46 protein-coding genes and 1 tRNA gene are annotated in these 57,671 nt (G+C 52.2%); 20 read left to right on the top strand and 27 right to left on the bottom strand.

The window, feature by feature from the left end:
- Positions 1 to 242: 242 nt before the first annotated feature.
- Positions 243 to 1,079: a sugar phosphate isomerase/epimerase family protein gene (locus H8B15_RS08595; protein ID WP_187319270.1), complete on the bottom strand. Its 837-nt coding sequence runs from the start codon at positions 1,077 to 1,079 to the stop codon at positions 243 to 245.
- Positions 1,080 to 1,375: 296 nt separating this feature from the next.
- Between H8B15_RS08595 and H8B15_RS08590 the strand changes: the two genes are divergently transcribed.
- Positions 1,376 to 1,816, top strand: coding sequence for a hypothetical protein (locus tag H8B15_RS08590; protein ID WP_187319269.1), 441 nt, complete (start codon positions 1,376 to 1,378; stop codon positions 1,814 to 1,816).
- A gap of 112 nt (positions 1,817 to 1,928) precedes the next feature.
- Here the strand turns inward: H8B15_RS08590 and H8B15_RS08585 are convergent, their stop codons facing one another.
- The 7 genes from H8B15_RS08585 to H8B15_RS08555 all read right to left on the bottom strand — a co-directional run bounded on the left by H8B15_RS08585 (position 1,929) and on the right by H8B15_RS08555 (position 9,833).
- Complete coding sequence (locus H8B15_RS08585) at positions 1,929 to 3,164, bottom strand: TPM domain-containing protein (protein WP_187319268.1); 1,236 nt, start codon at positions 3,162 to 3,164, stop codon at positions 1,929 to 1,931.
- Between the two features lie 72 nt (positions 3,165 to 3,236).
- Positions 3,237 to 3,920: a dihydrofolate reductase family protein gene (locus H8B15_RS08580; RefSeq protein ID WP_187319267.1), complete on the bottom strand. Its 684-nt coding sequence runs from the start codon at positions 3,918 to 3,920 to the stop codon at positions 3,237 to 3,239.
- A gap of 162 nt (positions 3,921 to 4,082) precedes the next feature.
- Positions 4,083 to 4,868 carry a transporter gene (locus H8B15_RS08575; RefSeq protein WP_187319266.1) on the bottom strand — a complete coding sequence of 262 codons (786 nt, stop codon included), beginning with the start codon at positions 4,866 to 4,868 and terminating at the stop codon, positions 4,083 to 4,085.
- 260 nt (positions 4,869 to 5,128) lie between these two features.
- A complete protein-coding gene (locus tag H8B15_RS08570) occupies positions 5,129 to 5,500 on the bottom strand; it encodes a DUF5615 family PIN-like protein (protein ID WP_216859110.1) in 372 nt (123 codons plus the stop codon).
- Complete coding sequence (locus tag H8B15_RS08565) at positions 5,500 to 5,733, bottom strand: DUF433 domain-containing protein (RefSeq protein ID WP_187319265.1); 234 nt, start codon at positions 5,731 to 5,733, stop codon at positions 5,500 to 5,502. Before H8B15_RS08565 ends, H8B15_RS08570 begins: the two co-directional genes overlap by 1 nt.
- A gap of 205 nt (positions 5,734 to 5,938) precedes the next feature.
- The gene (locus tag H8B15_RS08560; protein ID WP_187319264.1) at positions 5,939 to 7,360 is read right to left on the bottom strand and encodes an RNA-binding domain-containing protein; all 1,422 of its coding nucleotides are present in this window, start codon (positions 7,358 to 7,360) and stop codon (positions 5,939 to 5,941) included.
- An 88-nt stretch (positions 7,361 to 7,448) separates the two neighbouring features.
- Complete coding sequence (locus H8B15_RS08555; RefSeq protein ID WP_187319263.1) at positions 7,449 to 9,833, bottom strand: ribonucleoside-diphosphate reductase subunit alpha; 2,385 nt, start codon at positions 9,831 to 9,833, stop codon at positions 7,449 to 7,451.
- A gap of 531 nt (positions 9,834 to 10,364) precedes the next feature.
- On the opposite strand from H8B15_RS08555, the gene H8B15_RS08550 reads away from it, so the two are divergent.
- Positions 10,365 to 10,649 (top strand): GIY-YIG nuclease family protein, encoded by a 285-nt coding sequence (locus H8B15_RS08550; RefSeq protein WP_187319262.1) that lies wholly within the window; start codon positions 10,365 to 10,367, stop codon positions 10,647 to 10,649.
- Positions 10,650 to 10,799: 150 nt separating this feature from the next.
- Here H8B15_RS08550 and H8B15_RS08545 read toward each other — a convergent pair whose 3' ends face one another.
- Positions 10,800 to 11,762, bottom strand: a complete 963-nt coding sequence (locus tag H8B15_RS08545) for a ribonucleoside-diphosphate reductase small subunit (RefSeq protein ID WP_187319261.1) — start codon at positions 11,760 to 11,762, stop codon at positions 10,800 to 10,802.
- Positions 11,763 to 12,231: 469 nt separating this feature from the next.
- Between H8B15_RS08545 and rplU the strand changes: the two genes are divergently transcribed.
- A complete protein-coding gene (rplU, locus tag H8B15_RS08540; RefSeq protein WP_187319260.1) occupies positions 12,232 to 12,537 on the top strand; it encodes a 50S ribosomal protein L21 in 306 nt (101 codons plus the stop codon).
- Positions 12,538 to 12,648: 111 nt separating this feature from the next.
- Positions 12,649 to 12,951 carry a 50S ribosomal protein L27 gene (rpmA, locus tag H8B15_RS08535; RefSeq protein WP_187319259.1) on the top strand — a complete coding sequence of 101 codons (303 nt, stop codon included), beginning with the start codon at positions 12,649 to 12,651 and terminating at the stop codon, positions 12,949 to 12,951.
- 185 nt (positions 12,952 to 13,136) lie between these two features.
- Here the strand turns inward: rpmA and H8B15_RS08530 are convergent, their stop codons facing one another.
- From H8B15_RS08530 to hemW, 4 genes are all read right to left on the bottom strand, one after another.
- The gene (locus tag H8B15_RS08530) at positions 13,137 to 13,907 is read right to left on the bottom strand and encodes a cyclase family protein (protein ID WP_187319258.1); all 771 of its coding nucleotides are present in this window, start codon (positions 13,905 to 13,907) and stop codon (positions 13,137 to 13,139) included.
- A gap of 131 nt (positions 13,908 to 14,038) precedes the next feature.
- Positions 14,039 to 14,698: an alpha/beta fold hydrolase gene (locus H8B15_RS08525; RefSeq protein ID WP_187319257.1), complete on the bottom strand. Its 660-nt coding sequence runs from the start codon at positions 14,696 to 14,698 to the stop codon at positions 14,039 to 14,041.
- A 128-nt stretch (positions 14,699 to 14,826) separates the two neighbouring features.
- The gene (locus H8B15_RS08520; protein ID WP_187319256.1) at positions 14,827 to 15,324 is read right to left on the bottom strand and encodes a hypothetical protein; all 498 of its coding nucleotides are present in this window, start codon (positions 15,322 to 15,324) and stop codon (positions 14,827 to 14,829) included.
- Positions 15,325 to 15,382: 58 nt separating this feature from the next.
- The gene (gene hemW / locus H8B15_RS08515; protein ID WP_187319255.1) at positions 15,383 to 16,513 is read right to left on the bottom strand and encodes a radical SAM family heme chaperone HemW; all 1,131 of its coding nucleotides are present in this window, start codon (positions 16,511 to 16,513) and stop codon (positions 15,383 to 15,385) included.
- Positions 16,514 to 16,741: 228 nt separating this feature from the next.
- On the opposite strand from hemW, the gene H8B15_RS08510 reads away from it, so the two are divergent.
- From H8B15_RS08510 to H8B15_RS08480, 7 genes are all read left to right on the top strand, one after another.
- On the top strand, positions 16,742 to 18,604 hold the full coding sequence (locus tag H8B15_RS08510) for a BamA/TamA family outer membrane protein (RefSeq protein WP_187319254.1): 1,863 nt from the start codon (positions 16,742 to 16,744) through the stop codon (positions 18,602 to 18,604).
- 119 nt (positions 18,605 to 18,723) lie between these two features.
- A tRNA-Met gene (locus H8B15_RS08505) sits at positions 18,724 to 18,796 on the top strand.
- A gap of 410 nt (positions 18,797 to 19,206) precedes the next feature.
- Entirely contained in the window at positions 19,207 to 20,061 is an 855-nt protein-coding gene (locus tag H8B15_RS08500) for a DUF4007 family protein (protein ID WP_187319253.1), read from the top strand.
- On the top strand, positions 20,033 to 23,284 hold the full coding sequence (locus H8B15_RS08495; protein ID WP_187319252.1) for an ATP-binding protein: 3,252 nt from the start codon (positions 20,033 to 20,035) through the stop codon (positions 23,282 to 23,284). The genes H8B15_RS08500 and H8B15_RS08495 overlap by 29 nt, the downstream gene beginning before the upstream one ends.
- Complete coding sequence (locus H8B15_RS08490; protein WP_187319251.1) at positions 23,274 to 24,377, top strand: phosphoadenosine phosphosulfate reductase family protein; 1,104 nt, start codon at positions 23,274 to 23,276, stop codon at positions 24,375 to 24,377. Before H8B15_RS08495 ends, H8B15_RS08490 begins: the two co-directional genes overlap by 11 nt.
- A 9-nt stretch (positions 24,378 to 24,386) precedes the next feature.
- Positions 24,387 to 25,475, top strand: coding sequence for a DUF262 domain-containing protein (locus tag H8B15_RS08485; protein ID WP_187319250.1), 1,089 nt, complete (start codon positions 24,387 to 24,389; stop codon positions 25,473 to 25,475).
- A gap of 13 nt (positions 25,476 to 25,488) precedes the next feature.
- Entirely contained in the window at positions 25,489 to 26,469 is a 981-nt protein-coding gene (locus H8B15_RS08480; RefSeq protein WP_187319249.1) for a protein kinase family protein, read from the top strand.
- Between the two features lie 10 nt (positions 26,470 to 26,479).
- Here the strand turns inward: H8B15_RS08480 and H8B15_RS08475 are convergent, their stop codons facing one another.
- Positions 26,480 to 28,948 (bottom strand): hypothetical protein, encoded by a 2,469-nt coding sequence (locus H8B15_RS08475; RefSeq protein ID WP_216859109.1) that lies wholly within the window; start codon positions 28,946 to 28,948, stop codon positions 26,480 to 26,482.
- 1,148 nt (positions 28,949 to 30,096) lie between these two features.
- Between H8B15_RS08475 and H8B15_RS08470 the strand changes: the two genes are divergently transcribed.
- Complete coding sequence (locus tag H8B15_RS08470; protein WP_187319248.1) at positions 30,097 to 31,557, top strand: hypothetical protein; 1,461 nt, start codon at positions 30,097 to 30,099, stop codon at positions 31,555 to 31,557.
- A gap of 363 nt (positions 31,558 to 31,920) precedes the next feature.
- On the opposite strand, the gene H8B15_RS08465 is transcribed toward H8B15_RS08470, so the two are convergent.
- The gene (locus H8B15_RS08465) at positions 31,921 to 33,219 is read right to left on the bottom strand and encodes a site-specific integrase (protein ID WP_187319247.1); all 1,299 of its coding nucleotides are present in this window, start codon (positions 33,217 to 33,219) and stop codon (positions 31,921 to 31,923) included.
- 303 nt (positions 33,220 to 33,522) lie between these two features.
- On the opposite strand from H8B15_RS08465, the gene H8B15_RS08460 reads away from it, so the two are divergent.
- Positions 33,523 to 33,795 (top strand): hypothetical protein, encoded by a 273-nt coding sequence (locus H8B15_RS08460; protein ID WP_187319246.1) that lies wholly within the window; start codon positions 33,523 to 33,525, stop codon positions 33,793 to 33,795.
- A gap of 6 nt (positions 33,796 to 33,801) precedes the next feature.
- Here the strand turns inward: H8B15_RS08460 and H8B15_RS08455 are convergent, their stop codons facing one another.
- Positions 33,802 to 34,395: a pentapeptide repeat-containing protein gene (locus H8B15_RS08455; RefSeq protein ID WP_187319245.1), complete on the bottom strand. Its 594-nt coding sequence runs from the start codon at positions 34,393 to 34,395 to the stop codon at positions 33,802 to 33,804.
- 78 nt (positions 34,396 to 34,473) lie between these two features.
- On the opposite strand from H8B15_RS08455, the gene H8B15_RS08450 reads away from it, so the two are divergent.
- A complete protein-coding gene (locus tag H8B15_RS08450) occupies positions 34,474 to 34,953 on the top strand; it encodes a hypothetical protein (protein WP_187319244.1) in 480 nt (159 codons plus the stop codon).
- Between the two features lie 114 nt (positions 34,954 to 35,067).
- On the opposite strand, the gene H8B15_RS08445 is transcribed toward H8B15_RS08450, so the two are convergent.
- Entirely contained in the window at positions 35,068 to 37,602 is a 2,535-nt protein-coding gene (locus tag H8B15_RS08445) for a DUF5686 and carboxypeptidase-like regulatory domain-containing protein (RefSeq protein WP_187319243.1), read from the bottom strand.
- Between the two features lie 193 nt (positions 37,603 to 37,795).
- On the opposite strand from H8B15_RS08445, the gene H8B15_RS08440 reads away from it, so the two are divergent.
- Complete coding sequence (locus H8B15_RS08440) at positions 37,796 to 38,827, top strand: transglutaminase-like domain-containing protein (protein WP_343069143.1); 1,032 nt, start codon at positions 37,796 to 37,798, stop codon at positions 38,825 to 38,827.
- Between the two features lie 108 nt (positions 38,828 to 38,935).
- Here H8B15_RS08440 and H8B15_RS08435 read toward each other — a convergent pair whose 3' ends face one another.
- Positions 38,936 to 40,633: a S41 family peptidase gene (locus H8B15_RS08435; RefSeq protein ID WP_187319242.1), complete on the bottom strand. Its 1,698-nt coding sequence runs from the start codon at positions 40,631 to 40,633 to the stop codon at positions 38,936 to 38,938.
- Positions 40,634 to 41,018: 385 nt separating this feature from the next.
- Between H8B15_RS08435 and ruvX the strand changes: the two genes are divergently transcribed.
- Both ruvX and def read left to right on the top strand, forming a co-directional pair.
- The gene (gene ruvX, locus H8B15_RS08430) at positions 41,019 to 41,429 is read left to right on the top strand and encodes a Holliday junction resolvase RuvX (RefSeq protein WP_187319241.1); all 411 of its coding nucleotides are present in this window, start codon (positions 41,019 to 41,021) and stop codon (positions 41,427 to 41,429) included.
- Entirely contained in the window at positions 41,426 to 42,028 is a 603-nt protein-coding gene (gene def, locus H8B15_RS08425) for a peptide deformylase (protein ID WP_187319240.1), read from the top strand. Before ruvX ends, def begins: the two co-directional genes overlap by 4 nt.
- A gap of 122 nt (positions 42,029 to 42,150) precedes the next feature.
- On the opposite strand, the gene H8B15_RS08420 is transcribed toward def, so the two are convergent.
- Positions 42,151 to 42,936 carry a hypothetical protein gene (locus H8B15_RS08420; RefSeq protein WP_187319239.1) on the bottom strand — a complete coding sequence of 262 codons (786 nt, stop codon included), beginning with the start codon at positions 42,934 to 42,936 and terminating at the stop codon, positions 42,151 to 42,153.
- A gap of 109 nt (positions 42,937 to 43,045) precedes the next feature.
- Between H8B15_RS08420 and H8B15_RS08415 the strand changes: the two genes are divergently transcribed.
- The 3 genes from H8B15_RS08415 to H8B15_RS08405 all read left to right on the top strand — a co-directional run bounded on the left by H8B15_RS08415 (position 43,046) and on the right by H8B15_RS08405 (position 47,141).
- Complete coding sequence (locus H8B15_RS08415) at positions 43,046 to 44,023, top strand: zinc dependent phospholipase C family protein (RefSeq protein WP_187319238.1); 978 nt, start codon at positions 43,046 to 43,048, stop codon at positions 44,021 to 44,023.
- A gap of 114 nt (positions 44,024 to 44,137) precedes the next feature.
- Positions 44,138 to 46,474, top strand: coding sequence for a patatin-like phospholipase family protein (locus tag H8B15_RS08410; protein ID WP_187319237.1), 2,337 nt, complete (start codon positions 44,138 to 44,140; stop codon positions 46,472 to 46,474).
- A 70-nt stretch (positions 46,475 to 46,544) separates the two neighbouring features.
- Positions 46,545 to 47,141 (top strand): Uma2 family endonuclease, encoded by a 597-nt coding sequence (locus H8B15_RS08405; protein WP_187319236.1) that lies wholly within the window; start codon positions 46,545 to 46,547, stop codon positions 47,139 to 47,141.
- Positions 47,142 to 47,224: 83 nt separating this feature from the next.
- Here the strand turns inward: H8B15_RS08405 and H8B15_RS08400 are convergent, their stop codons facing one another.
- From H8B15_RS08400 to H8B15_RS08365, 8 genes are all read right to left on the bottom strand, one after another.
- Positions 47,225 to 47,737: a hypothetical protein gene (locus tag H8B15_RS08400; protein ID WP_187319235.1), complete on the bottom strand. Its 513-nt coding sequence runs from the start codon at positions 47,735 to 47,737 to the stop codon at positions 47,225 to 47,227.
- A 90-nt stretch (positions 47,738 to 47,827) separates the two neighbouring features.
- Complete coding sequence (gene carB, locus H8B15_RS08395) at positions 47,828 to 51,052, bottom strand: carbamoyl-phosphate synthase (glutamine-hydrolyzing) large subunit (RefSeq protein WP_187319234.1); 3,225 nt, start codon at positions 51,050 to 51,052, stop codon at positions 47,828 to 47,830.
- Positions 51,053 to 51,147: 95 nt separating this feature from the next.
- The gene (locus tag H8B15_RS08390; protein ID WP_187319233.1) at positions 51,148 to 51,516 is read right to left on the bottom strand and encodes a hypothetical protein; all 369 of its coding nucleotides are present in this window, start codon (positions 51,514 to 51,516) and stop codon (positions 51,148 to 51,150) included.
- A gap of 97 nt (positions 51,517 to 51,613) precedes the next feature.
- Positions 51,614 to 52,693, bottom strand: coding sequence for a glutamine-hydrolyzing carbamoyl-phosphate synthase small subunit (carA, locus tag H8B15_RS08385; protein WP_187319232.1), 1,080 nt, complete (start codon positions 52,691 to 52,693; stop codon positions 51,614 to 51,616).
- A gap of 478 nt (positions 52,694 to 53,171) precedes the next feature.
- Positions 53,172 to 54,311: an aspartate aminotransferase family protein gene (locus H8B15_RS08380; protein WP_187319231.1), complete on the bottom strand. Its 1,140-nt coding sequence runs from the start codon at positions 54,309 to 54,311 to the stop codon at positions 53,172 to 53,174.
- A gap of 250 nt (positions 54,312 to 54,561) precedes the next feature.
- Complete coding sequence (gene argC, locus H8B15_RS08375; protein ID WP_187319230.1) at positions 54,562 to 55,551, bottom strand: N-acetyl-gamma-glutamyl-phosphate reductase; 990 nt, start codon at positions 55,549 to 55,551, stop codon at positions 54,562 to 54,564.
- A 180-nt stretch (positions 55,552 to 55,731) separates the two neighbouring features.
- Positions 55,732 to 56,916 carry an argininosuccinate synthase gene (gene argG, locus H8B15_RS08370; protein WP_187319229.1) on the bottom strand — a complete coding sequence of 395 codons (1,185 nt, stop codon included), beginning with the start codon at positions 56,914 to 56,916 and terminating at the stop codon, positions 55,732 to 55,734.
- A 177-nt stretch (positions 56,917 to 57,093) separates the two neighbouring features.
- Positions 57,094 to 57,663 carry a GNAT family N-acetyltransferase gene (locus tag H8B15_RS08365; RefSeq protein ID WP_187319228.1) on the bottom strand — a complete coding sequence of 190 codons (570 nt, stop codon included), beginning with the start codon at positions 57,661 to 57,663 and terminating at the stop codon, positions 57,094 to 57,096.
- Between the last annotated feature and the right edge of the window lie 8 nt (positions 57,664 to 57,671).

Here is a 57,671-nt window from a genome sequence, read left to right as displayed (position 1 = left end):
CCTTTTGCTGGTCTATTTCATGCAGTGAATTGAAAGAGTGCGTAGCCACATACACATAGTACACACGCTAAACCGGGAGTAAGATAAGCTTTTCGAAATCCTACCGCAAACGATTTCCCTCATAAGACACACGCAAAAAAGCAAGGCTGCATGAAGCCTCTACCACAGGCTAGCAACAAGACGGCCCTGGTGTGGGAACCAGGGCCGCAGAAGACAGAAGCCGTAGAGGATGTAACGGGAGGTTAGTAATTCAGCCCCTTGAGGTAGGCAATATTGCGCTGCATGCTCGCAAGCGGGGCGCCTTCGTACTCTTCCTGCTCCACAAAAAAGTATTTCATGCCCGACTGCTTGGCGCTGCGCAGCAGCTTGGCCACATCCAGGCGGCCGGTGCCGAGCACGGTGCTGTGGGCTTCCCCCTTCTTCATGTCCTTGAGGTGCCACAACGGGAAGCGGTTGGGGTAGCGCTTAAAGTAATCGAACGGGTCCTGGCCGGCCACTACCACCCAACCCAGGTCCATTTCCATCGACACCAGGCGCGGGTCGGTTTTATCCAGCAGCACATCGTAGAGCACGCGGCCGTTGTCTTTCTCAAACTCGGAGTTATGGTTGTGGTAGGCGAACTGTATGCCAGCCTTGCGGCACGCTTCGGCGGCTTTGTTGAAGGTGTCGGCGCACCGCTCGTAGTTGCTCACGGTCTGGCCCTGGGTTGGGAGGGAGGGGCACACTAGGTAGGGCTGGCCGGCCTCAGCGGCGGCGTCCACGGCTTTCTGCCAGTTGTTGTCGATGCCCACGTGGCCGCTGCGCAGGTTCATGCCCAAGTCGCCCATCAACTTCTTCATTTCCTTGGGCGACAGGCCGTAGTAGTAGCCCTTGGCGCTGTTGGCCGATTCGATTTCCTTGTAGCCCATTTTGGCTAGGCTGGTGAGCGTGCCCTTGGCATCACGCATCATATCATCGCGCACGCTATACAACTGAAGGCCAATATCTTGCACGCGGGCGGCATGGGCCAGGGTAGGCAGAGCCAACATGCCGGTAGCAAGGGCACCTACGGAAGTCAGAAAGTCTCTTCGGGTAGTCATATAAGGGGGCTGAATGGAAAGACACGGAACAGGTAATGCCCACCAAGATAGAAATTTGCCCACCAGAAATCTGAAAATGGCAAGTTGGGTACACGAATTGTTAAAAAAGTATCGGCTTGCCGCTTACCCATAACAGGAGCTGCACAACAGCAACCCCGCAGAGAAGCGTGGGCATGGTGAACTGGTAGCGGCATTGTTTGGTTGCTGTAGTTTTTCGAGCCTATTTCTCTGCGGAAAAGAGCACGAAACACCGCTTACGCATATCTTTGTGTTCTCCGCATTCATCGTGTTTTTACATGTTTCCTCCCTCCAACCGATTATACTTTGAGAATGCGGCGGGCCGCGTAGAAGAAGACCGGGGCGGCTTTGTGCGGCTAACCTATATGCCGGGCCGCCGGGAGGCCAGCGCATGGCATGGCTTGTTGCAGCATACCAAGCATTTGCTCATGCGGCAGGGACAGGGCATACTGCTTGTCGATCAGCGCCGTATGCAGGCTTTCACGCTGGAGGAGCAGCGCTGGTTGGTAGAGGAATGGCTGCCACTGACCATCGTAGAAGGCGGCTACCGCTACGGCGCCATTGTGCAGGCACACGATGCCTTTGCCCGGCTGGCCATGGATACCGTGCGCCTACACGCGCAAAACATGCAGCTCACCTACCGCTATTTCACCGACGAGGCAGAGGCAATAGCGTGGCTGCGGGCACAAACCCAGGAATTCGCCTTCCGCTACAGCTAAGCGCCATACAGGCAAAGGCCGCGCACCGAGTCAGACGATACTTGTCTGCCCCGGCGCGCGGCCTTTGCGTTGATAACAAGCTGCGCAGCGCCCGAAGACAGCGCCCGGTTTGCTACCAGGAGCCGCTGTTGTCGCTGCTGTCGTCGAAGCCACCGCCACCCACGTCATCCGACGACGAATCATCGTAGGAGTTGTCGGACGAGAAGTAATCGGTACCCGACGCCACGTCGTCGGAGAAGTAGTCCGGGCCAGGGTCGTTGGCAGCGCTGGCGCCACCAAAAAAGTCGTTCACCTCGCCATCCGAAGCGGGCGGGGTAGTACCCAGGCCGGCCGCGCCCATGCCGGCGGCGGCTGTGTTGTCGTGGCCCAGCTGTAAATCGTTGCCGGTGTGGCTCTGGCCCGAAGCCATGCGGTTGCCGAGGTAGGCGCCGGCTGCAGCCGCGGCACCCGTGGCCAACATGCCGCCAATGCCACTGCCACCACCGCCACTGCTATTACCAGCGTTGCTACCCCGATTGGGGAAGAAGTCTGGCGCTGGCCGTTGCCCACCCTGGTTGTAGCCCTGGGTAGGCTGATTGGCACGATTCGGTAGGAAATCAGGCGTGTTGCCAGTAGTATTTTGCGCGGCGCTTTTACGACGAAACAGCTTCACCAAAAGCCAGATTACGCCACCCACCACCAAAGCCCCCAGCAGCAGAGTACCCATACCCGGCCCCGATGGCTCGGGGGTAGGACTGGACATACCCGGCGAAAAAGGCGCGCTAGATGGTTGATCCATGGGCTCATCAAGTGGCGCTGAAGCAACGGGAGCATCAGCAGTAGCGGGCGAAGTGGCTGCCGGGGCCTGGGTAGGCGCCGAGCCGGGGTTGGCCGCTTGTAATAAGGTGTTCAGCCCGGCCCGCAAGCCAGCAAAGTAGCGCCCCTGCTTGAACTGCGGCCCCATCTGCTGACTGATGATGCGGTCGGTAAGCGCGGGCGTAATCTGGCTGCGCAGGCCCGAGCCCGCCTGAATGCTCACTTGACGCTCCTGCGCTGCAATCAGCACCACCACGCCGTTGTTCCGGTCGCGCTGGCCTACGCCCCAGGCGGTGCCCAGCGCGCGGGCATAGTCGGCTACGGAGCGGCCTTTCAGGGTAGGCACGGTTACCACTACTACCTGCGTGCCGTTGTTGTCGGCGTAGGTGCGCAGGCCGTTTTCCAGCTTCCGGGCGTCGGTGGCGTCGAGCAGCTGGGCCTTGTCGGTTACGAAGGTGAAGGGGTTGGGCCGGGGCGGTAGTTCACCGGCCGCCGTGGCGGTGTGGCTCAGGCTGAGCGCTACGGCCAGCACAAAAACAAGAAAGCGAAACATGGCGAAAGAACTAGGAGTGAGAGAAGGGCTTCAATGCCAAGTCGTTCTACGCACACGGCTGCCAATGGGTGCCTACCCCTTGGCAGCTGCGTAGCGCAGCCACAGAATGCCCTCGGGCCGCTGCTCCACGTGCTGCAACGCAAACTGCCGCGGTGGCCCCGGCTGGTCGCCCTGCTCGAAGAGGGTAGGCGATGAGGCCGCGCCGTCTACCACCGGGTAGTGCAACACGCTCAGCTCGTCTATCAGCCCAGCCTTCAGCAAAGAGCCATTGATGTGCCCGCCACCTTCCAGCAAAATGGTTTGAATTGGAAACAGCTCCCCTAGCTTGGTCAGCACCTGCTTGAAATTCAGCTCCTCGGCTCCGCCAAACACATACGACACGCCCACGCGGCGCAGGTAAGCCAGGTACTCGTCGCTCACCTGTTCCGACAACACGCTGATGATATGTTCCCCATCAATATCGGCCGACTCCCAGCCCAGCTTGCCGTGCGCGTCTACGGCCACCACAAACGAGTCGGCGGAGTGCTCGGCTACGAAGTCGGAGCGGTCGAGGGGTTCGGGTACGGGTTGCAGATCGGGCTTCAGGCCTTCGGTGAAGTCCTTCTCCATGGTCACGCGGCCGCACAGCCAGGCATCGGCCTCGAAGGTGGCGGCGGTGGTTTCATACTCCTGGGTGTTGGGCGCATCGCCCCAACGGCTCAGAATAATGCGGCCGTCCAGGGAAGTCATCATGTGGCAGATTACGCGGGGTAGCATAGGCAGAGGGGGTAGAAATGAGATAGTAGCGTACGCTATACGCGCAAAAACGGCCACAGGGCCACCAAGTAGCCGCTATCTGCGAGTAGCTGACCCCATAAGCGAATGTCAGCACATAACGCTGGCCCCAACGCCAACGCAATACCCCAGACCTTGCCTACCCTAATATGGCAGCCGGATAGACGCGCCCGTGGTGATAAAAAAGGCCGGCGCGGCGCGGCTGACGCCCACGCCGCCGGCAATGTCCAGCTGCAAATTCGGCCGCACCAACCACAGCAGCCCCGCATCTACCTCATTGTCGGGGAGGCTACCCGTGGTGGTAGTCCCAAAGGCCTCGCCATAGACCGAAAACTGTTTGTTGAGCCGAGCCGCGAGCTTCACGGCGTACTTCTGCTCGGTGGCATTCTGTATCCAGCCATAGCCGTAAGTGTAGGTGAGGCTAAGCGCATCGGTGAGAGAGTTGGAAAAGCCTAGGCGCAGGCGGGCCTCGGGGTTGGTAGGGCGCAGCTCTTTCTTGCCAACGGGTAGGGTAGCCGTAGCCGTGAAGGCGGCTTGCGGCAGGATGCCCTTCTCATCCCACAACTGCACGCGGGTGCCTACCTCGGGCGCCCCCACACCCCGCTGGCGCTGTCGGCTGCTGCTCGGCACCGACGCCTCAAATCCGGTGCCCAGCCGGAGCTCTACCCTATCCAGCAGGCCATAGCGCACCGTGAGGGTAGGGTAATCATAGGTGCGCGACGACCGCCCCTTCTGGTAGCGCAGGCCGCCTTCCAACTGCACAAAGTGCTTCTGCACCACGCTGGTCCCGTTGGTTTGGTCGGGCCGGCCGGGGTCGATGGAGTCTATGTTCTCGCGCGTCTGCCCGTAGCCGGGCCGCGCCAGCAGCAGGAAGAATACAGTGCTCAGTAATAGAAGGCTCCTACAATCCAGCGCGTCCAGTTTTCTCATATCGATGCCCTGCCAGACACAAGCAGCAGTGCTTGGTGCGCGCTAGCGAGGCTAGCAGCAGTACACCCGCCTACGCTGCTACACGCCATTTCGTTGAAACGATGGCGCGGGGCTGTGCTCCGTGCCGACTATCGGCAGGCCTCTGGCCTGCACTCGTCCGTGCCATTAGGGTTGTTCGGGTAAGTCGTTCGGGCGGGCAGGCCAAAGGCCTGCGCATAGTCGGCACGGGGCACAGCCCCGCGCCAGTAATAGGGTATTGCTTACCGATGGATCAGTAGCTGCTCCCGCGACAATTCAATGTAACTATGCCACTGCAAGGCCTTCGTCAGCTCCGGCAGATTCCGGCGAAATAGCTCGATCAGCTCATTGGTGCTGCTATTGCCTGTAGAAACCAATAGCAACTTATAAGGCCGACTTTGGAGAATAAAACTGTTCACAAAGTCAGCATCCTTGGTGATGACTACCCGATTTTCTCGCACCGATAGCTCGTTGATACTATCGTCGGCGGTACGGTTGGCAGCGGGTAAGTCTAGCGTATGCAAGGCGTCAAAACCGGCTTCGTGCGCAAGCCAGCGCGCCAGATGTCTCGGTAGCTGCGCGTCTACCAGTACCTTCACTGGGGTAGAGGCCATTAAGAAGCCAAGCGGTAAAAGGTCTTGGTCTTTAGCAACTCTGCGGCGTATGCTTGGCAGGCGCGTAAGTCGTCTGCTTCCAGGTCTTCGTAGTCCGCTAGAATCTCGGCCTCCGTCATGCCGGAAGCCAAGAGTTCCAGCACGTTCTGTACCGGGTAGCGTAAGCCGCGCACGGTAGGCTGACCATGGCAGATGGTCGGGTTAATGGTGATGCGGGAGAGTAGGTCAGCCATAAAACTAAGATAGGAATGCTGTGTGTAACTGTGTCTACTTGCGCGGGGCTGTGCCCCGTGCCTACTATTCGCAGGCCTCTGGCTTGCCCGCCCGAACGACTCGCCCTACCCAAATCTCCCTACTAGCGCGGACGACGGCAGGCCAGAGGCCTGCAAATAGTAGGCACGGGGCACAGCCCCGCGCCATTGACAAGAATTTATTTTGCTATTCTGCCGCAATTCCATCAGCAATTAACTTCTTACCGGCAGTAGTTAATCTCCAAGCTGCTAGGTTACCGTTTAAGCCTGGTACTCTTTCTATAATATTTCTTTTGCTCAACTTATAGAAAACGTCTTTTACGGTATTCTCAGATCTTATACCTGTCATATTCCTAACTATACTATTCGTAATCTGAGTATTATGCTGCAAGAAATCTAATATAGATACTTCTGCTGAAGCTATTTTTGTATGAGATATAATTACTCTTACATAATTATTCTCAACGCGTATAATAGGTTCTGACAACTGCATTTCGGACATTCTCTTAAATGCAGTATCTAAACCTTCCCCCATATCCTTGTTAGGAGGATTTTTATATCTGTTCAACGTCCTGACAATTTTAGAATTCCTGGAGAATCTAGCTTCTAAAATATTGTCAACAGTAACATACCCTGGCAGCTTTCCAGGACTAAGTACTTCAATCCGATTGTCAAAAACCAAGACATGTACATCATCGGAAATTGAGTAATCTCTATGTATAAGAGCATTTACCACTATTTCCCAAATGGTTTCAGGCGGATATGCAACTGCATGGAGCCCTCGAGCAGTCCAAGTAACAACGTCAGCCATGACTTGAGTTATCTTATCTACTGTCTCTTGAATTAGGCTGTACAGAGGCCCTTCTAAAGAATATTGCTCCCTCAAATGGTCTCGGGTTGGGTCAAGATCGGATGTCTCATATCTGGTGATTTTGACAGCACATTTTCTCGGAATTACCACCGAAGGATTATCTGCAAATAGTAAAATACCCGCACTTCTAGGGCTAAAGTCTTTTCTATTCACAAGGTTTTGCCCAACTGTAAAATCGATAGGATCTGTGTGGGGAGAGTAGTCTTTAAGAAAATTTCTTATCTCTTTAGAGTCAAAAATATCTTCTGGAACAGCATCGTTGATTATATAATCTTCAAAGGAAGATTCGCCTTTTGCAAAGGATAATTCCTGAATTTTTATAGGGTCTTTTAGTGGTAAGGACTGAGCAGAACGCCTAACGTAAACAGTTTTATCTGATGTGGAGTGAACTTTATCACTCTTCTCAATAGTCAACCGCAATATCACACCTGGCTTCTCTGGGCACACTAAAAAAGTAGCACTGTAAGTAATAGAAGGGTTAACCTCAGCGAGTACTTGAAATATAGAATTAAAATCCTCTACGTCTTTTAACCCTTTCCAACGTTTTACAGGATCAGGCTCGTCTTTATCATCTGCGATACCAATTATTACATCGCCACCATCTGCATTAGCAAAGGCAACAGCGTGCTTCTGTAACGAGGCGGGTTTAATCTCCGCTGCCTTTCTATCATAGAAATGACTTTCCTCTTTCGTAGAAAGTTCCAATGCGTCATTTCCCGAGATTGTGAGTGTTTTCATAAAGATATTTTAGAAGCAAAAAGCTTCCGACTCACTATAAAATTGGAATCGGAAGCTTTTTTAATAGCAGAAAATTATTTTGTTTCCCTTACGACCCGCAAGCCTCGCAGGCGTCCGGATTATCCAGCGAGCAGCTCATGTCGCTTTGGTTCTGGGCGACGTTGGCGTAGACCGGCTCCAGGGTTTCGGCGGCTTGTTTCTCCACCGTGAACTTGATAGCGTCGGCGGCGGCTTTGGTACGCAGGTAGTACATGCCGGTTTTCAGGCCGCGCTTCCAGCTGTGGAAGTGCATGCTGGTGAGCTTGCCGAAGTTCACGTTTTGCACGTGCAGGTTCAAGCTCTGGCTCTGGCAGATGTAGGCGCCCCGGTCGGCCGACATATCAATGATGCGGCGTTGCGAGATTTCCCACACCGTCTTATACAGGTCCTTGATGTGCTGCGGAATCCGGTCGATGTTCTGCACCGAGCCGTTGGCCGCAATGATTTCCTGCTTCATCTGGTCGCTCCAGAGGTTCAGGGCCACTAGGTCTTTCAACAAGTGCTTGTTCACTACCATGAACTCGCCCGAGAGCACGCGCCGCACGTAGATGTTGCTCGTGTAAGGCTCAAACGACTCGTTGTTGCCCAAGATCTGCGCCGTGCTGGCGGTAGGCATAGGCGCTACCAGCAGCGAGTTGCGCACGCCGTGCTCCACTACCTCAGCGCGCAGCGTTTCCCAGTCCCACCGGCCCGACTCGGGCGTTACGCCCCACAGATCGAACTGGAACTTACCTTGGCTCAGCGGCGAGCCGGGGAAGGTCTCGTACGCACCGTCTTTGATGGCTAGGTCCTTGGAGGCCGTCATGGCCGCGAAGTAGATGGTCTCGAAGATGTCCTTGTTCAGGCCGCTGGCTTCGTCGCTTTCAAACGGCATCCGCAGGGCAATAAACGTATCGGCCAGTCCCTGCACGCCCAGCCCGATGGGGCGGTGGCGGAAGTTGCTGCGCTGCGTCTCGGGCACGGGGTAGTAGTTCACGTCAATCACCTTGTTCAGGTTCAGCGTGGTCTGGTACGTTACCTCGTACAGCTTGTCGTGGTCGAAGGTGGTGTTGCCCTGCGCGTCGGTTACGAGGTAGCGGGGTAGGGCCAGCGAGGCCAGGTTGCACACCGCAATTTCGTCCTTGTCGGTGTACTCCATAATCTCGGTGCACAGGTTCGACGACTTAATCACGCCCAGGTTCTGCTGGTTGCTCTTGCCGTTAGCGGCATCCTTGAACAGCATGTAGGGCGTGCCGGTCTCGGTCTGGCTTTCCAAGATGGCAAACCACAACTCCTGCGCCTTGATGGTCTTGCGGCCGCGGCCTTCCTTCTCGTACTTCATGTACAAGCGCTCAAACTCGGGACCCCAAGTGGTGTCCAGGCCGGGGCACTCGTGGGGGCACATCAGCGTCCACTTGCCGTTTTCCTCCACGCGCTTCATAAACAAGTCGGGCGTCCAGAGGGCGTAGAACAGGTCGCGGGCGCGGTTTTCCTCCTTGCCGTGGTTCTTCTTCAGGTCCAGGAAGTCGAAGATGTCGGCGTGCCAGGGCTCCAGGTAGATGGCAAAAGCGCCCTTGCGCTTGCCGCCGCCTTGGTCCACGTAGCGGGCCGTATCGTTGAACACCTTCAGCATAGGCACTAGGCCATTGGAGTTGCCGTTGGTGCCTTTGATGTAGGAGCCGGTAGCGCGCACGTTGTGCACAGCCAACCCAATACCGCCAGCCGACTGCGAAATCAGCGCGCAGTTCTTCAGCGTGTCGTAAATGCCCTCAATAGAGTCGTCCTTCATCGTGAGCAGGAAGCACGACGACATCTGCGGCTTGGGCGTACCGGCGTTGAACAGGGTAGGCGTAGCGTGCGTCATCCACCGCTCCGACATCATGTTGTAGGTCTTGATAACCGAGTCGATGTCGTTCTTGTGAATGCCTACCGACACGCGCATCAGCATGTGCTGGGGGCGCTCCACAATCTTGCCGTCGAGGCGCAGCAGGTAGGAGCGCTCCAGCGTCTTGAAGCCGAAGAAGTCGTAATTGTAGTCGCGGTCGTAGATGATGGCCGAGTCCAGCGTATGGGCGTGGTTATGAATTACTTCCCACACGTCCTTGGCCAGCAAGGAAGCGTTTTCGCCGTTCTTGGGGTCCTCGTAGGTGTAGAGGCGCTTCATGGTCGAAGAAAACGACTTCGAGGTCACCTTATGCAGGTTGCTCACGGCAATGCGGGCGGCCAGGATGGCGTAGTCGGGGTGCTTGGTGGTGAGCGAGGCAGCCGTTTCGGCGGCCAGGTTGTCCAGCTCCACGGTCGTCACGCCGTCGTAGATGCCGTCAATCACCTTCTTCGCCACCTCAATCGGCGACACGAAATCCATATTCAGCCCGTAGCAGAGCTTTTCAATGCGGGCCGTTACTTTATCGAATTTCACGGATTCGCGGCGACCGTCGCGTTTGATTACCAACATAGGCGTAGCGGTTTGTAGGTTAAGATATGGGAATCCCTACCCCTGGAGGGGCGCAGGTACTGATGCGAAAAAGGATGAATCGAAGGAACTTTTCGACTATTGATAGTCGGAAGATATTCGTCTCGAAGGTGTAGGACAAACCTTTCCTTTAGAAGTTTTCCACATAATCGCAAAGCGGTAGTGCTCAGCCGCTTTTTGCATAGAAACTAAAGAATATAGCAATGAAATATTGCTAGTAAAATAGGGTTGCGAGTTTGCCGGAGGAATGGTATTGTAGGGGGTAGGCGAAGCCGGGGTAGGAGTACCAGAAATCGTCTGTCATCCTGAACGCAGTGAAGGACCTTCTCACGTGTGAACGACAAGCGTAACAACGATTCGTTGCTGTACTATCTTTCAAGAAACCATCTGTCATCCTGAGCACAGCGAAAGGCCTTATGCCTGTAGAACGACAGACGTAACAACGACTCGTTCTACAGGCATAAGGTCCTTCGCTGTGCTCAGGATGACAGGATAGATAGCCAAGATTAAACTATGCCCTACTACGTCTACATCACCACCAACCCCGCCCGCAGCATCCTCTACATCGGCATCACCAACGACCTACCTAACCGCATCGCCCAGCACTACGAGAATCGCGGTACCAATCAAACCTTCGCCGGCCGCTACTTCTGCTACAACCTACTCTACTTCGAAGAATACACGGATAGCAAAGCCGCCATTAGCCGCGAGAAAGAATTGAAAGGCTGGACGCGGGCAAAAAAAGACGCGCTCATTGCGACACAAAATCCGCAGTGGGAGTTTTTGGAGGTAGGGTAGGGTAGGGTAGGCACAAAAAAACCGCCTGTCATCCTGAGCGGAGCGAAGGACCTTCTCACGGCAGAACGATAATCGTAACAACGACTCGTTCATACGTGAAAAGGTCCTTCGCTCCGCTCAGGATGACAGGCGGTTTTAGATCAGCAATCTTTAAAAATCCTCGTCCAGCGAGAAAACGTTGTCCTGGCGGTCGGCCATCACGCCGGCTTTCTGGTACTCGGCCACACGCTTCTCGAAGAAGTTGGTTTTGCCCTGCAACGAAATCATTTCCATGAAATCGAAGGGGTTGGTGGCGTTGTAGATCTTGCCGCAGCCTAGGGCCACCAGCAGGCGGTCGGCCACAAACTCGATGTACTGCGACATGGTGGTGGAGTTCATTCCAATCAGGTTCACGGGTAGCGCGTCGGTTACGAACTCCTGCTCAATCGTCACCGCGTCGCGGATGATTTCCTGCACGCGGGCCTCAGGCAGCTTGTTTTGTAGATGGTCGCGGTAGAGCAGGCAGGCGAAGTCGCAGTGCAGGCCCTCGTCGCGCGAAATCAGTTCGTTCGAGAAGGTCAGGCCGGGCATCAGACCGCGCTTTTTCAGCCAGAAAATCGAGCAGAACGAGCCCGAGAAGAAGATGCCTTCTACGGCCGCAAAGGCAATCAGGCGCTCAGTGAAGTTCTCGGAGTTGATCCACTTGATGGCCCACTCGCCCTTCTTCTTCACGCACGGCACGGTTTCCAGCGCGTTGAACAGGCGGTCTTTTTCCTGCGGATTTTTCACGTAGGTGTCAATCAGCAGAGAATAGGTTTCGGAGTGGATGTTTTCCATCATCACCTGGAAACCATAAAAGCAGCGCGCCTCTGCCGACTGCACTTCCTGCATGAAGTTGACGGCCAAGTTTTCGTTTACGATGCCGTCGGAAGCAGCGAAGAAAGCTAAGACGTGGGAGATGAAGTGCCGCTCGCCGTCGTTCAAACTATCCCAATCCTTTTGGTCCTGGCCCAAGTCAATTTCCTCGGCCGTCCAGAACGAGGCTTCGGCCTGCTTGTACATCTGCCACATATCGTTGTGCTGAATGGGAAACAGCACGAAACGGTTGGGATTTTCGGTCAGTAAGGGTTCCATAAGTTGAAATAAATAGTAGCCAGAAAAGACGCGAGACCAGGTATCCTGATCGACTAGTGCAACCCGTCACGCGGCGTGAAGGTTGCGGCAAAATGGTCAGTTTACTGCTGACTGGTTTTCCAAAGATAGGCTGTCAGGCTGCGACCCGGACCGTGGAACGTCATTTTCCACGGATAAATTTTATAATCGAACTAAACACGGCAGTTATCGTATTTTCTCGTTTTGGGATAGTAGAAAAAGCCAATCCTATCAAATAGAGAAAAGTTATCCACATTTTGGGTGTGGACAATGTGATTTATCCACAAAATTCGTATTCGCGTGTTCTTTAATAGAAGGATTGCACCTAGTAGCAGAGCCAAGAAAGTCAATGGCAGAAGGCGAGTAAATGAAGATTAGCGAGTTAGGTTTGCAAATCTGAATTTAAGGGCGTACTTTTGCCTTCCATTTTTCAGAAACCGCGAAGACACTGATGTACGCAATCGTCGATATAGCTGGCAAGCAGACCAAGGTCGAAGCCGACAAGTTCGTTTACACCCACAAGCTGGCTGGCAACGTCGGCGATTCGGTGGAGTTGGGCAACGCCCTCCTGACCGAAGACAACGGCACCATCAACATTGGTGCTCCTACCCTGGACGTGAAAGTAACGGGCACCATCCTGGCGCACGTAAAGAGCGACAAGGTGTTGGTATTCAAGAAGAAGCGCCGCAAAGGCCACCGCAAACTGAACGGCCACCGTCAGGACTACACCAAAGTACAAATCAACAGCATCGGCTAGTTTTTTATAGCAGTTAGCTACCAGCTTTTGGCTGTTAGCTTTCGGTTTGACTAGCTTGCTTCTTACACAAAAGCTAACGGCTAACAGCCAGTAGCTAAAAGCTTAAAAAACATGGCACACAAGAAAGGTGTCGGCTCGTCTAACAACGGCCGCGAATCGCATAGCAAGCGCCTTGGCGTGAAAATCTACGGTGGTCAGAGCATCATCTCGGGCAACATCATCGTTCGTCAGCGCGGTACCAAGCACCACGCTGGTCAGAACGTAGGGATGGGTAAAGACCACACCCTGTTCGCCATGATCGACGGCACGGTACAGTTCCGCAAAGGCCGCGGTGACCGTTCGTTTGTATCGGTTATCCCCGGCGAAGTAGTTGCTGCTGAGGTAACGACTGCGCCCGAAGTAACGCCTGCCTAGTTGGTAGTACGATAACACGAAAAGGGCCATCCATGCGGATGGCCCTTTTCGTGTTTGTTCTATACGAGAGGCTGTTTGAGTTAATGACAACAATGTAGAGACGTATCCTGGCGTCTCGTCTCCACGCCGCGTGGTCGATGTTGTTCAACGACAAGACGCCAGGATACGTCTCTACCCCTGAACAATCATTTCAGTAAGGCATACAGTACCGGCTTGCTAGGGCTGGCGTCCAGCGCCAGACTCGTGATTTGCAGGTTGAGCAGGTACAAACCATCTTCCACCGCATCGGCTACGAAGATCAACTCCGTGATGGTGGCGCTCTGGCGGGTGGCGTGCGGGTATTGCCAGAAGGCATGGTGTGCCAGTAGCTGGCCGCCGTCTTCCTCGCGGTCTACGCTGGGTAGGTCTAGCAGCAGGTGGTCGATGTGATGCTCGGCTAGGTAATGCGCCAGGGCGGGCTCCAGGTAGGGCGGATTGGTGCCGGAGTAGTGGCGCGTGCGTTTGGCGCGGTGGTTGGGAAGCGTGCGCAGCACCAGGGCTTCGGGCGCTACGGCCGCATCGGGGCCTTTTTCCAGCTCACGCTGCACGTCGGCCAGCAATACTACCTGGTCGCCGTTGGGGAGGGGGCGCGGCTGCACCGATACCAGCCGGGCCACAAACAAAAAGCGGCGCAGGCAGCGGCTGAGCAGCGCGTCTGGCTCGGCCGAGATGTGACCGTAGCACTCGGTATGCGTGCCGTTGCCGTGGGGTGTGAGGTGCACGCGCTTGTAGTTGGTGCTCCCGCCTTCGGCCACGCTCCCCACAAAGCTGCCTACCCGAATGGTTTCTATCTCTACCGGCTCAGCCCAGAAACAACTTACCTGCTCCTCGCCAGGCGCCAGGGGTAGGGAAATATCCAGCGGCGCGCCGGGGTCGAAGGAATACATATTGCCTTGGTGAGGGTAAGTAGCAAGCATTCGGTGAGATGGTGAGGTGGTGAATGAATACGGCTGTCATCCTGAGCAGCGCGAAGGACCTTCTCACGTCTGCGCGACGACTCGTTCATATGTAATAAGGTCCTTCGCAAGCTCAGGATGACAGGTGACCTTTATGATAAGTTACCTTCTTCATTCACCATTCTATTCAGAATAGCACTGATTTCCTGGGCATGGGTGAGCACCATGAAGTGGCCGCCGTTGGGGATAAGGTAGTCGACCGGAGATGGGCCAGGCGGAAATACCCGGTCGCGGGTACCCAGGATTTGCACGCCCCGGCCAATATCGGTGCTGTCCCAATGCAAGAGCCGGTCGATGGCCCAGCGGGTATACACAGGGTCCATATCGCGCAGAATCTCGCGAAATAGCTGGTAAGCTTCGCCGTTGCTGATATTGAAATACCACTGCCCCACGCGGGGCAGCAGCTTGAGCAACTGCGGCGGCACTAGTTTATACACGCCCGTATTACGAATAATACGCAGGAGCGGCGGCAGGCAATCGGCATCCGGAATACTGCTAATGAGTACGGGCCGGGCCAGAGGCCGCAGCCGGCACATTTCTAGAGCCACCACCCCTCCAAACGATACACCGACTAGCAGGCACGGCTCGTCTGCTACTACCCGCTCGGCCATGCGGGCCACGTAATGGGGTAGGGTTTCGTGCGGCTCGGGTGTAAACCATTGTAGCACTCGGGTTTCGGCGTGCAAGCGTGGCTGTAAATAACGAAAAATGCGCTCATCGGCACCCAGCCCGGGTAGCAGGTATACCTTCATCTCGGATGTTGTCTGAACCACGGATTTGCCCGGATTGATCGAATTACACGGATTTTGTAGGAGGATCAGGTAGTGGTTGTTTGGAGGAGCCAGTCACAAGTTTCGTTGCAATCCGAACGAAGCGGTAGCTAGGGCTCTAGGCGCAGGAAGATGCCTTCGAGGTAGAAAATATTGTGAGGACGCTCGTCGTCAAACTCCTCTTCCTCAAACTCTTCCTCCTCCGACTCATCAACATCCAAAGGTAGCTGCACAAATGAAACTTCTTCCTCCTCGTCGTCCGGGCCATCGGCGGGGTAGGTGCAGGCCAGTTTAAGCGCTACGCCAGCTAGGGGTACGGGGGGAGCTTCAGAGGTATTGTATTCGAGCAGGCAGGGCCACTCCGTTACGGTGGCCAGCGCTTCGGCTACTTGTTCCTGTAGGGCCTCAGTTCGGTCGCCGGCCAGGCGCAGCAGCAGATCCAGCGACTGAAACTGCAAGCCCAAATGAAAGAAATACAGGGTGTTGTCGAAAAACGTGGTAGCCCATACCGTTACGTCGTTCGTGTTGTCGAACACGACAGCCGTAATTTGTACCTGCTCCACAAAAAAATCGGCGTTGTCCGCCAGGGCATCTATCAAGCGTTCCATTACTACAGATTTACGCCGAATTTCTTGAATTCACCGAAAATAGATGAGCACCGCAATGCTATTGAAACAGGGCCAGCGTGATATGATCGGCCAATAGCTTGCCTTGGTCGGTGAGGATCAGCACATCGTGGTGTAGGGTTGCCCAGCCGTCGGTTTGCAATTGCTGGAGGTAGGCGCCGTGCTGCGCGGGTAGGTCTACGCCGAGGATGTCGCGCAAGTACGCCAGGTCGCAGCCGTGGGCGGTGCGCAGGCTGGTCATCAGGTACTCGTTGGCGCGGTCTTGGGCCGAAAGGTTCTCCATGGTGGCGGGCACCTCGCCTTGCTCCAGCACGGCCGCCACATAGCGGGCATTGTTGGCCACAGTGTATTGCCGGGTGTGGCCGTCGAAGGAGTGCGCGCTCGGCCCCAGCCCCAGGTAGGGCACGCCGCGCCAGTAAGCCGAGTTGTGGCGCGACTCGCGACCGGGCAGGCAGAAGTTACTGATTTCGTATTGCTGATACCCGTGCCTGGTCATTTCCGTGAGCAGCAGCTCAAATTGCTGGGCCACAAACTCATCGGGCGGGGCCTGCATGGTGCCTTTTTTCAGGCGATGCCCGAACACCGTGCCCGGCTCGATAGTGAGGGCGTAGCACGACAGATGCGGCACGCCCAGCGCAAAGGCCGCCGCCATGTCCTGCTCCCACAAGGCGTGGGTAGGGGCGGGTACCCCGTAAATCAGATCCACCGAAATATTCTCGAAGCCCGCGTCCTGGGCCGCCCGCACCGCCTGGTCCGACTCCTGGGCTGAGTGGGCGCGGTTCATCAGGCGCAGGTGCGGCTCGTGGAAGCTCTGCAACCCAATGCTGAGGCGGTTGATGGGCGAGGCCGCCAACTCCCGCAGCTTGGCCGGCGTGAGGTCGTCAGGGTTAGCCTCCAGCGTGATTTCCGCGTCGGGCGCTACCGTAAATTGCTGATGGATGGCCGCGAAAATCGTATCCAGCTCGGCAGCTGTCAGCAATGAAGGAGTACCCCCGCCGAAATAGATGGTATCGAGGGTAGGAGCCGGGCCGAGGTAGGCGGCGCGCAGTTGCATTTCCCGCGTCAGGGCCTCCACAAAACGATTTTTTAGCGCCATGGAGGTGCTAAAGTGGAAGTCGCAGTAATGACAAGCTTGCTTGCAGAAAGGAATATGAAGGTAAAGGCCGGGCATGTGTCAATAATTGAAGCAGAAAACGTCATTTCGACCATTCTGCGCATTAAGCAGAGAAATCTCGCATGCTTTCAGTAATTGTATAATGATTGAGCTTGTGGAGCACGCGAGATCTTTCCCGCTGGTCGAAATGACGTTCTTCACCTACAACACAACCAACAATGGAAAGGTAACTTTAGGCTGACTTTTTGAAATGAAGCGCATTGCGCCGACGTTATCAGCCCGCAAATGTACGCCCGTGTCCTTGTGTTCTGCCTGTTGGGCTGGCTGCTGAGCAGCTGGACGGGCCAAGCATGGGCACAGGTGACGCCTACCCTACCCAACCAGCCAAGCCTGCAAACACCACCGCTGCCGCCCAAAGCAACTGCACCCGATTCAACTGCCAAGCGTCGCATGCCGCCCAAAGTTCCCCGGTTCGTGCGCCTGCGCACCGCCGATGCCGCCGACCAGGCCGTGCTGCGCCGCTACCGCTACCGCGCCACAGCTCCCGATTCGCTGGCGGCCCTGCGCACGGTGCGCGAGGTGGTGCAGGCCCTGCAAGCTAGCGCCTACCTCACCGCCTCGGCCGACCGGCTGCACTGGTCGCGCGATACGCTGGTGGCCGATGTGTACGTGGGTGAGCAGTTTCGGTGGGCACGCCTGCGCAACGGCAACCTCGGCGACGCCCTGCTCACCCGTGCCGGTTACCGGGAGCGGTTTTTCACAAGTCGTCCTTTTGTACCCGGCGAGTGGAGCCGCTTGCAAGAGCGTATTCTGGACGAAGCCGAAAACCAGGGCTACCCCTTCGCCACTGTGCGCCTCGACTCGGTGGAGCTGCGGGGCAATGAGGTGGAAGGCCGGGTGGTGCTGGACCGCGGCCCGGTTATCGTTTTTGATTCGCTGGAGGTAATTGGGGTAACTAAAACCCGGCGCAATTTCCTAATCAAATACCTGCAAATATTCCCCAACCAGCCCTACAGCCAGCAGCGAGTAGATGCTGCCGCCCAGTTGTTGCGCCAACTGCCCTATCTGCAGATAAAGGCTGCGCCCGAGGTGCGCTTTGCCAGGGGTAGGGCGCGGGTGTACTTATTGCTCGCCGACCGCTCGGCCAACCAGTTCGATGCCATTGTGGGGGTGCTGCCCAACCCCAATCCCACGGCCACCCAAAACCGCGTGCAGCTCACTGGCGACGTCACCATCAACCTGCGCAACATCAAGGGGGGCGGCAAGCAGCTGGGGTTGCAGTGGCGCAAGGTAGACGCGGCCTCCCAGCAGCTCGATGCCCAGTACGTGCACCCCAACTTCTTCGGCACGCCGCTGGAAGTGGCCGGCACGTTCAATCTGTATCGGCAGAACGACGCGTTCCTGACCATTCGGCCGCGCCTCCAGATTACCTATCCTACGCCGCGGGCCGGGCGCCTCACCGTTTTCACGGAGTTGCGCAGTTCCCGCCTGCTCGATACGCTGCTGGACCGGCGCACCACCCTACCCGAAAATATCGACTCCGAATACACTAACTACGGCCTCAGCTACACCTGGAACTCGCTGGATGATCTGCTGTTTCCGCGCCGGGGCGTGCTAGTGGCCGCGCAGGGCAACGTGGGCAACAAGCGCATCTCGCGCAACCCCGAGCTAAATGAGGAGCTGTACGCGGGGCTGGCCCTGCGCTCTACGCAGGTAGGCATGAGCGGGCGTGCCGAGCGCTACTACCGCATAGGCCAGCAAGGCGTGCTGCTCACGCGGGTGCACGGCGAGGCGCTGTTCAACCAGCGCCTGTTTCTGAACGACCTGTACCGGGTAGGCGGCTTGGCTACCCTGCGGGGTTTCAACGAATTCAACTTCTACGCCAGCCAGTACGCCGTGGGCACCGCCGAATTCCGGCAGTTCACGGGCAATGAGGCCTACGTGTTCCTATTCGTGGACCAAGCCTACATCCGCCGCGACCTCACCAACGACTTCCGGCAAGATGCCCCCACTGGGCTGGGTGCCGGCCTGAGCTTCCGCACCGGGGCCGGGTTGTTTCAGTTCGTGTATTCGGTGGGCCGCACCCGCGACCAGGCCTTTTCCCTAAATGCCTCCAAGATTCACTTTGGCATCACCAGCCGGTTTTGATAGTGATTCAATGAAAAAATAATGATTTGATAATCAGGCGTTCAGTAATTAATTATAGGTTTTTGTAATCGTAAATATCGTTTTATCGATAAAATTCCTACATTTGCATCACCAAACAGTGCGGGGTGGAGCAGTTGGTAGCTCGTTGGGCTCATAACCCAAAGGTCACTGGTTCGAGTCCAGTCCCCGCTACCTTATAAGAGGCCAAGTAATTCGTAATGAGTTACTTGGCCTTTGTATTTTGCGTCCATAGGACGTTAATAGAACGTTAAGGCCATATTCAGAGCGTTGTGAATATAATGCCTAGTGCATAAAAGGCTAAATTATTTTAGTGGGTTACAAACCCAACGAGCTACTAACTGCTCCTCCTTTATCAAAAAGGGTTCAAATGCTAAAGCTTATCCTCAGAGACACTACAACAGAAAAGAATAGGTCTCTTACTATATAAGTGATGTAAAGGTGATTGGAGGTAGAGTATTCAAAATGATGCTTGGATAGTTAGACTACTGATTGGATAGCCTTTTTGGCTTGTTTACCTTAGCATAAAAACTGCTTACATGCTATTTCACGGTCACAACACTTTTCTTTGTAAGCACGATTGGTTGAAGAAGGGCTTCGATTTTCTACGTGATGAAGAAAATAGTTTTACTGATACTGATGCTGTAGTGGAGCTTGGTGTAGGTAAGAATATGGTGGACGCCATACGGTATTGGTTACGAGCGTTTGGCATCACCGACGATAAAGACAATTTACAGCCACTTGCTTTCAATGTGTTATCTACTAGTGGGTATGACACATATATAGAAGATAATGCTACGTTGTGGCTTCTTCATTATTTGTTAGTTAGAACAAATAGGGCATCCATTTATAGCCTGATATTTAACGAATTTAGGAAGGAGCGCTTCGAGTTTACTCGCCAGCATTTAATGCAATTTATTAAGCGCAGGTGTGTAGAGGAAGGAGAAGGATTCAATGAAAATACGGTGGATAGTGACATCACTGTATTCCTTAGAAGCTACTTAACCCCTAGTAACAAAGGCAAGCATGATATTGAAGATGAATCTACAGGATTGCTGCAAGACTTGTCTTTAATGTCAGCAGAGCCATCGGAAGACTTGGATACTGGTAAACGAACATTCACCTATAAGATTGACAGCCAAGAACGCAATGAATTGCCTTGGCAGATGGTATTATTATCAATCTTAAACCATCCAACTTGGGGAGATGCAATCAATTTCAGGGAGCTTGAAGCAGCTCCATACTCGCCAGGGTTAATATTCGCTCTTAATGAGAAGGGCTTATATGATAAGATTAAGGAGATGCAAGACGGATTTCCAGCTGCTATTGTATTCTCAAATAATGCGGGTTACCGCACATTGACAGTCAAAAGAGATTTACTTCCCCAAGAGGAGGTCTTAAAAACATACTATGGCCAAGAAGCACAGTCTATCGGTTAATATTAACCGAGATGCAGGCCAAGATTTGGTCTATGTCCCTACTCCAAATGCCGTTACTGTGTTTGGGCAGCTAGTGAGTAATTACCTGGCGGGCATTCACTGCTTTAATATAGTAGGAGCATACGGAACAGGTAAATCAGCATTTCTTTGGGCTTTCGAGCAAACTCTAACACGGCAGAAAGACTATTTCAAATCTGATGTCGCTTTTCGTCACATCACCTCATTCCGATTTGAACAGTTTGTAGGCCAGTATGCTTCCTTAAAAGAAGTATTCGCTGCTTACTTCTCACCGAATCTAACTGAAGATGCTACATCAGCTGATGTGATTGAGGCTATTGACCAGCAGGTTCAACTATTAGCTAAAAAGGGCCAAGCATTAGTCATAGTAGTAGATGAGTTTGGTAAGTTCTTAGAGTACGCGGTAAAGGAGAATCCTGAAGCAGAGCTATATTTCATACAGGAGCTGGCAGAGTATATCAATGACGTAGATAAAAACGTCATGTTGGTAACTACTGTGCATCAAGATGTGAGTTCGTACGCTCAATCATTAAAGCGAACTCAGCAGCAAGAGTGGGAAAAGGTAAAAGGGCGACTAAAGGAACTGACTTTTAACGAACCTGTAGAGCAACTTCTTTACTTAGCTTCTCAACGGCTATCTGAGAAGAACGTAGCGACCGAATCTAATTCTAATAGTGGCAAGCAACTGTTTGAAGCTATTAAAGCGGCTAAAGTATTTCCTCTACATGACTATTTTACTTTAGAGGTACAGCAACGAGTATGGCCACTAGATATACTTTCGGCTGCCATTCTAGTATTAGCATTACAGAAGTATGGCCAAAACGAACGCTCTCTTTTTTCCTTCTTAGAGTCTAATGATTACTTAGGTATTCAAGACCATACAGAAGAGGATGTATACTATGGTCTGAGCAGTATACACGATTATCTGATTCACCATTACTACTCTCTTCTTTCATCTCGCTACAACCCACATTATGGTGTTTGGGCAAGTATAAAAACTACTCTAGATAGATTAGAAGGTCTTCTAGAGGAAGGAATAGAAGATGCACGTAAGCTTGTAAAGACGATTGGTCTACTATCAATTTTTTCGCCTGCGGGAGCAGAAATCAACCGCAAATTTATAACTGCTTATGCTGCACTAAGCCTGGGTATGAGTGACCCTGGTGCCATTTTAGAGGCACTAGAAAAACACAAGCTTATTCGCTTTGTAAACCATAAGAAGAGTTACATCTTATTTGAAGGAACTGACCTTGATATCGATTTAGCTATCGATGCAGCAGGGCAACTTGTAGAACAGGTTACTGATGTAGCTAAGCGGCTCAAAGACCTTTTCATCTTTCCGTATGTGGCAGCTAAAGAAGTGACCTTCAAGAAAGGTACTCCGCGTATTTTTGAAATACGCGTTACAGACCATGTCCTGCTAGAGGTTCCTCAGGGAGAAGTAGATGGTTTTGTTAACCTGATTTTCTCAGACTCTCTTACTCCAGAGACTCTACGACAAACTGTTGGTGACCGACACGACGCGGTATTGTATGGGCTATATCGTCGGTCAGGTGAAATCAAAAAGCTTATTCGTGAAATTGACAAGATTGCCAAGGTAAAAGAGGAGAACTTCAATGACCGAGTAGCAATTCGTGAGTTAGACGGGATACTTAACCATCAACAGGCGCTGCTAAATCATTATGTTCTTGATAGTCTTTATAAAAAGGATAGCAAGGATATAGAGTGGTTTTTTAATGGTCCGCAAGGGCCTACTAAGCCAAGCTTTCAAGGTCGGCGAGAATTTAACCGTTGTCTGTCTCATATAGCTCATGAGGTGTACAGCGCTACTCCTCAATTTAGAAGTGAGCTAGTAAACCGTACTAAGCTTTCATCGGCAATTGCTACAGCTCGTAAGAGCTATGTGCGCGCACTTTTCACGAACTGGCAGTGGGAAGATTTAGGGTTTGAACCAAAGAAGTATCCACCAGAGAAAACTATATATCTGTCACTTCTCAAACAGACAGGTATTCATCAAGTAAGTAATGGGGAATATACATTAGCTGCTCCTGTAGAGGAGTCATTCACGCCGTTATGGCAAGCTAGCGAGCGGTTCTTGAGTAGTACTCAGGATGGACCATTGCGTTTATCCGATTTTGTACAGAAGCTACAGCAAAAGCCTCTGAAGCTTAAGCAAGGGTTTATTGACTTTTGGCTACCAACTTTCCTATTCATGAAACGACATGAATACGCTTTGTACGGTGAGCAAGACAGATACATTCCTGAGTTAACGCCAGAAGTAGTTGACCTTTTTACAAAGAATCCTACTCAGTATTCCATAAAAGCCTTCTCACTGGAAGAAGAGAAATTAGCCTTGTTCAACGACTATCGGCAGCTACTACAGTTGTCGCCTGCAGAACAGGTATCTAATGTGGGTTTTATAGAGTCTATCAAACCCTTCCTAACGTTTTACCGGCAACTACCTTCCTACACTCAGAGGACGCGTAAGCTACCTTCTAGCGCAATCCGCCTGCGTGAAGCAGTTGTTCGTGCAAAGGACCCTGAAGCGGCCTTTTTCGATGCTTTTCCAAGAGCACTGGGTTTTAGCATCCAAGAGCTACAGCAAAATACCTCTGCTCGTGAAAAGTACATACCTGCATTACAAGAAGCCATCAATAAACTTCGCAATGCTTATTCTGCTTTGCTGCAACGTCTAGAAAGCTTTATTGCTAAAAATGTAGTGGGTACTCAACCAGTACTTGAGCAATACAAAACATCTTTGCAAAGGCGTTTTAAAGGTTTATCTGCTTATCGTTTGCCTTCTGAGCTTAAGGTATTTCGGGAGCGACTGATGTCTGAGCTGGATGACCGAGAAACATGGTTAAACTCCATGGCTAACGCGCTGCTTAAGAAAAGTCTCAAAGATTTTGAAGACAGCGATGAACTTCTATTTCAAGAGCGTTTCCAGCAGTATGTAAACCAGCTAGATAACCTATGTGATTTAGCTAACGCCAATATTGATATTGACCAAGAAGATGCATTTCGCTTGGAAATATCAGCGTTTGGTGAGCAACAAAAAGCCAGGATTATTCGCCGTCCTAAAGTATCCAGCAAGGAGGATGCTACGCTTGAAGGGAAGATACGAGAGATGCTCGGAGAGGATAAACACCGTAGCCTAGCTATCTTGGCTAGGTTGATAAAGGAGCAATTAAGTGATGAGCAGTAACATACGTCACGTACTAGGTATATCAGGCGGCAAGGACAGTGCTGCTTTAGCTATCTACTTGAGGAGCAAGTATCCTCAGCTGGATATAGAGTATTACTTCTGCGATACTGGTAAGGAGCTTGAGGAGACTTATACTCTCATTAGTAACCTGGAAAACTACCTAGGCAAGAAGATTAAGGTAGAAAGAGCCGCAGCTGATAGCCCAGAAAATTCCTTCGACCACTTCGTGCAAGTGTATGGTGGCTATTTGCCTTCGTCGAGTGCCCGCTGGTGTACCAAAAAACTTAAGCTCGAGCCTTTCGAGAAATTTGTAGGTAACGACCCCGTAGTGTCTTATGTAGGCATTAGAGGAGATGAGGACCGCGAAGGTTATATATCTAGAAAGTCTAATATACAGTCCATATTTCCATTCCGCCGTAATATTTGGAGTGAGGATGTGATACAAAAAGTACTACATGTAGACTCTCTTTCTAAGTTGGTAAAAGCATACGAGAAGCAAGATTTAACCGAGAAACAAGCAAGAATATTAGCTGCTGTTGCAACGCCATTGTCACGGAGTTTCAACCAGACGCACAAGTTAAATCTACTTTTAGATGCTGGTATTGCTGCATTTAATAAAGCAGCCTTTGAGGTGCTACAGGAAACATTATATCCATTGGCAAAAACCTCAGAATTTGCTCTCTTAGATAATGAAGATACATTAGTACGAGACGATATTTTCCGTATTCTACGCGACAGCGGCGTAGGAGTACCAGCATATTATGAGAAGATAGAATTCGAAGTAGATGGGCAGAAAGGAGAATATTCCCGTAGCCGTTCAGGTTGCTTCTTCTGCTTCTTCCAACAGAAAATAGAATGGGTATGGCTATATGAGCAGCATCCTGATTTATTTGCACGCGCGATGGAATATGAGCGTCAGGGCTACACTTGGATGGAAGAATCTCTAGTTGAATTGGCAAAACCAGAACGTGTACGTCAAATTAAATTAGATGCAATAAAAAAGGCTTCAAAGAAAACAGCATCATCATCCATATATCTTCTCGATATTATCGATGAGGCAGAGGAAGAAGGATGTGCATCTTGTTTCATTTAAGATAAAACTATGAACTTTAACCATACACAGTGGTCGATTAAGCAGCTTTTAGATGCGCATAAAAGCAATAGCCTGAATTTGGCCCCTAATTATCAAAGAAATTTTATATGGTCCTCTAGAGACCAGCAAGACTTGATTGATTCTATTAAAAGGGGGTTTCCTCTGCCAACAATTTTTCTCTATGAGAGAGACCCAAATAAATATGAGGTAGTGGATGGTCAGCAAAGATGCAGGACTATTATTAATTATTTTAACGAAAACCAGTCTAATATTGAAAATACACCCGAAGGAAAACAGTTTTTAGAATACGAATTGCCTATTACTATTTTGGTAAAGGTGGATGAAGATGATATTATAGAAGTTTTTTATACAAAAGTTAATAAATCTGGATTGAAACTTAATAATCCGGAGTTAAAAAAAGGGGAGTTTTTCGATACAAAATTTTTGAAGTTAAATGAAAGTTTAGCTGGTTTTAAGGATTTTCAAGATTTAGGATTGTTTACGAATTCATCTGTTAATAGGATGAATGATGTAGATTTAGTCTCTGAACTAACAACATATTTAATATCAGGTGTAATAACGGATAAGAAAGAAACTGTTGATAAGACTTATGAAAAGGATATAAATGATTCGCAAGTTCAAACGACTACTAAGTCGTTTGAAAAGATAATAAAAACACTAACGCTGCTTGATAAAAAATTCCCTATTAATAAAACTAGGTTTAAGCAAAGAAATGATTTTTATACATTATTTCAATTTATTAATGAAAATCCTCAGTTGAGTAGCAGTGATTATAAATATATTTATGATATTTTGCTAGTAATAGCTCAGTATATATCTCCTGCTGATAGTGCTTGCTTGCCTCTCAAAGAATATGCTCGTAATTGCATAACGCAGTCTAATTCTAAAGCAGCCAGATTAAAAAGATACGCAATATTAAAATCTATTTTGCTTGGTGATGGAACCAAGCAGAGTAAAGAGCAGAAGCAAATTCAGGAATATTTTGAATTGGGCTCTGTTTGTATGATAATAAAGAATCCTTCTACAGCCAAGGCATATACAACATTTGATATAAAGAAATTGAACGGTTTGAAATAGATAGTATATTTTTATGGCAAGCTTAAGAAGTCAGTTCGAAGAAAGGCCAGTTCTTTTTCCTAGAGATGTTTTTATTAATGATAGATACGACTTGGAGTTATCTCGTAAAAAAATAAATAACGTAATAACCCTTGGTATAGGAGACTATGAAGCAAAATATCTAAATGGTAATAAGCCAGGTAGCAAAGGCGCACATTCAAACGTTATACGATTAGTTAGCTTAGGTAGTGGCCAGCCAGCAGGTATGTTTATAATGAAAATATGTGCATATGACATAGATGATGCAGATAATGATAATATACTAAACCTTTTTTCTAGAGAAATAAAGGCATTAGAGTTAGCTCGAGATAATAAATGCAAAAGAGTGATTGAGCTAATAGAAAAGGGGCTTTGTCGTATCGGTAAGTATGACTACATGTACTATGTTATGGAATATGCTGACTCAGATTTGAGTAATCATCTGTTGTCAGGTAATTTGAAACCACAACAAAAAGTATTGATATGCTATGACTTGTTGAGAGGCCTTCGTGAGTTACATAATATAGGGGTTTACCATCGTGATATTAAACACGATAATTTGTTAATGTGTAACAACGAATGTAAAGTAGCTGATTTAGGTCTGGTTAAATTCAGGCAGGAAACTCATCCAGAACTAAAAAAGAGACTTGGTGCATACGGATGGGAAGCTCCTGAAGCAATTAATAAGTATTATGCTGAAAGAAATATTTCTTGGAAAGCTTCATATACCGCGGGAGTAGATTGTATTGTAGATGATAAATCAGATGTTTTTCAATTAGGTAAAGTTTTTTGGTACATATTTACTAATAAAATACCTGTAGGACAGTTAGAGCTTGTTAACATGCCTATTGAAGACTCTGAAGATATATTTGATGCAATAAGAAAAATGCTGCTCCAGGATAAGTCAAGTAGGCCTAATGTTGAAGAAGCTATTAGTCTGTTCTTGCCAATTGCCAAAAGGTTAGGTGTAGCTTAGTGTAATATATTTATTCTCCCATTGTTTGCATAAGTTCTGCCATGCCACCATAGTTGAGAATAAACTCTGAATAAAAATTTTCGAATAAATCTTTTAAATATTCACTTAATTCTACAGAATTATTGTTTTCTTGATTCTTACGTATTATTTCGTATTTTCTATTCTTCGTTATGCTATAAAGAAATAAAGTATGTAAATATACACTTGTCCAATATTTGTCGTTAGCTAATTTGATTTGCTCTTCATTAGGGTGTTTTTCTTTAGAACGGAAGTTTTTTAAGACGGTACTATCCATATTGATGTAAATCCGGTCCAAACTATCTCCAGTTGGAACAGGCTCTACAATAGTGTTGAAACCAATAGGATTACCAGTTACAGCCTCTACCTCTACCCATGTTGTAGCTTTATCCTGAGGATGTTCATACATGAAAACGGGTTCTGGAAGACCTTGTAAAGGTTCTTCTTCCTCTTTCAGAGTAGGTTGTGGGGGTGCTTCCTTATCAGTAATCTTCACCCAAAAAATTTCTTCAAACTCTCCTCCGGGAGCTGTTAAAGATACCTTCACCTTTATCGCATCACCTACTTGAGCGCTCTTGCTTGGATTCAGCGCTACCTTAATACAGCCGTCTTGAGGGCTACTTTTAGTAACGTTTAAAATATCTTCAACCTCAGTAGGTATACCAGGTTGATTTCCTCCTTTTGATGTATTGCGTCTAATATCAAGTACACCAACTTTAAGCTGCCCTGGTTCCTCAACTCGATTGAAATACTGGTTTTCAACGTCAGTATCGAAACGAACTGTCTTTTCGCCTCCTAACGAAAGCTTAGTCAATTCTTTATCACCCTGATTATTACCTCGTACCTTCAAAAAGGAAGGGAAACGTTGCGGCTTGAAAGGCTCCTTTTCTTGTTTAGTCGGAGTCTTTTTCTCAGGCTTATCCTTTTTCTCAGACTTGTCCTTTTTATCTTCAAGTTTGAAAGTGCTGCCTAATAGCTTAAGCAATTCAGGGTTAAGCTGAATGTTCTTAGTAACGTTCTTAAGAAGCTCCTTCGCATCGCTGCCGTCAATGGAGATTGAGTTTTTCCTTTTCTTCTCTATCTCAAATAAGGTGCTCCCGCTACGGCTAAGATGGTCAGATAAGAATTTGCGCAGGTATGATGTCTCATCACTAAGCTTAAGTCTGTCGCGAGAAGCCATAAATAGCTCCTTGCGAAATTCATACTTCATCTGAGCACAGTCTATATGGATTAGTAGGTGATTCTTGAGCAGATTTAGCTTAAGAGAGCGAGTAATAAACTCAGAGCCGTAATAGCCATGTACTTGGCCATTCATAGAGAACAGAACAGACATGTTATTCTTGAAGAATTCTCGCTGAATGGACTCGCGTGTCTCTTTAACAGTCTTATTTTCTATTTTGGTTTTAAACACATAGCACGTTACTCGCATTGAGCCAAAACGCTCATGGGTGAACTCCTCTACAAAGGATGTATCAATGTACTTGCTGTCGTCTTGTTCAAGGCGGCGCTTAAGGCCGAATAAAGGGCGCTCAAGGTTGCGGTCTTCTGCATAACGCTCCTTCGTGTCTACAGTTAAAATAGGTAGTGCTGGCTCAAATAGGAACTCATTTAGGCTCTGGTTTAGGTCACGTGATATTACAGAGCGTGCACCTGCTGGCAAATCGTAGGAATAGAGCTTGATAATTGAGCCTGTTATGAACTTCCGGTTATGTAGGCCTAGGTCTAGCTCAGTAATAGCAAATGAAGGAATCTTGCCATCCATGACTAGAAATTCGTACCAAGTGTTCTTCTTGGTCTTTTTCTCCTCTATTGATAGCGGGTGCTCCCGAATCAAAGTGAATCCAAAGTTCCCTGACCCATCGAAACGCTTAGAAGCAATTAGTTGATAGCCTTTCTTACCACAAAATACAATGGCACCACTGCCACCCATGTTATACTTTCCCTGTACAAAATGAATTTCATTCTTGTTGCCCCTTAAAAGGGACAGAAATGATTTTTCGAAATCTTCGGGGTGTTGTCCTTCTCCACTGTCATAGATTACCAAAGAAGTCTCCTTGCGAGGTCCAGAAGCAATAACCTGGATATTTTCAGCCTGAATTTTACGGGCACCTTTCATATCCCAATTACTGTGCTCCTTTGGATAAAACCTACGTATGGCTTCACCCATAGTCTGAGGAGCGTCAGCTGCCTTGGGGTCTATGTTTGCCTCATAACACTTACGCATAAGTGAGGCATCGATAGAGTTGGTCAGTTTCTCAACTAAGGCAGCAATAGGTGAAGCCTGTTGATTCTCGATAACACCGTAGTAGTTTTCGTCGCCACCTAAAGGCTTCCAGTTATGCTGAGCAAAGACTTCCTTTTCCTTGTTTATTACATCCTCAACAGATTGCTCGGTAGAGCAGTTGAATAGCGCTAGAAACAGTGACTTTACACTGACTGCATTCATTGAAAATAAATCCATAAAAAGTTCTATTTTTTTTATAGCTGGTAATAGCTATTAGCAAGGTAGCAAGAAACCGTTTAACCCACATTCCTTATGAGAGCTAAATTGCTATTTATAAGAGGTGTAGTAAAATAAGTGTTGTACTATTATATTTCAACAAAGTCAAAAATAAATGCTTGATAAGCGTAAAGTTTAATTCAACTAATATTAGCTACACAGATAAGAACGTTCAGTGTAAATCTATAACAACAGTTCTAGCCAGAACGCATTCTAAAGAGGGCTAGCAGCATAGTAACGACTTTATATCACTGGAATATTGATATTATCCATTTAAATATGAACATAGTTGACTGTACCACATAACAAAGTATCTTGTAATATGTAAAATTCTCTTAGTTAGAGTAACAAGAAGAAAAATACTTATCTTGTTTTCTATATATAAACATTACAGATACCGGATTAATATATTTAATACAGATTATCTAATGCTTCTTAAGCTTATTAATAGATATATAAGTTAGAGCTTAAGAAGTAGATAATAGTAATAACTTAAAGTAATAATCAGATGCATGACAATATCCACTTATGTTCTATCCGTTTCCTTGTTTTGTATGTTATATGCGTATAAAACAAATACTTAGGTAATTTAAAATACAAATATATTTTATAAAGTTTCCATTCAAGAAACATTGGAATGGTTGAAGGTTTCAAGGAGAAGCGATAGAATGTTCAAACTATCTTTATGATTTATTCAAATTATCATTCCATTCAGTAGTAGGTGGCAGTAAGACTTTATTATTTAGGTCTCGAAACATATGAATATTATATCGTTTATTTGTTACCTGCCTATAGTTTTTAGCTGATAAATAATCGCGAAAACTAGCTTGTGTCTCTACTAAGTTCTATTGGTTTATAACTTGCATCGTATAAGTTAATTCACTACGTTCCATACTAGCTTTCACATGTATTTTGAGCAAAGGGACTATCGTGTTAAATATATTGAGGGTATATTTGCTTGCATTGAATAGTGTTATTCGATGCAGTGAGGGGCACTTGAACCTCTGGAATGAAGCTGCATTTGACTGTAATTCTTCTTCTAATTCAAATTCCTCATAGCAGTCACCAACTATGTACGGTTGGTAACACCTACGTATTCTTCTACATGTTTGTACTCTACATCAATTCGCAAAGCCAAAAAGGCTTTTATCACTAATCGACTTTTATTTGTTCCATCTACCTTAGCTAATATACCCGCTTTTCTAACCTCTTTAGGATACGAAACTTACTTTATCGAGCATCACCAAGATAAAGTAGCATATATACTGCACAAGATTTTAGAGTCTGCTACGTTTGACCCAAACTTTACCTCAGGAGGGTATTCTAATTTAAATCAGAAACATCTTGAAGAGATGTTGGGACCAAAGTATACTCAGACTATTCTAAGAATACTACTAGATTCAGGCGTTATTGAGTGCGATGGTCAGTACATACCAAAAAAAAAGAGTTTAGGTTATCGCGTTGCGAATCAATATAAAAGCACTGCTATTGGTTTATCAATATTCAAACAAGAAGTTCTTGGCAAAAAACTTGACTCCTGGTCTAAGGCTCAAAAAAAGGCCATCAAGAAGTGCTGCTTTTTGAAGTCAGTTTATCAAGATATCAAAGATATTTGTATTAATACTTCGGCTGCAACAGCGCTGATTACATCTATCTATAATCAGACGACAAAATTCATAAAGTCTAATATTGATAGCTTATCTCATCGTAAGCTTGATAAGAAAAAATATGCGGCTCTTCAAGAGACAGCGAAAACAGAGCGATATATCAATTTGCCTTCAATAAAGGCACTGCGTAAATCTCTAAAGAAACAGTCGAATTCCACTATATATGAGTTGCTAATGGACTCAGCTATGCATTCTTATAACGCTAATATTATTTCTATTAATGAAATTGGTAGTCAAGATTTTAGGATGCCAAAACGGCCTATAGAAGGTAGTAGAATTTATACCGTTCTCACTAATTTAAGTCGTGAATTACGTCAATTTTTATATCATGCTAAGTATCCAAATGAATCACTAGTTAACATTGATATTAAGAATTCTCAACCCTTTCTAGCCTCAATTTTATTAGTAAAACAATATGAAGGGTGGGTCCTGCCTGCCGATGTGCAGCGATATATCGAGCTAACATCCAAAGGTATATTTTATAATTATATGGCAGGTCTGATGCATAAGCCGTACAATACACAAAAAGAGAGAAAAGATTTTAAACAATCTTTTTTCGCTAATATATTTTTTTGCAAACAACTACATACCGAAAATAGTAAGGCTGGTAAAATATTTCAATCTTATTTTCCTAATGTGTCATCGTTGTTGTCCTTGCATAAAGAAAAGTGCTTTAAAGATTTAGCATTGACAATGCAGTATACTGAAGCGCAAATTATGCTTGATACAATAGTGAAATCACTCCAAAAAAATAAAATATGGTGTGCTTCCATACACGATAGTATTGTTTGCTTAAAACGAGATAAAGATTTTGTTACAAATGTCATATTAGATGCGTTTCGAAACAAATTCAATCTTGTTCCAAGTGTAGATGAAGAATTATGGATAAGACCTGAAATGTAAGTATGTGAGACAGATTTATTATTATTAATATATTCCGATAGATTAATAATAATGCTAATCTGTGCTTAATGTGTGTACATCTAACTTAAGCGCCTTGCTCTTTTATGCTCTAAAGAATTTATGTGTACTTTAATTCGTTTTATAAGTACTTATGAGCCTTTAAAACATAATTAAAAACACCTATTGATACTCATTAAGTAAGTACAATTAAGCTTGAATAGGGCAAATGACAATAACTTATGCTTGATGAGTATTCGTAAATCATCAATAAGGGGGGGTAGGGGTTTTTTGTATCCCCTACTCCCCGGTATAATACCCCCCCCCGCCCTCTACAATCGGGGGAGGGCGTTTAAAATATGCACCCTATTTTTTTGTGGAGGAATAGGCCTTCAAAAGGTTCTGTGCTGCTTCGGATTCTCCTTGTAAGGCGTTCTGATATTTACGGAATGAACGAGGGTCCACATGGTTGGACCACTTCATGACGTAGTGTTGAGGGGTTCCTAGCTGGATGTTGAGGGTTATGAACGTACGCCGGCAAGAATGACTCGTTATCCATAGATGCTTTGGCTTCTTAATATTTACCTTACGATTTCCTTCGTAGTGAAATTGGCTTACTTCCTCTTTAAGAGACGGCAGCACATCGGCTCCTAGAGCCATTACCTCTTTGATGTACTTATTGAACTTCTGATTGCTGATAGCGGGCGCATGTCCGTCGTATTTAGCTAATATCTCAGCTGCGATGGGAAATAGCGGTATATCGGAGTAGTCCCCGGTCTTATTGATGTCGATGCGTACACGCCACCCATTTCTGGTTGACTTGACATGTTCGGGAGAAAGCCGAGCTACATCGGAAAAACGTAAGCCCAACCACGTTTGGAGTAGAAACAAGTCCCGTACTTTTTCTAATCTGGGAAGGTCATGCAAGGGGAGCTGCCGAATACCTTCTAATTCCTCCGGGGTTAAGGTAACCGGATGAAAATTTCTCGCGGTTTTAACTTTGTATTTAGGGCGTAATGCCTTGTAATCAAGGGCAGTGTGTTCGTTGTGAGCCTCTAGAAACTTTTTGAGCGCAATAACTCTCCTTTCAACAGTAGTATTGTGAAACTTCTTGACTGTGATGAGCCAGACCTGGAATTCCTCAACTGATTGCAGAGTAAGAGTGTCCCAGTGCCATTCCTCGCCGGAGTGCTCTTCATACAGGCGTAGATTCTGGAGTAATGCAGCGTATACTTTCAGGCTGTTAATCTGGATTTCGCTTCTACGTAGGTCTATGTAAGCTAGCAGAGCATTCGTCACAAGCGAAACGGATGCTCCAGGAGCAGTTTCTCTGGGTTTGTCCCTAGAATACACAGCATACAATTGTTCCAGCGACGGTTTTTCTCCTTGTTCCTGGATATGCTGCCGGATGATAGCATCAAGCTTGGCTTTGACCGTTTTCAAGTGAGCATTCGTAGTTAGAGCATCATCTGTGCTAATTGACCGAACTTCTTGTGTTTTCTCATTCCAGCGAGCTTCAGAAGTATGGACACCCGTAGGAAATTTCTTGGTGCGACCTTTAGCTGAGTAGATGACAACCACTTGCCAAAGACCAGTAGCATTCGACTTATTACGTAGCGTCAGGCGCGTCTCAGCAGCATTTCTACAAGTATTTTTCAAGCTCATTTCCTACCTATTTTTAGAACGTTATTAGAACATAGAACATATACTTAGAACGTAATGAGACTTATGAGCGTTGACTTAAAACTGCCTTTAGATTGAATTAAGCCATATTTTGTGACTAACATATAACCCAAAGGTCACTGGTTCGAGTCCAGTCCCCGCTACCTCGAGAAAAGGCCAAATGATTCGGAAGAATCGTTTGGCCTTTTTCTTTATTTCCGTTACTTGCCCATAGGCCTGCCAAGCACGGCAGGAAACTATTCGGACGAAATAGGGTTTTTACAGGCGTCTTACCTCATCATATGTATGTCACACGAAGTAGCTAACCTGGATATGGCTGCGGCCACCCGGCACCTGCCGGTGGTGCACTATGCGTATTGCACCGATGCTTCTGACCGCCCCCTTAACCACCGCGGCGACTGGCCCGAAGAGGGCGCACTGTATCCTGTGCGCGTAGTACCCAGCCGCCTGGAAGGCATGGAGCTGGTACACGTGCTGACTTTTGAGGGCGAAGCTCCCTACTACAATGCCTTCGGGCCGCAGCGCTTTGCCGTGGTAGCGGAGGTGTGGCTGAACTAGGCGGGCTTACTCTATTACCAGATCGTACTTACCTACCAAGCCCACCAACCCTGCCATCGTGAACCGCGCACTGCGCAGCGAATTATTCTCTGGGTCGATGGTGAAGTCGGTGGCAGTTGTAAAATCGGCGCCACTGAGCTGTGTGTGGTGGAAGATGGCCCGGCTGAGGGTAGTATGCGCAAAGGAAGCGTTACGGAGGTCAGCCTGCGTGAAGTCGGCCTCGGTGCAGGAGCAGTGCCGGAAGGAGGTGCCTCGCATCTTCTTACCGGCAAAGCTGGCGTAGTGCAGCTGGCACTGCTCAAAATCAACACCAAATAACATATCCTGGCAGGCGGCGAATTGTACGCCCGTGAGTTTGCACTCGGAAAACTGCACGCCTTGTAGGCCCGCCCCGGTGAAGGTAGCCAGGGCGAGGTTGCACCGCTCGAAGCGGCAGTCGATGAAGCGCTTATGCCGCAAATCTGCCTCGGCAAAGTTGCAGTCAACAAAAAGGCATTGCTCCCATTCGGTCTCTGCCTTGAGTTGGTTGGCTGTCCAGCGCTCAAAGGTGCTTTCGGATAGGTAGGTGGTAGGACGTTTCGGGAGCGAGGGTTTCTTCATACTTGCGAAGAAACAAAATTAGCAGAGCAAGGCGTGCAGCATCCGTTTGCGGCTATATTTCGTTTGTGTTAAAGAACCATGGTTCAGCTCCCTACCTTCTTCCCCCGCCCGCCCATGACCTATTTCCCGCTGCTTACTTTGGCGCTGTTACTAGCTGCGCCCGAACCTACGGCCACAGCTGGCCTTGCTGCCGTTGCGCATTATCAGCAAAACCCGGCCGAAACGAAATTCAACCGGTTGGGCGCTGACATGATGGCTGTGGTGCAACGGGCCTTATCAGCGCCCAACGACGCCGAGGCTATTGCTATTTTGCAGAAGGAAGGTGCTCCCTTGCGCCAACAAGCGCAACAGTTGCGCCCTACCTATGCGCAATGGATGGCGGGGCTTAGCTCGCGCGAAAAGGCTGGCGTGCGGGCACGATTACAAAATTCGAGTTTTGCCAATTATTTCGGCACTCTTGAGACGGACCCGCAGCTAAGCAACCGTCTACGTAGTAATCCGAAGTTGAACCAAGCGGTGAAAGACCTGCTCGGCACGCTGGACATGCGTGCGGGGTAAGCAGATAAAAGGACGTCATTCCGAGCTTGTCGAGGAATCTCGCGTGCTGACGAAAGATACTATCTACCGTCAGCACGCGAGACTCCTCAACAAGCTCGGAATGACGGTCTAACGTTACAGCTTAAATTGAAAGCTGACCTTTGCGCCAAAGTTGCGGGCGCCTGGGGAGTCGCGGTAGGTGAGGCGGTGGATAAAATCAATGCGTACTACCTTAAAGATATTCTCAATACCGTAGCCTAACTCTGCGTAAGGCGTCCGACCCAGTGCCTGAAAGGTAGGGAGTGGCTCGCCAAACTGATTTTCGGTGGGGTTGATGGCGCGGTTGGCCCTGCTGATGCCTCCGTACAGTACGTTGCCGGTTACCAGCAGACGCCAGTTCAGCCGGCGCAGCAGTGGCACGCTGTTGATAAGAAAGCCATCGAGGTGATTTTCGAGTTGAAGCGCCACGTATTTATCGCTTACAAACTCAAAGTACCGCATCAGGTTGTAGGCACCCGCATTATAAAATGGCGTTTGGTTGCCGAGGTGATTTTTGAGCAGGGGGTAGGGCACTGTGCTCGGAATGTAGCCGGCATCCAGAATGTAATCGGTGCGGCCCAGTTGGCCGAATTTCACACTTTGCGTAACCAAAAGATTGATCTTCTGGTACTTGAAATCACTACCCAGCACATTGTTGAGGCCCATCGTGTAGCGTAGCGTAAATACCGGCCAGCGCATCAGCCCAATGGAGTAGCGGCGGTTTTGCGTCTGGCTCTGCACCAGCACCTGGTCGCGGGCGTAGCGCGACTCCAGCACAATTTCGGATAAAGTGAAATTGTCTTCCGTGGGTGCGCCAGGTCTGGGCTCATCGGTGTAATACGCAAACGGGTAGAGTGGCCGGAACTGCTGGTGGCGCAGCGTCACCTTCTGCGTAAAGCCCCGAAACAGGTCGCTTTGCAGCGAGACGCTGGTCAACTCGCGCAATAGGGGGCGGCTGCTTCGAATGTTTCCCAAGCGTGCCGAAGCTTCAAACAGCGGGTTTTCCAGCGCATAGGCGTTGTCGAGTAGAGCAATTTGCTCGATATCGTGACGGCGCTCTACGGTGGCTACCGTCCAGGTGCGGCGGTCCAGAATGCGGCTCACCTGCGCACCGTATTTAAAGCGGCCGTCGCGGGTACCATAGGCCAGGTAGGTGCGCAGCAGCCAGTTGCGGCTAATGGCGGGCGTAGTCCGAAAGCCGAGTTGAAAGCGGTGCCCCTCAATACTATTAAAAGCGTAAGTGCTCAATACGGGCCCCAGGTCCAGTTTGCCCGCCCGATAGTAGCCGTTCACGGCAATGTCCATAATGTCGAGCACCGTGCGCACCTCGGGTAGGCGCTGCACCGAGTCGAGGGTGGCAAAGGTGCCTTGCTCGCGGGCCGTTAGCGTATCGGGGCGGTGGGTTTCCCAGAAACCGGGCGGGGTCTCGTAGGCGCTGGCCAGGGTTTCGATGGGTAGGGTATAGAACTCGGCTGGCCGGTCCTGATTCACCACAAAGTCGGAGTTGATGGTGGTGAACTCAGCCCGGAAAGCCGGACTTTTCTTGAGTGGCTTCACACCCAGCTCCACGTGCGTGCGGCGCGGCAAGCCCGGCCCGGCTGATGAGGCCACCATGTCCTGCTGCACCACGATATTGTCCGCAAAGTTGAGGTTCACGGAGGGGCTCACCTTCAAATCCACCCGGCGCAGGGCGTAGGTTTCGGCGTTGATCCAGATCAGGCCCGTAAATGCCAGATCGGCCGGCCGGCGTGGCTCCACGGCAATGCGGTAGCAGTAATCAGAACCCAGAAATACCGAGTCTTGGAGCTCATATTCATAAGTGAATTTCCAGCCGTCGGCAATAGGCGAGATAAAGTCTTTGCCCAGCAACTGCTGCCAGTTGCGGTAGAAGTCCCAGTCCTGAAACGATGTGCCCATGATCTGCGACAGCACCGAGCCCTCGCGCGGGGCCAGGCCGTGCATTTGCGTATGCCGGATTTCCTCGCGGGTTAGGCGGGGCTGCGACTGCACGTAGAAGCGCGAAATGGCCTCAGAGGCGAAAATGGGTAGGGCCACCCGCCCACTGGTAGTGTCGCCCAGCGCGCCCAGGCTATCAGCCACATTCTGAATCTGCTCAAACAGGCTACCCTCCTCCGGGTCGCGGGGCATGTTGGCCAGAAACACCTGCAGGCGGTTGTAGCTGTCGAAATCGTAGGTGTTGAGGCTACGCTTGTTGTTCTTGTTTTTGTGCGCCTGCACCAACCGCAAAATCCGATAGGCCGGGTTTTCTACCTCGCCGGGCGGACGTATGGTTACCTCTCCCAACGTAAAACCGCCCCCGCCACCCAGGGCAAAGTTGACGGTTTGCGTAGGCTGGGTGCCCACGGCTTTTTTCAGCGGGGTGAAGCCCAGCGCCGAAGCACCCAGCGAATCGACGGGTTGTGCTACGGTGAGCGTGAAGCGGCCGTTTTCATCGGCCGTGGTACCCTGGCTGGAGCCGGGCACGAACACCGAGGCAAACGGCACGGCCTTGCCCGATTTGGCCTCCGTTACGCGGCCGGCAAAACGCACTTGCTGCGCTACCGCCGATAATGTGCTCAAAATCAACAGCAGCCCTACCAGAAAATATGCACGCGGCCGCAATAAAAACATAGAAGAGTATAGAAAAGATGCCCGCTTCACTTTACTGACAGATGGAGTTAAAGTTACGGTATATCCGGCAAGCGGGTGCCAACGTCATCGGGAAAGTACTTGGTTCCGAAGCAGTTTCCCAAGAGCGCCGTCATTTGCTCGTATCTTTGTTGAGAATGGCCCTTGGCCTTGTATATACTATACTCAGCAACACGTGAAAATTCGAGAACGGGGACCGCGCCGGCCGGCGCGGGTAGCTACTCTGGTAGCCGCTCTAGGGCTTATTAGCCAATCTGTGATGTTTGCGCAGTCGCCTGCGCCTCGCAGCCGCACAGTAGCCGTGGAATACACGGCCACACTCCACGACCTACCCACTACCGTTCACTACCTGGACCTGTGGCTTCCCGTGCCGCACAACGATAAGTCACAGGAGATTACTGGGGTCAGCATCACCTCGCCGTACCGCTACGAAATAGCGACTGGCCCCTACAACAACCAGATGGTGCACCTGCGCGTGGCGCAGCCACCGGCCGATGGGTTCACGGTAAAGCTACAGTTCCAGGCCGTGCGCCGCGAGCACCTGAATCCATTTTTGAGCGCGGGCCGCAAGTCGAGCAAGGCCGACGTGAACGACCCCAACATGGCCCGGTGGCTCCAACCCGACCGCCTCGTACCGCTGGATGCCAAAATTAAGACCTGGGCCACGGAGGTAGTGACCAAAGCCGGCGCCAAAACCGACCTCGAAAAGGCTCGCGCCATCTACAACCACGTAGTCAGCACGGTGCAATACGACAAAACCGGCCAGGGCTGGGGCCGCGGCGACATCTACTACGCCTGCGACGCCCGCCGCGGCAACTGCACCGATTTCCACGCCATTTTTATCGGCTACTGCCGGGCGCTAGGTATTCCGGCGCGCTTCAGCATCGGCTTTCCCCTACCCGCCGAGCGGGGCAGCGGCCAGGTGCAGGGCTACCACTGCTGGGCTGAGTTTTACACCAAACAAACCGGCTGGGTGCCCATCGATGCTTCTGAGGCGGCCAAGAACCCAGACCGCCGCCAGTACTTCTTCGGCGCCCACGACGAAAACCGCGTGGAGTTTACCCGCGGCCGCGACCTGACCCTGACGCCCCCGCAGCAAGGCGACCCGCTCAACTACTTCATCTATCCTTATGCTGAAATAGATGGTAAACCTTTCGATAAAATCGACCGGAAGTTCACGTATCAGGATAAAGCGCCAGTGCAGTAGAGGGAGCCTGTCCTTTCGACCAGCGGGAGAAATCTCGCGTGCTGATGATAGATACTATCTTTCGTCAGCACGCGAGATTTCTCCCGCTGGTCGAAAGGACGTTCTTACTTACTTCATCGACGTCAAATTCTGCGTGAGTAGCGCGGAGCCGTTCTGAAAGCTGCGCATGGCCTGAAGCAACTCAGGATCTTGCTGTTGCATCACTTGGTAAAAGGCCGTGTTGCCGTAGGCGTGGCGCGCAATAAGGGCCTTCAACTGCGTGCGGAGTAACAGGGCGCACCGATTTTGCTCAACTAGGGAAGCGCGGGCACCGGCTTTGGCTGCCAGGGCGGCCAGCACTTTCAGCTGCTGATCCGTAATCTGAAACTGCTGATTGAACTGCTCAAAGCGCAGGCCGGCCAGCTCTGCTTGGTGGTCCTGGTAGAAGTTGAGGGCAAACTCCCGGATCAGGTTCAGCTTTTGCAACTTACTGTAGTAGGCCGATTGCAGCAGCGTGTCGCCGGGCACGAAGAGGTCGGGCATGATGCCGCCGCCGCCGTACACGGTGCGGCCATGGGCCGTGCGGTAGCGCAGGGAGTCGGCAAAATGGATGCTGTCGGCATGCAGGTACTCACCGCGGCGCTGGCGGTTGGCTAGCTCCTGCTCGTAGGCCATTGCACCACCCTGGTACGACTTCTGAATGCAGCGCCCCGAGGGTGTGAAATAGCGGGCAATAGTCAGGCGCAGCTCCGAGCCGTCGTTGAGCGTGATGGGCTGCTGCACTAGGCCTTTGCCAAACGTGCGCCGGCCTACCAGTAGGGCGCGGTCGTGGTCTTGCAGGGCGCCGGCCACTACCTCGGCGGCTGAAGCGCTGTTTTCGTCTACCAGCACTACCAATGGTCCTTCCTCGAACTCGCCAGTTACACGGGCGAAGGTTTGGGTATCGTACTGGTCGCCTTTGCCATCGGTATACACCAGCTTGCGGGTGCCGCCAATAAACTCATCGGCGATTTTGGTGGCGCGGTCGAGGTAGCCGCCGGGGTTGCCGCGCAGGTCCAGGACCAAGCGGATCATGCCCTGGCGACGCAAGTCGCCCAGCGCTTGCTTAAACTCATCAAACGTGCCACTAGCAAAGCGGCTGATTTTAATAAACCCCGTTTGATTATCCAGCATATAGCTCACATCCAGTGAGTTGTTGGCAATGCGGTTGCGCGTGACCAGCATGGTGATAGGGGCGTGCTGGTGGCGGCGCATTACCAGCAGTGGCACGCGGCTGCCGCGTGGCCCCCGCAGCAACCCCAGTACCGACTCCAGCGAGGTATGCTTACCCGAAACAGTGGTTTCGCCGATGCGCAGGAGCCGGTCGCCGGGTAGCAGGCCGGCCATGTCGGCGGGGCCGCCGCTGAGTGGGGCTACTACCGTCACAGTGTCATGGAAGATGTTGACTTCGGCCCCTACCCCGTCAAAATCGCTTTGAAGCAGTACCGAAGCCTGCTGCTGCTCGCGGGCCGGAATGAATACCGTGTGCGGGTCCAGCTGCTCCAGCATCCGGCTGATGGCGTAGTCCGACAGGGCTTCAGCATCCACCGAGTCCACATAGTCGCGGTCTACGTAACTCAGAATTTCCTTGAACTTAAGGTAGCCACGAGAGGTGCCATCGGGATTCTGACTGGACGGCCGAAACGGGTTAGCGCCCACCAAAATGCCGCAAACCAGCACGATAGCCAGCAGCATAGGTTGCCGTACCTGCCACTGCCGATTATTGGGTGCTTGTTCCGGCGTTGCGGTTGGGCGAGGGGTAGGGGCAGTGGTTGGCTCAACAGGCATAAACGAAAGCAGCGTGGTGGGTCGGGTGATAGTTCAATCCTGCAAAAAAGTGCCTTGCTTAGGAATAGTAAAACTTTTTCAAGAATAAAGCCATACTATTGAATGGTATTGGTTTTCCAATAACAATACAATTTGATCTTATATTAGGGCTATATATAGCATTTTTTACATAATATTTACGTGAAACAAGCGCAGTTAGATTGCGCTATATAATAGTGCATGAATTATAATTATATATAGTGAATAGATATGGCTTGACGTATAAAGAAAGGAGGGTAGTAACTAATAGCCATATTCTGGCAGTTCCACTTGGTCGTCGTATCTTTGTGGGGCCCACCCGAGCAGGAACTATACGGTGTGGGTAAGTGGTTTTTTACAGTTACAAATGGGGCGCATTCTTGCTATTGACTACGGTCACAAACGCGTGGGCCTGGCCGTAACGGACCCCTCGCAACTCATTGCATCGCCGCTGGATACGGTGCACAGCAAAGACCTACTGGCCTACCTGAAAGCCTACCACCAGCGCGACCCGCTGGCGGCGCTAGTGGTAGGAATGCCGCGTACCCTACTCAATGAGGCCACCGATGCTACCAGCGCTGTAGTAGGTCTGGTGCGGCAGCTACGGCGCGAGTTTCCGGCGGTGCCGGTGCATGAGGTCGACGAACGGTTTACCTCGCGCATGGCGCACGCTACCATGCTGGCCGGCGGGCTAGGCAAGAAGGCCCGCCGCGACAAAGCCACGGTGGACCGCATTAGCGCGGCCATCATTTTGCAATCTTTCCTTGAATCCCGATGATTTACCCTGTTGTTGCCTTCGGCGACCCTGTTTTGAAAGTTCGCGCCCGCGACCTGCCCATTGATTTCTCCGCTGACGAGCTAAAACAGCTCGTGGCCGATATGTACGATACCATGTACTATGCCCACGGGGTAGGCCTGGCCGCGCCCCAGATTGGCAAGAGCATCCGCCTGTTCGTGATTGACTCGGCGCCGATGGTAGACGAGGAGGACGAAAACGGCGAGCCGGTGCAGCTGGAAGCCACCGCGCAACCCGTAAAGCGCGCCTTTATTAACCCACAGATTGTGCACGAAGAAGGCGAGGAGTGGGGTTTTGAGGAAGGCTGCCTGAGCATTCCGGGCGTGCGCGAGATGGTGTACCGCCAGCCCGTGGTAACGCTGCGCTACGAGGACGAAAACCGCCAGCCGCACGAAGAAACCTTTTCCGGCATGACGGCCCGCGTGATTCAGCACGAGTACGACCACTTGGAGGGCGTGCTGTTCACAGATAAGATTTCGGCCTTTAAAAAGCAGTTTATCAAAGGCAAACTCGCCCGCATCAGCAAAGGCGACGTGAAAGCCGATTACCGGATGCGGTTTCCAGTGGTGAAGCAGCGGTAGGGAGACATATCTATCTCATGTAAGCAAAACTGATATATCCGTTGGGGTATATCAGTTTTTTGTTTTTCTTGATATGTACTACCTGTCATGTCATAGTTGCTAGCGCAATGTAGTAGCCCGAACTACTCCTGGACCTCACCAAATTCCTTAGCCAGCAGCTTGCCGTAGTAGCTCTGCTTCAGCGAGTCGGGTAGGGCGCGGTAGTAGGGCCGGAGCACCGGCTGGACGTTAGTTATCTTGGCGTTATCCAGTAGGGCGTAGGCGGTGAGGTCGGAATGGGGATACTGCTTGGCGAAAAGCACCGATGATTGGGCCATGTACTTAGGAAAACGTCCTTCGAAGCGCCGTGCTGAATCGGACCACTGCTCCACGAGGGCGCGGTTGCCGGAATCGTAGGTTTGAACCAGCTTCGCGGTCACAAGGCTTTTATCCACGAAGAATTTGTTCCAGAGACTATCGTTGAGGTATAAGTAGCGTTCCAGCTCTTTTTGTTGCGGTGAAGTAGAAAATATTACCGCATTCCGAAGGTAGGAGCCGAGACCAAGCCGTTGGTAGACATAGTAGAAAGTACGCTTTTCCTGCTCTTTCGGCAAAACCGTTAGCTGCACAGAATCGGCTGGTAGATAGATGGTAGCACCTATACCGAAATTCTTATCTGTAGGCTTATGGCCAAAGACATAATACACACCAGGTTGCGCAATGGTACCTGATAAAACCAACTGACCGGCCTGCCTTTGGGCAGTATCCAGTGTGTTATAAGAAGGAGGGAGGCCCCTGAGCGTAACGGAGCAGTCGGTGCAACCGTCGATTTTTATCAGGTAGGGGTATGTCTGCTGCTTTTGCTGGCAGCCGGGCACCAGTGTCAGTAGCACGAAAGAAAGGCTGTAGTAAATGACGTGTCGTAGCATAAGCAGATACTTCGGGGGTAGGAGATGCTTAAGCTACTCATAAATCAGCACTGCAGAACGTTGGTACGATATTATTACGGAAGGCTTTCCATCGGTGTATCATGCTGCTATGAAAGCTATTACTATCCTCCTCGCTTTATGCTTACTACTCCTTCCCGCCGCTCCTACCCACGCCTGGGGCTTCTTCAGCCACCGACTCATTAACCGGCTGGCCGTTTTTACCTTACCCCGCGAAATGATTGGCTTTTATAAAGCCAACATCGACTACCTCACCGAAAACGCCACCCGCCCCGATTCGCGCCGCACCGTAGTGCCCGGCGAGGCTGCCCGCCACTTCCTGGATGTGGACGCGTACGGCGACTCGGCCCTTACCAAGCACGGCCTACCCCGCAACTTCGCCGATGCCGTGGCCCGCTACGGCGAAGACTCCCTGATGCGCCACGGCATTGTGCCCTGGCAGGTAGCCCAGATGAAAGGCCAGCTCACGGCCGCTTTCCGGGCGCACGACACTGACCGCATCCTGCACCTCTCCGCCGACCTGGGCCATTACGTAGCCGATGCCTGCGTGCCCCTGCATACCACCCGCAATTACAACGGTCAGTTTACGGGCCAGCGGGGCATTCACGGGTTGTGGGAAAGCCGCTTGCCGGAGCTATTGAGCACCGATTATGACCTGATGGTAGGCCAAGCTGCCTACCTTGAGCGGCCCACGGAGGCTATCTGGCAGGCCGTGGCTGCCTCACACGCTGCCGTCGATTCGGTGTTGCGCTTCGAGCGGGAGCAAACCGTGCTGTTTGCCGCCGACCGCAAGTACGGCTACGAGGAGCGCGGCGGGCAAACCATCAGGACGTATTCTCGCGATTTTGTTCGCGCCTACCACCGCCAGCTCAACGGGCAGGTAGAGCGCCGTATGCGGCAGGCCGTGCGGCTGGTGGCGGCCTTTTGGTACACTTGCTGGGTGGATGCCGGTCAGCCTGATCTGGATAAGCTACCCCGCACGCCCTCGGCCAGAGAGCAGGAGCGTTTGGCCCAGGAGGCAGCTCGTCAGCAGGCACCAGCGGTGTCTGTACCGGGCCACGAAGAATAGCCAGTGGGGTAGGCAGCTACACATGCTCTAAAAAGGTAGATTACCGCCAAAACCTGACCGCGCTGATTGCGTACGAAACTCGCCGCTGGCTCAGCGGCTTTGTCATATAACTTTATGAAGAACTACTACAGTTTACTTGTCGCTCTGCTGCTGCTACTGGGTATAGTCCCTCCAGGACAGGCGCAGAAGGTAGGCTTGGTACTGAGTGGCGGCGGTGCTAAAGGACTGGCACACGTGGGTGTGCTGCGCGTGCTGGAGAAAAACCGCATTCCCATCAACTACATTGTGGGTACTAGTATGGGCGCCATTGTAGGGGGAATGTATGCGGCCGGCTACTCGCCCGATGAGATTGAGGAAATTGTGCTAAAGCCAGAATTTCAGAACTGGGTAAATGGCTCCCCCATCGAAGGGAAGGTCTACAATTACTACGACATCGACCCCACGCCTGCTGCTCTGCACCTGCGCCTGGCCATCGACTCTACCTTGAAAACCCGCGTGACGCCCAAGCTCGTCAACGACGTGACGCTGAACTACGTGCTGGCTACCATGCTGGCCCCCGCCGGCGCCATTGCCAACTACAATTTCGACAAGCTGCTGGTGCCCTACCGGAGTGTAGCTTCGGAGGTGTTCACCCGCGAGAAAGTGGTGCAGAAAAGCGGCTCGCTGTCCGATGCCGTGCGCAACTCCATGGCGTTTCCGCTGGCGTTTCGGCCCATCCGGCAGGAAGACGGCCGCTACCTGTTCGATGGGGCCGTGGTGGATAACTTCCCCACCGATGTGATGCGCCGGGAGTTCAATCCTGACATTATGATTGGGGTGAATGTGGGCGACGTGGCGTTTGATAAATACCCCAAGGAAAAAGATGATCAGCTGCTTGCCGGCACACTGATATTCCTGGGTTCTAATGTGGCTGATACTACATCGGTAGGCCCGAATGGCATTTACATACAGCCTAATCTAAACGATATCACGGCAGCCGATTTCAACCAAGTGAAGCAGTTGATTCAGTACGGCGCGCAGGCCGCTGAGCGCAAAATGCCGCTGATTCTGGAACGCATCCAGCGGCGCGAGGATACTGTGGCACTACAGGCGCGGCGTCGGGCTTTTCAGGAACAGGCTCCGCGCCCGGTGTTCAAGCGCATCGACGTGCAGGGTCTGCCTCAACGACAGCAAGGCTTTGTGCGCCGTTTCTTTCAGAAAACAGGGTCCAGCTACTCGCCTAGCGATATTGAGGAGGGCTACTACCGCCTAGTCAACAACGATTTCTTCAACAACGTGTACCCCCGTATCAACTACAACGACCAGCTGAAAGGCTACGTGTTGAACGTGGATGCGCGCCAGAATTCCAACCTGACTACCGACTTGGGCGTGCTGCTGTCTACCCGCTCCATGAGCAACATCTACCTGGGCCTGGGCTACCGCTACCTCAACAAATACCTGTACTCGGTGCGGGCCGATGCCACCATTGGGCGCTTCTACAACGGGGCGCGGGGCTCGTTCCGCATCAGCATTCCCGGCAACACGCCGCTCTATTTCGAGCCCACTATCACCTTCAACAACTTCAATTACCAGGATACAGGCGGGCTGCTGGGTACCTCAGCCCAGAATACCCAGCTCCAGCAGCGTGACCTGAAAACCTACCTACAGGTAGGCATCAGCCCCAACTACCGCAGCCGCTACGTGCTGAGCGTGGGCGCCTTCACCAACCGCGACCGGTTTGCCAACACCAGCGACATCAACACCAGCGCTACCCTGGACCAAGACCGGCTGCAAGGGGCTACCGGCGCCATTCGCTTCGAGCGCAACTCCCTGAACCGCCGACAATATGCCGTGAGTGGCCGGCGTGTGGAGTTTGGCTTTCGGGGTGTGGCGGCGCGGGAAAAATACGTGCCCGGCAGCACCGCCGACAGCTTGCAAGGGCTTAGTCGCAACCACCAGTGGGTGAAGCTGGGCATCTACAACGAGCAATACTTCACGTTCAATAAAACCGACTCGGTGGGTAGCAAGGTGCACGCCTGGGGTTACTTGGTAGAGTCGCAGATTAGTACGCAGGGGCGGTTTGCCAACTACCGCGCCTCCCTCACCATGGCTCCCGCCTTCCTACCCCTGCCCGACTCGCGTACCATCTTCCTCGACCGTTACCGGGGTACGGCTTACGCTGCGGCGGGCCTGCGCTACATCAAGGCTATTGTGGGCAACCTGGAGTGGCGCACCGAAGGCTACGTGCACGTGCTGGTGCGCCCCTGGGAGCGGCAGGAGGCCAACCCGCTGCTGGCCCAGCGCGGCCCTGCCATCAGCCGGCCCTATTTCATCGCCATGACGGGCTTTGTATACCAGACGCCCGTAGGCCCGGCCTCGCTGCAATTCATCCACTACGATGCGCCTACCCGGCAGTTCAGCGTGTTTGCGCACATAGGCTTCGTGCTGTTTCGGGAACGGTCGTTGGATTAGGGTAGGATTGCTCCGTATCGTGCCGCGTTGCTATTTCGTATCTTTGGTAAGTACCTCTTTTGCTGATGCTATGACACTTGCTAACATCGATAACGCGGTGGTGTTGCGCGGCTCCCTGTTGACTCGTCTCACGGATGACGAGTTCTTCGACTTCTGCCAGCAAAACCCCGACCTGCGCCTAGAGCGCACCGCCGACCACGAAATTATTGCCATGCCCCCCGCCGGAGCCGAATCCAGCCGTAAATCAAACGAAGTATTGTTCCAGTTGACGCTGTGGAACCGTCAACACCAGTTAGGCTACGTGTTTGAGTCCTCCGCTGGCTTTACCCTGCCCGACGGTTCTGTCCGCTCGCCTGATGCCTCGTGGGTACCCAAAGCCGCCTACGATGCCCTCACGGAGCAGCAACGGCTGCGTTTCCCACCCGTCTGTCCCGTGCTGGTGGTAGAAGTCCGTTCACCTTCGGATGGGTTGACTGCCTTACGCCGTAAGATGGAAAACTACCTGGAAAATGGTGTAGCCGTAGGCTTTCTACTCGACCCCAACACCGAAACCGCCACTATCTACCGCCAAGGACAGAAACCGGAGGAAATCTATGGGTTCGACAGCAGTTTGAGTGCCGAGCCAGCATTGCCGGGGTTTATGCTGGATTTGCGGCCGCTACGGTAGAAGAGTTGACTGGCGCGAGCTTAATATAGCGTAACGCGCGTCATTAAGGGTCAATAAGAAATATGTGTACTCAATGAAGCACATTACTGAGTCTTCAAATACATAACACGACCATTAGGATAAGCCTTTGCTGTTGTAACCAGTAAATTAAATCCTGCCTGCGCAGCCTTGCTGCCTGACTTCCCGAAAGCGCATGCTTCCGAGTTGGATTTGCGCTTTCGAGGGTTGGCATTACGGGATGCACTATGAGTATTGGTTATGCTGCTTCCACTTAATGTAAGGATGCCGGGTACTGTTTGAGAAATAACCACTGTCATAGTCACTGCACCCAATTTTCGATTTTCTGAACCATTAGCCAGGGTAAGGTAATCGGCAGAAAGCCCTATTTGCTTCTGATAAGCAATTTGAAAACCTTGGGCTTGCAGTAAAGCAGCTATTGCACGCAAGGCTATTTGCGCGCTATCAGTTGTGTATAAAATAACCCGATCGGTGCCTTCACCAGGCAGTATGGTTGGCTGCTGCCAATGCTCCGGGAACTGAGCTAACGTTTGGCTGCATAAGCAAAGGAATAAGCCAACTATACATAGGATCTTCATTACGTAACAGTCTATGGTGTAAAAAAGAAACCGTTGAATAACCCAAGATCAGGCCATTCAACGGTTTCATCAAATTAGAGCTTCGCGCCTCTACTGCGCCTTATATTCGTTCCAGCTCTTGATCTTCAGATCCGACATTTCCAGCTTGCAGAACGCCTTGATAAACGCCTTGGCCAAGCGCGCATTCGTAATCAACGGCGTGTTGAAATCGACTGCTGTGCGGCGGATTTTGTAGTCGTTGTCCAGCTCGCCCTTGGTCAGGTTCTTGGGGATGTTGATGACTAGGTCGATTTTCTTCTCACGCAGGTAGCTGATAACGTTCGGCTCCTGGTAGTCATCGGGCCAGAAGAGGAGTTGGGAGGGCACGCTGTTTTCGGCGAAGAAGCGGTGCGTGCCCTGGGTGGCGTAGAGCGTGTAGCCCTTTTGCACCAGCAGCTTCGCGGCGGACAGGAGCGCCACCTTCGAGGCAATCGGCCCGCCGGAAATCAGCACCGACTGCTTGGGAATGCGGTAGCCCACCGACAGCAGCGACTTCAGCAGCGCCTCTTCCGAGGTGTCGCCCAGGCAGCCTACCTCGCCGGTCGAGGTCATGTCCACGCGCATCACCGGGTCGGCGCCTTGCAGGCGGGGAAAGGAAAATTGCGAGGCCTTCACGCCCACGAAGGTAGAGTCGTATACCAGCTCGCTGGCGTCGCGCTCCACGGGCAGGCCCAGCAGCACCTTGGTGGCTTTCTTGATGAAGTTGTGGCCCGAAATCTTCGACACGAAGGGGAAGCTGCGCGAAGCCCGCAGGTTGCACTCAATCACGCGGATTTCGCCGTTTTTCTCCAAGAACTGAATGTTGAACGGCCCGCTGATTTCAAAGCGTTTGGCCACCTGCTCGGCAATGGTTTTCAGCTTGCGCACCGTGCCCACATACACCCGCTGGGGCGGGTAGTACATGGTGGCGTCGCCGGAGTGCACGCCGGCAAACTCCACATGCTCAGAAATGGCGTAGCTCACAATCTCGCCGTGGTCGGCTACTGCGTCCAGCTCAATTTCCTTGGCATCCTGAATGAACTCCGATACCACCACCGGGTACTCGGCGCTAACCGCCGAGGCCAGATCCAGGTAGGCTACCATCTCGTCGCGGTTCGACACCACATTCATGGCCGCGCCCGACAGCACGTAGCTCGGCCGGATCAGCACCGGGAATCCTACCTCCTGCACAAACTCGTACACCGCATCCAGAGTCGTCAGCTCGCGCCAGCGCGGTTGGGCAATGCCTAACTCATCCAGAATAGAGGAAAACTTATGGCGGTTTTCGGCCTCGTCGATACGGGCGGGGGCGGTGCCCAGCACCGGCACCTCGGCGTCGGCCAGGCGGGTAGCCAGGTTGTTCGGAATCTGGCCGCCGGTGCTCAGAATCACGCCGCTGGGCTGCTCGAAGTCCAGAATGTCCATCACCCGCTCGTAGCTCAGCTCCTCGAAGTAGAGCCGGTCCGATACATCGTAGTCCGTCGAAACGGTTTCGGGGTTGTAGTTGATAATGATAGACTTGTAGCCTTCCTCGGTAGCAGTTTGGGCGGCATTCACGCCGCACCAGTCAAACTCCACCGATGAGCCAATGCGGTACACGCCCGAGCCCAGCACCACCACCGATTTGTCGGTTTCGGGCTCCAGGTCGTTTTCGGTGCCGTGGTAGGTGGTGTAGAGGTAGTTGGTTTGAGCCGGGAATTCGGCCGCCAGCGTGTCAATCTGCTTCACTACGGGCAGCACGCCCAGTGCTTTGCGCTGCTCGCGCACCACCAGCTCGTTGGCTTTCACGTCCTGGTTGCCGTAGAGCTTCACGGCCAGTTGCTGGTCGGAGAAGCCGGCCTTCTTGGTTTCGCGCAGCAGTTCGTAAGGTAGGGCCTCGGCTGAGTCCAGCTCGCCTACCTGGTTGCCCAGCTGGAAGATGGTGTAGAGGCGCTGCAAAAACCACAGGTCAATTTTGGTGAGGTCGTGTACCCGCTCGATGGTGTAGCCCGCCTCAAACGCCAGGTTGATAGCGAAGATGCGCTCCTCGTTCGGCTCGCTCAGGAGCTTGTCGATGGTAGTGGCATCCACGGTTTCGGCGGGGTTGGCCACGAAGCCGCGCTTGCCGGTGTCCAGCATCCGCAGGCCTTTCTGGATGGCTTCCTCGAACGATTTGCCGATGCTCATCACCTCGCCCACGCTCTTCATGCTGCTGCCAATCTGCCGCGCCACGCCCGAGAATTTGCCCAAGTCCCAACGCGGCAGCTTGCACACCACGTAGTCCAAAGCCGGCTCGAAGAAGGCTGAAGTCGTCTGCGTCACGCTGTTTTTCAGCTCCGATAACGCGTAGCCCAGGCTCAGCTTAGCGGCCACAAACGCCAAGGGGTAGCCCGTGGCCTTGGAGGCCAGCGCCGAGGAGCGCGACAGGCGCGCATTCACCTCAATCACGCGGTATTCCTCCGAGAACGGGTCCAAGGCATACTGAATGTTGCACTCGCCCACAATGCCCAAGTGGCGGATGGTCTTGATGCCGATGCTGCGCAGCTTGTGGTACTCGCGGTTGCTCAAGGTCTGCGACGGCGCCACCACGATGCTCTCCCCGGTATGGATACCGATGGGGTCGAAGTTCTCCATGTTGCAGACCGTGATGCAGTTATCATACTGGTCGCGCACCACTTCGTACTCCACTTCCTTCCAGCCTTTCAGCGACTCCTCTACCAGAATCTGGTCGGAAGTAGTGAAGGCTTTCTCGGCCAAAGCGCGCAGCTCGTCGTCGTTGTTGGCGAAGCCGCTACCCAGGCCGCCCAGCGCAAACGCCGCCCGCACGATGATGGGGTAGCCGATTTCTTCGGCGGCTTTCAACGCATCGTCCATAGTCGTCACGGCCCGGCTGCGGGCAATGAGCACACCAATTTGGTCGAGCTTGTCCTTGAAAATGTCGCGGTCCTCGGTGTCGATGATGCTCTGCACCGGCGTGCCCAGCACCTTCACGTTGTATTTCTCGAAGATGCCGCCCTGGTATAGGGCCACGGCGCAGTTCAGGGCCGTTTGGCCGCCAAAGGCTACCAAAATCCCATCGGGCTGCTCCTTTTTGATGACCTCCTCCACGAAGTAGGGCGTCACGGGCAGGAAGTATACGTCGTCGGCAATGTTGTCCGACGTCTGCACGGTGGCGATGTTGGGGTTGATGAGGATGGTACGAATACCCTCCTCCTTCAGAGCCTTCAGGGCCTGCGAGCCGGAGTAGTCAAATTCGCCGGCCTCGCCGATTTTCAGCGCGCCCGAGCCAAGGACCAGGACTTTTTGTGGTTTGTTCATTCTAAGAGGTGGGTCACAAACCGCTGGAACGGTTATGTTAAAAGGCAGTCGTATAAAGTCGGCTACGGCCGATCCCCTGTATGGCAGGGTAGGTTTTATTCAGTAAAGAGAGTGTCGCTTCTCACTATCTCCCAGTTGCCGGACGGTCGTTTGGTCATCCAGATTTTGATACTTGCATCGGCGCGTTCACCATCCAATAAAAAGCGAAAAACAAGAGAGTCTTTTTTGGCATTCAGGTTCTCAACCTTAAAGTTTTTGGCTGTTATTCTCCCAGTTCGACTAGTTATCCGGGGAGAAACTCTGGCTGAACTCATGGCTTTTGCAATCAAATCAGCTGGTTCACCAAGCATTGCTTTCATGAGTGTCTGCTGTCCCATCGTCCTGACAAAATAGAACGCGGCGAAAGCCAAAAGACCCAACAGCATATACCCCCAGTTCGGAAAACCTCTACCTTTTGCTTGCATAAGGGTAATGGTCTAGGAAGTGAAGAAGGAGGAGAAAGGCACGCCATGCTTTACTTTCAATGCGCTCAGGTAAGTATGACATTCTTTCTCAGCTTTTCTACTTCCCCTCCTTATACTCCTCTACCGCCTTCAAAAAGTCATCAAACATAAACTCCGTATCCTGTGGCCCACCGGCAGCTTCGGGGTGAAACTGGGTGGAGAAGAACGGCTTCGAGACGTGCTTGATGCCTTCGCAAGTGCCGTCGTTAAGGTTCTCAAACAGCATGGTCCACTCGGCGGGTAGGGTGTCGGTATCCACGGCGAAGCCGTGGTTTTGGCTGGTGATGTAGCTGCGCTGGGTGCCGGTGAGCTTCACGGGCTGGTTGTGGCTGCGGTGGCCGTACTTCAGCTTGAAAGTGTCGCCGCCCGCGGCCAGGCCCATGAGTTGGGAGCCCAGGCAGATGCCGAAGATGGGCTTGTCCTGCTGCAAGGCCTTTTGCAGGTTGCTGATGGTTGGCTCGCACATCTTCGGGTCGCCGGGGCCGTTGCTGAGGAACAGGCCGTCGTAGTCGAGGGTAGTGAAGTCGTAGTCCCAGGGCACGCGGATCAGCTCCACGTCGCGCTCCAGGAAGCAGCGGATGATGTTGGTCTTGGTGCCGCAGTCCACCAGCACGATTTTGTTTTTGCCGCTGCCGTAGTGCTTCACCTCGGTGGGGCTCACCTGGGCCACCAAGTTGTCCTGGTTGGGGTCGTGCAGGGGCACGTCTTCCTCGGCCACGATTTTGCCCAGCATGGCGCCTTTCTCGCGTAGCTTCTTGGTGAGCAGGCGTGTATCCACGTCGAAAATACCGGGGATGTTGTACTCGGCCAGCCAGTCGCCCAGGCTCTTGGCGGCGTGCCAGTGGCTGTGTTCCTCGGAGTAGTAGTTCACTACCAACCCAGCAATGTGAATCTTGTCCGACTCGAAAATCTTGGAAATCGACTCGTACAGATCTTCGCCAGGCACGCCGTAGTTGCCCACCATGGGGTAGGTGAGCACCAGAATCTGCCCGGCAAACGACGGATCGGTGAGGTTTTCGGGGTAGCCGGTCATGGCCGTGCTGAACACGACTTCGCCCGCGGCGGAGGTGAAGGCGCCGAAGGATTTGCCCTGGATTTCGGTGCCGTCTTCGAGGATGAGTTTTACTGTCTGGGTCATGTCGTTCTGGTGGGCGCCTCACCCCCTAGCCCCTCTCCTAGGGGAGAGGGGGACTAGCTTCTAGCTGTAGAGCTAGTGTGGAGGTAGGCTAAAAACTAAAACTATTTTTTAGAGCTAGTTCCCCTCTCCCGGAGGGGAGGGGGCTAGGGGTGGGGTGAACCGCCCCGATATTTTTTCGGCTGGAACAGGACCGAAAACCAGGGGTCTGTTCCAGCCGAAGCAGGAGGTAAGCCAAACGGGAGCGAAGGAATGCGTTTCACGAAGTCCAGCGCACTGCCGCTTCCAGATGTCAGGCATCGGGAAGTCGGGCGGGCACGACTGCGGCACGGAAAAGGGGATGGCCGTTCTTTCAGGGAAAGAACCAGCCGGCTGCTGCGAACTGGTAGCCAATGGCAGCGTGCAGCTAATCAGAAGGGGAGCTTGGCTCGTGAGCTTCGTCGTGCTACTCATTGGGGCTGCAAGTTAGGCCACAAGTCGCTTACTTCCTCGCCTCCGCCGGAATAAGTGTGTACAGCGCCTCCAAAAACCGGTCTACCTCCTCCCTAGTGATATTCAGCGGCGGCAGCAGGCGCAGCACGCCGGGGTCGGAGGCGTTGCCCACAAAAATGTGGTGCTCCGTGAGCAGCTTGTCGCGCACCTCTTTCACGGGGAAGTCGTACTTGATGCCCAGCATCAGGCCCCGGCCGCGGATTTCCTCGGCGCCGGCGTTGGCTTCCAGCTCCTGGCGCAGGTAGGCGCCCAACTCGCGGGCATGCTCTAGTAGGTTTTCCTGCTCGATGACTTCCAGCACCGCCAGCGCGGCGGCGCAGGCCAGGTGGTTGCCGCCGAAGGTGGTGCCCAACAGTCCATACGACGCCTTCAGGTGCGGCGCAATCAGGATGCCGCCGATGGGGAAGCCGTTGCCCATGCCCTTCGCCACCGAAATAACGTCGGGCCGGATGCCCGCCCACTGGTGCGCGAAAAACTTGCCGCTGCGGCCGTAGCCGCACTGCACCTCATCGGCAATGAGCAGGGCGCCGTATTGCTGACACAGCGCCGCCAGCCCGCGCAGGAACTCGTCGGAGGGCATGATGATGCCGCCTACTCCCTGGATGGGCTCGATGATGGCCGCGCACACGTCGCCGGCTTGCAGGGCCTGCTCCACCTCGGCCAGGTCGTAGGGTAGGAAGCTCACGGCGTGCCCCGCGTTGAAGGGCGCCACAATCTTGGGGTTGTCGGTAGCCGCCACCGCGCCCGACGTGCGGCCGTGAAACGCTCCCTTAAACGCCAGCACGCGGTTTTTACCGGTGTGGAACGACGCCAGCTTCAGCGCATTCTCGTTGGCCTCGGCACCCGAGTTACACAGAAACAGCCCGTACTCCGGGTAGCCCGACACCTCGCCCAGCTTCTCGGCCAGCTCCCGCTGAATCGGAATCTGCACCGAGTTGGAGTAAAAACCCAGGTTTTGCAGCTGCTCGGTGAGGCGTTGCACGTAGTGCGGGTGGCTGTGCCCGATGGAAATCACAGCGTGGCCGCCGTAGAAGTCGAGGTATTCCTGCCCGTTGTCGGCCCACAGCTTCGCCCCCAGCGCCCGCACGGGCGTGATATCGACGAGCGGATAAACGTTGAAGAGGTCCATCTGAAATTCGTTAAATAAGAGGTAAGCCGTCTTTAAGAAGGCCCCATTCCGTCTCTAAAAAGTATTGAAAGACTTATACAGTAGAAAACCGCCGAAATCAAAAAGGCTAGAAAAAGAGCTATGGTGATTCTAACCACTTTTGAGACCTCTTTTAATCGCCACAAAAGAGGAATAGTAATTAGAGGCGTCAACGGTATGCTAAACCATATTGCTTGTCCAATTACATCTGCGGCACTCATTCTGTGACCAATTAAAACAACGCCGCTTTCAACCCCAGCCCTGTCTTCTCCGGCAGCCCAAACAGCAAGTTCATATTCTGCACCGCCTGCCCCGAAGCACCTTTAATCAGGTTATCAAGAGCCGACGTAATCAGCAGCTGCTTGCCAAATTTCTGCACGTGTAGCAGGCACTTATTGGTATTTACTACCTGCTTCAGGTGGATTTCCTTGTCCGACACCGTGGTGAAAGCCGCGTCGGCGTAGAACTGCTGGTACAGCGCCCGCGCCTCGTCCTGCGTCAGCTCCGAAGGCGTGTAGACCGAGGCGAAGATGCCCCGCGTGAAGTTGCCGCGGTAGGGAATGAAGTTGATGTCGACCTCGGCCTGGGGCTGGAACTGCCGCAGACTCTCACCAATCTCGCCCAGGTGCTGGTGCTTGAAGGGCTTGTAGATGGAGATGTTGCCGGTGCGCCAGGTGAAGCCGGTGGTGTCTGTCAGCTCCCGACCCGCGCCGGTGCTGCCCGTAATGGCCGATACGTGCACGGCATCCGTGAGCTTGCCCGCCGCGGCCAGGGGTAGGAGCGCCAGCTGAATAGCCGTGGCAAAGCACCCCGGATTGGCAATGCTCTGCGCTTGCTGGATACGGCTGCGGTTCAGCTCCGGCAAGCCGTACACAAACTCCCTACCCTCAAACTCGGCGTCGGCTTCCAGGCGGAAATCGTTGCTGAGGTCGATGACGGCAGTGGTTTCGGGCAGCGGGTGCTGCGCCAGCCACGCCTTGGAGTTGCCGTGGCCCAGGCACAGGAACACCACGTCTTCGTCGCCGGCCAGCTCCGTGGCAAACCGCAGGTCGGTGTCGCCCACCAGGTCGTCGTGCACCTGGTACACGGGGTTGCCGGCATTCGACGAGCTGACAACGGCGCTCAGTTCCGCGTATTCGTGGTGCAGCAGCAGGCGAATCAGCTCGCCGGCCGTATAGCCCGCGCCGCCCACAATGCCGACTTTGATGTTGTTATTTTGCATGTTCTGGCGTTGCGCCTCACCCCCCGGCCCCCTCTCCGAAAAGGAGAGGGGGAGCCACGGCAGCGCAAACGCAAAAAGCTAGAGCTAAAAAAGAAAGACTAAAAACTAGAGCTAGTCCCCCTCTCCTTTTTCGGAGAGGGGGCTAGGGGGTGAGGCGCCCACGGAGGGCGAACCACTAGGTTACTCGTTGAACGAGCTATGAATCCGCAGCTGGTTGCTGAAAATCTTGATGAAGCCCCGTGCGTCGCGCGAGTCCCAGGCGTTATTTTCCTCGCCGTAGGTCGCCACCTTCGACTGCATCATGTCGTACTTCGACTCGATGCCTTCCAGCTCAAACTGGTAGGGCTTCAGCTTCACGAACACCGTGCCCGACACCCGCTCCTGCGACGACTCCAGCAACGCCTCGAAGTCGCGCATCACTGGGTCGAGGTACTGGGCTTCGTGCAGCAGCGTGCCGTACCAGTTGGCCACGTATTCCTTGTGAATCTGCTGCCAGCGCGAGCTGGTGTGCTTTTCCAGCAAGTGGTGGCCTTTCAGCAGAATCAGCGGGGCGGGCGCCTCGAAGCCTACCCGGCCCTTGATGCCTAGAATGGTGTCGCCCACGTGCGTGTCGCGGCCGATGGCGTACTGGCCGGCCAGGTCGTTGAGCTTTTGGATGAGGGCCACGGGGGCCATCTGCTCGCCGTTTAGCGCTACCGGCTCACCTTTTTCGAAGGTGATTTCGATGCTGGTGGGCTCCGTCTGGGTAAGCTGGGTAGGATAGGCTGATTCGGGCAGGGCCTGGCGCGAGGTCAGCGTCTCGACGCCGCCCACGCTGGTGCCCCAAATGCCCACGTTGATGGAGTATTTGGCCTTTTCCCAGCTCATCTCGAAGCCCTGGCTTTGCAGGTACTCAATTTCCTGCTGGCGCGAGAGTTTCAGGTCGCGGATGGGCGTGATGATTTCCGTGTTGGGCGCAATGACGGCAAACGCCACGTCGAAGCGCACCTGGTCGTTGCCGGCGCCGGTGCTGCCGTGGGCAATGTACTCGGCCCCGGTGCTGCGGGCGTACTCGGCAATGGCCAGGCTCTGAAACATACGCTCGGCACTCACACTCAGCGGGTACGTATCGTTCTTCAAGATATTCCCGAAAATCAGGTAGCGCACACACTCGTGGTAGAATCGCTCCGTCACGTCAATCACCTCGTGCGTGGTGGAACCCAATTCGTAGGCGCGCTTCTCAATGGCGGCCAATTCTTCAGGCGAAAAACCGCCCGAATTTACAATTACCGTGTGGACTTCCAGCCCAAGTTCGCGCGACAAATACACGGCGCAATACGACGTGTCGAGGCCGCCGCTATAGGCTAAGACTACCTTTTTCTTCATTTCTAGGAGTTGGAGGATGGTTGCGAAAGTAAGGGAGAGGGAATTTAGTAGAATGTCATGCTGAGCGCAGCGCAGCGGAGTCGAAGCATCTCGCGTGCTGACGTTGCGCAACTAACCCAACGATGCGAGCGAGATGCTTCGACAAGCTCAGCATGACGTTTTTCTACGCAAAGAGCACTACCGCAGAATCTCGATAGATTCCTGCACAACCTTACCGTACTGGTCATTCAGGTTGTCGTAGACCATGCCGGTGCAGAGGCACATTTTGCGCTCATTTTCCTGCAAGATGTGGTAATTCTTGCAGCTCATGCAGCCTTTCCAGAAATCGTCGCTCTGCGTCAGCTCTGGAAAGGTGACGGGGCGGTAGCCCAGCTCCGAGTTGATTTTCATCACGGCGGCGCTGGTGGTGATGCCGAAGATTTTAGCCGCCGGGTACTTGGTGCGCGAGAGTTTGAACACCTCGTGCTTGATGGCGCGGCCCAAGCCTTCCTTGCGCAGCTCGGTGTTCACGATGAGGCCGGAGTTCACCACGAACTTGGCATCGTCGAACGTCTCGATGTAACAGAAGCCGGCCAGCTCATCGTCCACGAAGGCGATGATGGCGTCACCGTTTTGAATCTTCTTAATCAGATAATTGGGGTCGCGCTTGGCGATGCCCGTGCCTCGCGTCTTGGCCGACTCAACGTACCATTGGCAGAGGGTATCGACATATTGAATGTCGGCGAAAGTAGCGACGCGTAAGTTCATGGAGATAC

It is taken from the genome of Hymenobacter citatus, assembly GCF_014333615.1.
GTDB lineage: Bacteria > Bacteroidota > Bacteroidia > Cytophagales > Hymenobacteraceae > Hymenobacter > Hymenobacter citatus.
The sequence above is the reverse complement of the archived record's forward strand: the minus strand, read 5'-3'. Positions and strand labels throughout refer to the sequence as shown.

Coding starts and splice junctions, on each gene's coding strand:
- H8B15_RS08530 (WP_187319258.1), bottom strand. CDS start 13,907: ATGCTTGCTACTTACCCTCACCAAGGCAATATGTATTCCTTCGACCCC.
- rpmA (WP_187319259.1), top strand. CDS start 12,649: ATGGCACACAAGAAAGGTGTCGGCTCGTCTAACAACGGCCGCGAATCG.
- rplU (WP_187319260.1), top strand. CDS start 12,232: ATGTACGCAATCGTCGATATAGCTGGCAAGCAGACCAAGGTCGAAGCC.
- carA (WP_187319232.1), bottom strand. CDS start 52,693: ATGACCCAGACAGTAAAACTCATCCTCGAAGACGGCACCGAAATCCAG.
- H8B15_RS08365 (WP_187319228.1), bottom strand. CDS start 57,663: ATGAACTTACGCGTCGCTACTTTCGCCGACATTCAATATGTCGATACC.
- H8B15_RS08455 (WP_187319245.1), bottom strand. CDS start 34,395: ATGAAGAAACCCTCGCTCCCGAAACGTCCTACCACCTACCTATCCGAA.
- H8B15_RS08390 (WP_187319233.1), bottom strand. CDS start 51,516: ATGCAAGCAAAAGGTAGAGGTTTTCCGAACTGGGGGTATATGCTGTTG.
- H8B15_RS08590 (WP_187319269.1), top strand. CDS start 1,376: ATGTTTCCTCCCTCCAACCGATTATACTTTGAGAATGCGGCGGGCCGC.
- H8B15_RS08480 (WP_187319249.1), top strand. CDS start 25,489: ATGGCAAGCTTAAGAAGTCAGTTCGAAGAAAGGCCAGTTCTTTTTCCT.
- H8B15_RS08520 (WP_187319256.1), bottom strand. CDS start 15,324: ATGGAACGCTTGATAGATGCCCTGGCGGACAACGCCGATTTTTTTGTG.
- H8B15_RS08595 (WP_187319270.1), bottom strand. CDS start 1,079: ATGACTACCCGAAGAGACTTTCTGACTTCCGTAGGTGCCCTTGCTACC.
- H8B15_RS08570 (WP_216859110.1), bottom strand. CDS start 5,500: ATGGCCTCTACCCCAGTGAAGGTACTGGTAGACGCGCAGCTACCGAGA.
- H8B15_RS08495 (WP_187319252.1), top strand. CDS start 20,033: ATGGCCAAGAAGCACAGTCTATCGGTTAATATTAACCGAGATGCAGGC.
- ruvX (WP_187319241.1), top strand. CDS start 41,019: ATGGGGCGCATTCTTGCTATTGACTACGGTCACAAACGCGTGGGCCTG.
- H8B15_RS08405 (WP_187319236.1), top strand. CDS start 46,545: ATGACACTTGCTAACATCGATAACGCGGTGGTGTTGCGCGGCTCCCTG.
- H8B15_RS08550 (WP_187319262.1), top strand. CDS start 10,365: ATGCCCTACTACGTCTACATCACCACCAACCCCGCCCGCAGCATCCTC.
- H8B15_RS08460 (WP_187319246.1), top strand. CDS start 33,523: ATGTCACACGAAGTAGCTAACCTGGATATGGCTGCGGCCACCCGGCAC.
- H8B15_RS08555 (WP_187319263.1), bottom strand. CDS start 9,833: ATGTTGGTAATCAAACGCGACGGTCGCCGCGAATCCGTGAAATTCGAT.
- carB (WP_187319234.1), bottom strand. CDS start 51,052: ATGAACAAACCACAAAAAGTCCTGGTCCTTGGCTCGGGCGCGCTGAAA.
- H8B15_RS08585 (WP_187319268.1), bottom strand. CDS start 3,164: ATGTTTCGCTTTCTTGTTTTTGTGCTGGCCGTAGCGCTCAGCCTGAGC.
- H8B15_RS08435 (WP_187319242.1), bottom strand. CDS start 40,633: ATGCCTGTTGAGCCAACCACTGCCCCTACCCCTCGCCCAACCGCAACG.
- H8B15_RS08475 (WP_216859109.1), bottom strand. CDS start 28,948: ATGGATTTATTTTCAATGAATGCAGTCAGTGTAAAGTCACTGTTTCTA.
- hemW (WP_187319255.1), bottom strand. CDS start 16,513: ATGCCCGGCCTTTACCTTCATATTCCTTTCTGCAAGCAAGCTTGTCAT.
- argG (WP_187319229.1), bottom strand. CDS start 56,916: ATGAAGAAAAAGGTAGTCTTAGCCTATAGCGGCGGCCTCGACACGTCG.
- H8B15_RS08510 (WP_187319254.1), top strand. CDS start 16,742: ATGTACGCCCGTGTCCTTGTGTTCTGCCTGTTGGGCTGGCTGCTGAGC.
- H8B15_RS08415 (WP_187319238.1), top strand. CDS start 43,046: ATGAAAGCTATTACTATCCTCCTCGCTTTATGCTTACTACTCCTTCCC.
- H8B15_RS08410 (WP_187319237.1), top strand. CDS start 44,138: ATGAAGAACTACTACAGTTTACTTGTCGCTCTGCTGCTGCTACTGGGT.
- argC (WP_187319230.1), bottom strand. CDS start 55,551: ATGCAAAATAACAACATCAAAGTCGGCATTGTGGGCGGCGCGGGCTAT.
- H8B15_RS08420 (WP_187319239.1), bottom strand. CDS start 42,936: ATGCTACGACACGTCATTTACTACAGCCTTTCTTTCGTGCTACTGACA.
- H8B15_RS08465 (WP_187319247.1), bottom strand. CDS start 33,219: ATGAGCTTGAAAAATACTTGTAGAAATGCTGCTGAGACGCGCCTGACG.
- H8B15_RS08575 (WP_187319266.1), bottom strand. CDS start 4,868: ATGAGAAAACTGGACGCGCTGGATTGTAGGAGCCTTCTATTACTGAGC.
- H8B15_RS08445 (WP_187319243.1), bottom strand. CDS start 37,602: ATGTTTTTATTGCGGCCGCGTGCATATTTTCTGGTAGGGCTGCTGTTG.
- H8B15_RS08525 (WP_187319257.1), bottom strand. CDS start 14,698: ATGAAGGTATACCTGCTACCCGGGCTGGGTGCCGATGAGCGCATTTTT.
- H8B15_RS08450 (WP_187319244.1), top strand. CDS start 34,474: ATGGTTCAGCTCCCTACCTTCTTCCCCCGCCCGCCCATGACCTATTTC.
- H8B15_RS08490 (WP_187319251.1), top strand. CDS start 23,274: ATGAGCAGTAACATACGTCACGTACTAGGTATATCAGGCGGCAAGGAC.
- H8B15_RS08560 (WP_187319264.1), bottom strand. CDS start 7,360: ATGAAAACACTCACAATCTCGGGAAATGACGCATTGGAACTTTCTACG.
- H8B15_RS08380 (WP_187319231.1), bottom strand. CDS start 54,311: ATGGACCTCTTCAACGTTTATCCGCTCGTCGATATCACGCCCGTGCGG.
- H8B15_RS08485 (WP_187319250.1), top strand. CDS start 24,387: ATGAACTTTAACCATACACAGTGGTCGATTAAGCAGCTTTTAGATGCG.
- H8B15_RS08545 (WP_187319261.1), bottom strand. CDS start 11,762: ATGGAACCCTTACTGACCGAAAATCCCAACCGTTTCGTGCTGTTTCCC.
- H8B15_RS08565 (WP_187319265.1), bottom strand. CDS start 5,733: ATGGCTGACCTACTCTCCCGCATCACCATTAACCCGACCATCTGCCAT.
- H8B15_RS08400 (WP_187319235.1), bottom strand. CDS start 47,737: ATGAAGATCCTATGTATAGTTGGCTTATTCCTTTGCTTATGCAGCCAA.
- H8B15_RS08580 (WP_187319267.1), bottom strand. CDS start 3,920: ATGCTACCCCGCGTAATCTGCCACATGATGACTTCCCTGGACGGCCGC.
- def (WP_187319240.1), top strand. CDS start 41,426: ATGATTTACCCTGTTGTTGCCTTCGGCGACCCTGTTTTGAAAGTTCGC.